This is a genomic window from Streptomyces sp. NPDC051822 (genome assembly GCF_044452745.1).
GTDB lineage: Bacteria > Actinomycetota > Actinomycetes > Streptomycetales > Streptomycetaceae > Streptomyces.
In genome coordinates this window covers 1-54,811 of sequence record NZ_JBITBZ010000012.1, presented here as the reverse complement: position 1 = coordinate 54,811, position 54,811 = coordinate 1, and the positions used below count along the sequence as shown (strand labels likewise).

The 54,811-nt window shown below is 72.2% G+C and carries 55 protein-coding genes and 1 riboswitch (1 of these 56 cut by a window edge); of the genes, 18 read left to right on the top strand and 37 right to left on the bottom strand.

Features of this window, described 5'->3' with window-relative positions:
* The 4 genes from ACIA8N_RS29900 to ACIA8N_RS29885 all read right to left on the bottom strand — a co-directional run.
* Positions 1 to 2,054 carry the 5' portion of a glycoside hydrolase family 3 N-terminal domain-containing protein gene (locus ACIA8N_RS29900; RefSeq protein ID WP_365780924.1) on the bottom strand. The gene continues 238 nt to the left of window position 1, outside the view, so 2,054 of the gene's 2,292 nt are visible here — the first part of the coding sequence; its start codon is at positions 2,052 to 2,054; its stop codon lies beyond the left edge, outside the window.
* A gap of 95 nt (positions 2,055 to 2,149) precedes the next feature.
* On the bottom strand, positions 2,150 to 2,968 hold the full coding sequence (locus ACIA8N_RS29895) for a carbohydrate ABC transporter permease (RefSeq protein WP_365780862.1): 819 nt from the start codon (positions 2,966 to 2,968) through the stop codon (positions 2,150 to 2,152).
* The gene (locus tag ACIA8N_RS29890) at positions 2,968 to 3,918 is read right to left on the bottom strand and encodes a sugar ABC transporter permease (protein WP_365780863.1); all 951 of its coding nucleotides are present in this window, start codon (positions 3,916 to 3,918) and stop codon (positions 2,968 to 2,970) included. The genes ACIA8N_RS29895 and ACIA8N_RS29890 overlap by 1 nt, the downstream gene beginning before the upstream one ends.
* Positions 3,919 to 3,935: 17 nt before the next feature.
* Positions 3,936 to 5,243 carry an extracellular solute-binding protein gene (locus ACIA8N_RS29885; RefSeq protein WP_365780864.1) on the bottom strand — a complete coding sequence of 436 codons (1,308 nt, stop codon included), beginning with the start codon at positions 5,241 to 5,243 and terminating at the stop codon, positions 3,936 to 3,938.
* 149 nt (positions 5,244 to 5,392) lie between these two features.
* On the opposite strand from ACIA8N_RS29885, the gene ACIA8N_RS29880 reads away from it, so the two are divergent.
* Positions 5,393 to 6,445: a LacI family DNA-binding transcriptional regulator gene (locus tag ACIA8N_RS29880; protein ID WP_365780865.1), complete on the top strand. Its 1,053-nt coding sequence runs from the start codon at positions 5,393 to 5,395 to the stop codon at positions 6,443 to 6,445.
* Positions 6,446 to 6,471: 26 nt separating this feature from the next.
* Here ACIA8N_RS29880 and ACIA8N_RS29875 read toward each other — a convergent pair whose 3' ends face one another.
* A complete protein-coding gene (locus ACIA8N_RS29875; RefSeq protein ID WP_365780866.1) occupies positions 6,472 to 7,122 on the bottom strand; it encodes a fasciclin domain-containing protein in 651 nt (216 codons plus the stop codon).
* A gap of 234 nt (positions 7,123 to 7,356) precedes the next feature.
* Here ACIA8N_RS29875 and ACIA8N_RS29870 point away from each other — a divergent pair, with 234 nt between their 5' ends.
* Both ACIA8N_RS29870 and ACIA8N_RS29865 read left to right on the top strand, forming a co-directional pair.
* Positions 7,357 to 8,061, top strand: a complete 705-nt coding sequence (locus ACIA8N_RS29870) for an adenosylcobinamide amidohydrolase (RefSeq protein ID WP_399416829.1) — start codon at positions 7,357 to 7,359, stop codon at positions 8,059 to 8,061.
* A gap of 51 nt (positions 8,062 to 8,112) precedes the next feature.
* Positions 8,113 to 9,162, top strand: a complete 1,050-nt coding sequence (locus tag ACIA8N_RS29865; protein ID WP_365780867.1) for a MerR family transcriptional regulator — start codon at positions 8,113 to 8,115, stop codon at positions 9,160 to 9,162.
* A 78-nt stretch (positions 9,163 to 9,240) separates the two neighbouring features.
* Here ACIA8N_RS29865 and ACIA8N_RS29860 read toward each other — a convergent pair whose 3' ends face one another.
* The 4 genes from ACIA8N_RS29860 to ACIA8N_RS29845 form a co-directional block, all read right to left on the bottom strand.
* Positions 9,241 to 9,897, bottom strand: coding sequence for an alpha/beta fold hydrolase (locus ACIA8N_RS29860; RefSeq protein WP_365780868.1), 657 nt, complete (start codon positions 9,895 to 9,897; stop codon positions 9,241 to 9,243).
* Positions 9,898 to 10,157: 260 nt separating this feature from the next.
* Positions 10,158 to 10,832, bottom strand: a complete 675-nt coding sequence (locus tag ACIA8N_RS29855; protein ID WP_365780869.1) for a sigma-70 family RNA polymerase sigma factor — start codon at positions 10,830 to 10,832, stop codon at positions 10,158 to 10,160.
* Positions 10,833 to 10,949: 117 nt separating this feature from the next.
* Positions 10,950 to 12,323, bottom strand: a complete 1,374-nt coding sequence (locus ACIA8N_RS29850) for a deoxyribodipyrimidine photo-lyase (RefSeq protein WP_365780870.1) — start codon at positions 12,321 to 12,323, stop codon at positions 10,950 to 10,952.
* Between the two features lie 347 nt (positions 12,324 to 12,670).
* The gene (locus tag ACIA8N_RS29845; RefSeq protein WP_365780871.1) at positions 12,671 to 14,299 is read right to left on the bottom strand and encodes an SDR family oxidoreductase; all 1,629 of its coding nucleotides are present in this window, start codon (positions 14,297 to 14,299) and stop codon (positions 12,671 to 12,673) included.
* A 158-nt stretch (positions 14,300 to 14,457) separates the two neighbouring features.
* Between ACIA8N_RS29845 and ACIA8N_RS29840 the strand changes: the two genes are divergently transcribed.
* The 4 genes from ACIA8N_RS29840 (at position 14,458) to ACIA8N_RS29825 (ending at position 18,665) form a co-directional block, all read left to right on the top strand.
* Positions 14,458 to 14,949: a MarR family winged helix-turn-helix transcriptional regulator gene (locus ACIA8N_RS29840; protein WP_365780872.1), complete on the top strand. Its 492-nt coding sequence runs from the start codon at positions 14,458 to 14,460 to the stop codon at positions 14,947 to 14,949.
* Positions 14,950 to 15,042: 93 nt separating this feature from the next.
* Complete coding sequence (locus ACIA8N_RS29835; RefSeq protein ID WP_365780873.1) at positions 15,043 to 17,247, top strand: MMPL family transporter; 2,205 nt, start codon at positions 15,043 to 15,045, stop codon at positions 17,245 to 17,247.
* A 45-nt stretch (positions 17,248 to 17,292) separates the two neighbouring features.
* The gene (locus tag ACIA8N_RS29830) at positions 17,293 to 17,910 is read left to right on the top strand and encodes a sigma-70 family RNA polymerase sigma factor (RefSeq protein WP_399416828.1); all 618 of its coding nucleotides are present in this window, start codon (positions 17,293 to 17,295) and stop codon (positions 17,908 to 17,910) included.
* On the top strand, positions 17,907 to 18,665 hold the full coding sequence (locus ACIA8N_RS29825; protein WP_365780875.1) for an anti-sigma factor: 759 nt from the start codon (positions 17,907 to 17,909) through the stop codon (positions 18,663 to 18,665). The genes ACIA8N_RS29830 and ACIA8N_RS29825 overlap by 4 nt, the downstream gene beginning before the upstream one ends.
* Before the next feature lie 37 nt (positions 18,666 to 18,702).
* Here ACIA8N_RS29825 and ACIA8N_RS29820 read toward each other — a convergent pair whose 3' ends face one another.
* The 6 genes from ACIA8N_RS29820 to ACIA8N_RS29795 form a co-directional block, all read right to left on the bottom strand.
* Positions 18,703 to 19,404: a DUF6230 family protein gene (locus ACIA8N_RS29820; RefSeq protein ID WP_365780876.1), complete on the bottom strand. Its 702-nt coding sequence runs from the start codon at positions 19,402 to 19,404 to the stop codon at positions 18,703 to 18,705.
* Entirely contained in the window at positions 19,401 to 20,027 is a 627-nt protein-coding gene (locus ACIA8N_RS29815; RefSeq protein WP_365780877.1) for a hypothetical protein, read from the bottom strand. The genes ACIA8N_RS29820 and ACIA8N_RS29815 overlap by 4 nt, the downstream gene beginning before the upstream one ends.
* Positions 20,024 to 20,419 carry a DUF6114 domain-containing protein gene (locus ACIA8N_RS29810; protein WP_365780878.1) on the bottom strand — a complete coding sequence of 132 codons (396 nt, stop codon included), beginning with the start codon at positions 20,417 to 20,419 and terminating at the stop codon, positions 20,024 to 20,026. Before ACIA8N_RS29810 ends, ACIA8N_RS29815 begins: the two co-directional genes overlap by 4 nt.
* On the bottom strand, positions 20,413 to 21,153 hold the full coding sequence (locus tag ACIA8N_RS29805) for a DUF6230 family protein (protein WP_365780879.1): 741 nt from the start codon (positions 21,151 to 21,153) through the stop codon (positions 20,413 to 20,415). Before ACIA8N_RS29805 ends, ACIA8N_RS29810 begins: the two co-directional genes overlap by 7 nt.
* Entirely contained in the window at positions 21,150 to 21,665 is a 516-nt protein-coding gene (locus ACIA8N_RS29800) for a DUF6114 domain-containing protein (RefSeq protein ID WP_365780880.1), read from the bottom strand. Before ACIA8N_RS29800 ends, ACIA8N_RS29805 begins: the two co-directional genes overlap by 4 nt.
* A 135-nt stretch (positions 21,666 to 21,800) precedes the next feature.
* Positions 21,801 to 22,481: a DUF6230 family protein gene (locus ACIA8N_RS29795; protein WP_365780881.1), complete on the bottom strand. Its 681-nt coding sequence runs from the start codon at positions 22,479 to 22,481 to the stop codon at positions 21,801 to 21,803.
* Between the two features lie 135 nt (positions 22,482 to 22,616).
* Here ACIA8N_RS29795 and ACIA8N_RS29790 point away from each other — a divergent pair, with 135 nt between their 5' ends.
* Positions 22,617 to 23,249 carry a TetR family transcriptional regulator gene (locus tag ACIA8N_RS29790; RefSeq protein WP_365780883.1) on the top strand — a complete coding sequence of 211 codons (633 nt, stop codon included), beginning with the start codon at positions 22,617 to 22,619 and terminating at the stop codon, positions 23,247 to 23,249.
* 13 nt (positions 23,250 to 23,262) lie between these two features.
* Here ACIA8N_RS29790 and lepB read toward each other — a convergent pair whose 3' ends face one another.
* On the bottom strand, positions 23,263 to 23,871 hold the full coding sequence (lepB, locus tag ACIA8N_RS29785; RefSeq protein WP_365780884.1) for a signal peptidase I: 609 nt from the start codon (positions 23,869 to 23,871) through the stop codon (positions 23,263 to 23,265).
* Between the two features lie 52 nt (positions 23,872 to 23,923).
* A complete protein-coding gene (locus ACIA8N_RS29780; protein WP_365780885.1) occupies positions 23,924 to 25,015 on the bottom strand; it encodes an AraC family transcriptional regulator in 1,092 nt (363 codons plus the stop codon).
* Between the two features lie 207 nt (positions 25,016 to 25,222).
* Here ACIA8N_RS29780 and ACIA8N_RS29775 point away from each other — a divergent pair, with 207 nt between their 5' ends.
* Positions 25,223 to 25,636, top strand: a complete 414-nt coding sequence (locus ACIA8N_RS29775; protein ID WP_365780886.1) for a Rieske (2Fe-2S) protein — start codon at positions 25,223 to 25,225, stop codon at positions 25,634 to 25,636.
* On the opposite strand, the gene ACIA8N_RS29770 is transcribed toward ACIA8N_RS29775, so the two are convergent.
* Positions 25,623 to 26,354: a cysteine hydrolase gene (locus ACIA8N_RS29770; protein WP_365780887.1), complete on the bottom strand. Its 732-nt coding sequence runs from the start codon at positions 26,352 to 26,354 to the stop codon at positions 25,623 to 25,625. The two genes, ACIA8N_RS29775 and ACIA8N_RS29770, sit on opposite strands and share 14 nt — an antisense overlap.
* An 81-nt stretch (positions 26,355 to 26,435) precedes the next feature.
* Between ACIA8N_RS29770 and ACIA8N_RS29765 the strand changes: the two genes are divergently transcribed.
* Positions 26,436 to 26,903: a pyridoxamine 5'-phosphate oxidase family protein gene (locus ACIA8N_RS29765; RefSeq protein WP_365780888.1), complete on the top strand. Its 468-nt coding sequence runs from the start codon at positions 26,436 to 26,438 to the stop codon at positions 26,901 to 26,903.
* Between the two features lie 27 nt (positions 26,904 to 26,930).
* Here ACIA8N_RS29765 and ACIA8N_RS29760 read toward each other — a convergent pair whose 3' ends face one another.
* A complete protein-coding gene (locus tag ACIA8N_RS29760; protein WP_365780889.1) occupies positions 26,931 to 27,833 on the bottom strand; it encodes a LysR family transcriptional regulator in 903 nt (300 codons plus the stop codon).
* 73 nt (positions 27,834 to 27,906) lie between these two features.
* Here ACIA8N_RS29760 and ACIA8N_RS29755 point away from each other — a divergent pair, with 73 nt between their 5' ends.
* Positions 27,907 to 28,944 carry a DMT family transporter gene (locus ACIA8N_RS29755; protein WP_365780890.1) on the top strand — a complete coding sequence of 346 codons (1,038 nt, stop codon included), beginning with the start codon at positions 27,907 to 27,909 and terminating at the stop codon, positions 28,942 to 28,944.
* 42 nt (positions 28,945 to 28,986) lie between these two features.
* On the opposite strand, the gene ACIA8N_RS29750 is transcribed toward ACIA8N_RS29755, so the two are convergent.
* The gene (locus ACIA8N_RS29750; protein ID WP_365780891.1) at positions 28,987 to 30,321 is read right to left on the bottom strand and encodes an aminotransferase class I/II-fold pyridoxal phosphate-dependent enzyme; all 1,335 of its coding nucleotides are present in this window, start codon (positions 30,319 to 30,321) and stop codon (positions 28,987 to 28,989) included.
* Between the two features lie 35 nt (positions 30,322 to 30,356).
* On the opposite strand from ACIA8N_RS29750, the gene ACIA8N_RS29745 reads away from it, so the two are divergent.
* The gene (locus ACIA8N_RS29745) at positions 30,357 to 31,028 is read left to right on the top strand and encodes a pyridoxamine 5'-phosphate oxidase family protein (RefSeq protein ID WP_365780892.1); all 672 of its coding nucleotides are present in this window, start codon (positions 30,357 to 30,359) and stop codon (positions 31,026 to 31,028) included.
* Between the two features lie 96 nt (positions 31,029 to 31,124).
* Here the strand turns inward: ACIA8N_RS29745 and ACIA8N_RS29740 are convergent, their stop codons facing one another.
* From ACIA8N_RS29740 to ACIA8N_RS29730, 3 genes are all read right to left on the bottom strand, one after another.
* Complete coding sequence (locus ACIA8N_RS29740) at positions 31,125 to 32,093, bottom strand: EamA family transporter (protein WP_365780893.1); 969 nt, start codon at positions 32,091 to 32,093, stop codon at positions 31,125 to 31,127.
* A 176-nt stretch (positions 32,094 to 32,269) separates the two neighbouring features.
* Positions 32,270 to 33,268, bottom strand: a complete 999-nt coding sequence (locus tag ACIA8N_RS29735) for an EamA family transporter (RefSeq protein ID WP_365780894.1) — start codon at positions 33,266 to 33,268, stop codon at positions 32,270 to 32,272.
* A 41-nt stretch (positions 33,269 to 33,309) separates the two neighbouring features.
* Positions 33,310 to 33,909, bottom strand: a complete 600-nt coding sequence (locus ACIA8N_RS29730; RefSeq protein WP_399416836.1) for a Clp protease N-terminal domain-containing protein — start codon at positions 33,907 to 33,909, stop codon at positions 33,310 to 33,312.
* Between the two features lie 193 nt (positions 33,910 to 34,102).
* Here ACIA8N_RS29730 and ACIA8N_RS29725 point away from each other — a divergent pair, with 193 nt between their 5' ends.
* Together ACIA8N_RS29725 and ACIA8N_RS29720 are read left to right on the top strand one after the other, a co-directional pair.
* Positions 34,103 to 34,327 (top strand): hypothetical protein, encoded by a 225-nt coding sequence (locus tag ACIA8N_RS29725; RefSeq protein ID WP_037629434.1) that lies wholly within the window; start codon positions 34,103 to 34,105, stop codon positions 34,325 to 34,327.
* Positions 34,328 to 34,395: 68 nt separating this feature from the next.
* Positions 34,396 to 34,824, top strand: coding sequence for an SRPBCC family protein (locus tag ACIA8N_RS29720; protein ID WP_365780896.1), 429 nt, complete (start codon positions 34,396 to 34,398; stop codon positions 34,822 to 34,824).
* A gap of 111 nt (positions 34,825 to 34,935) precedes the next feature.
* Here ACIA8N_RS29720 and ACIA8N_RS29715 read toward each other — a convergent pair whose 3' ends face one another.
* On the bottom strand, positions 34,936 to 35,358 hold the full coding sequence (locus ACIA8N_RS29715; protein ID WP_365780897.1) for a PadR family transcriptional regulator: 423 nt from the start codon (positions 35,356 to 35,358) through the stop codon (positions 34,936 to 34,938).
* A gap of 386 nt (positions 35,359 to 35,744) precedes the next feature.
* Between ACIA8N_RS29715 and ACIA8N_RS29710 the strand changes: the two genes are divergently transcribed.
* Positions 35,745 to 36,554, top strand: coding sequence for a PhzF family phenazine biosynthesis protein (locus ACIA8N_RS29710; RefSeq protein ID WP_365780898.1), 810 nt, complete (start codon positions 35,745 to 35,747; stop codon positions 36,552 to 36,554).
* 71 nt (positions 36,555 to 36,625) lie between these two features.
* Here ACIA8N_RS29710 and ACIA8N_RS29705 read toward each other — a convergent pair whose 3' ends face one another.
* Positions 36,626 to 37,408 carry a CPBP family intramembrane glutamic endopeptidase gene (locus ACIA8N_RS29705; RefSeq protein ID WP_365780899.1) on the bottom strand — a complete coding sequence of 261 codons (783 nt, stop codon included), beginning with the start codon at positions 37,406 to 37,408 and terminating at the stop codon, positions 36,626 to 36,628.
* 119 nt (positions 37,409 to 37,527) lie between these two features.
* Positions 37,528 to 39,027, bottom strand: coding sequence for a glutamate--cysteine ligase (locus tag ACIA8N_RS29700; RefSeq protein ID WP_365780900.1), 1,500 nt, complete (start codon positions 39,025 to 39,027; stop codon positions 37,528 to 37,530).
* 483 nt (positions 39,028 to 39,510) lie between these two features.
* On the opposite strand from ACIA8N_RS29700, the gene ACIA8N_RS29695 reads away from it, so the two are divergent.
* A complete protein-coding gene (locus ACIA8N_RS29695; protein WP_365780901.1) occupies positions 39,511 to 40,101 on the top strand; it encodes a hypothetical protein in 591 nt (196 codons plus the stop codon).
* Between the two features lie 332 nt (positions 40,102 to 40,433).
* Complete coding sequence (locus ACIA8N_RS29690) at positions 40,434 to 40,640, top strand: DUF5999 family protein (protein WP_030209668.1); 207 nt, start codon at positions 40,434 to 40,436, stop codon at positions 40,638 to 40,640.
* Between the two features lie 136 nt (positions 40,641 to 40,776).
* Here ACIA8N_RS29690 and gcvP read toward each other — a convergent pair whose 3' ends face one another.
* Positions 40,777 to 43,662, bottom strand: coding sequence for an aminomethyl-transferring glycine dehydrogenase (gene gcvP / locus ACIA8N_RS29685; protein ID WP_365780902.1), 2,886 nt, complete (start codon positions 43,660 to 43,662; stop codon positions 40,777 to 40,779).
* Positions 43,663 to 43,839: 177 nt separating this feature from the next.
* A riboswitch (glycine riboswitch) is annotated at positions 43,840 to 43,938 on the bottom strand.
* Between the two features lie 113 nt (positions 43,939 to 44,051).
* On the opposite strand from gcvP, the gene ACIA8N_RS29680 reads away from it, so the two are divergent.
* Positions 44,052 to 44,417 carry a PRC-barrel domain-containing protein gene (locus ACIA8N_RS29680; protein WP_365780903.1) on the top strand — a complete coding sequence of 122 codons (366 nt, stop codon included), beginning with the start codon at positions 44,052 to 44,054 and terminating at the stop codon, positions 44,415 to 44,417.
* Positions 44,418 to 44,456: 39 nt separating this feature from the next.
* Here ACIA8N_RS29680 and ACIA8N_RS29675 read toward each other — a convergent pair whose 3' ends face one another.
* From ACIA8N_RS29675 to ACIA8N_RS29630, 10 genes are all read right to left on the bottom strand, one after another.
* The gene (locus ACIA8N_RS29675) at positions 44,457 to 45,860 is read right to left on the bottom strand and encodes a DNA polymerase IV (protein ID WP_365780904.1); all 1,404 of its coding nucleotides are present in this window, start codon (positions 45,858 to 45,860) and stop codon (positions 44,457 to 44,459) included.
* Between the two features lie 79 nt (positions 45,861 to 45,939).
* On the bottom strand, positions 45,940 to 46,596 hold the full coding sequence (locus tag ACIA8N_RS29670; protein ID WP_365780905.1) for a MerR family transcriptional regulator: 657 nt from the start codon (positions 46,594 to 46,596) through the stop codon (positions 45,940 to 45,942).
* Positions 46,597 to 46,788: 192 nt separating this feature from the next.
* Positions 46,789 to 47,262, bottom strand: a complete 474-nt coding sequence (locus ACIA8N_RS29665; protein WP_017238433.1) for a bifunctional nuclease family protein — start codon at positions 47,260 to 47,262, stop codon at positions 46,789 to 46,791.
* Positions 47,263 to 47,327: 65 nt separating this feature from the next.
* Positions 47,328 to 48,068, bottom strand: a complete 741-nt coding sequence (locus ACIA8N_RS29660) for a MerR family transcriptional regulator (protein ID WP_365780906.1) — start codon at positions 48,066 to 48,068, stop codon at positions 47,328 to 47,330.
* A 29-nt stretch (positions 48,069 to 48,097) separates the two neighbouring features.
* Complete coding sequence (locus ACIA8N_RS29655; protein ID WP_365780926.1) at positions 48,098 to 49,039, bottom strand: FHA domain-containing protein; 942 nt, start codon at positions 49,037 to 49,039, stop codon at positions 48,098 to 48,100.
* An 81-nt stretch (positions 49,040 to 49,120) separates the two neighbouring features.
* The gene (locus tag ACIA8N_RS29650; RefSeq protein WP_399416827.1) at positions 49,121 to 50,041 is read right to left on the bottom strand and encodes a DUF881 domain-containing protein; all 921 of its coding nucleotides are present in this window, start codon (positions 50,039 to 50,041) and stop codon (positions 49,121 to 49,123) included.
* A gap of 5 nt (positions 50,042 to 50,046) precedes the next feature.
* Positions 50,047 to 50,379 carry a small basic family protein gene (locus ACIA8N_RS29645; RefSeq protein WP_015032176.1) on the bottom strand — a complete coding sequence of 111 codons (333 nt, stop codon included), beginning with the start codon at positions 50,377 to 50,379 and terminating at the stop codon, positions 50,047 to 50,049.
* Positions 50,376 to 51,305: a DUF881 domain-containing protein gene (locus ACIA8N_RS29640; protein ID WP_365780909.1), complete on the bottom strand. Its 930-nt coding sequence runs from the start codon at positions 51,303 to 51,305 to the stop codon at positions 50,376 to 50,378. The genes ACIA8N_RS29645 and ACIA8N_RS29640 overlap by 4 nt, the downstream gene beginning before the upstream one ends.
* A 98-nt stretch (positions 51,306 to 51,403) precedes the next feature.
* Complete coding sequence (locus tag ACIA8N_RS29635) at positions 51,404 to 53,899, bottom strand: mannose-1-phosphate guanyltransferase (protein ID WP_365780910.1); 2,496 nt, start codon at positions 53,897 to 53,899, stop codon at positions 51,404 to 51,406.
* Positions 53,900 to 54,015: 116 nt separating this feature from the next.
* Positions 54,016 to 54,624, bottom strand: coding sequence for a CDP-alcohol phosphatidyltransferase family protein (locus ACIA8N_RS29630; RefSeq protein WP_030209701.1), 609 nt, complete (start codon positions 54,622 to 54,624; stop codon positions 54,016 to 54,018).
* Positions 54,625 to 54,811 lie beyond the last annotated feature (187 nt).

Sequence of the window (54,811 nt, the reverse complement as noted above, 5' to 3'; positions counted from 1 at the left end):
TCGAGGCGTACGTAGCCGATCAGCCTCTGGAGGGGCTGGACCACGGAGGCCACGGGGTCGTGCAGATAGAGCTGGACGAGTTCGCTGCCGGCGCGGTCGCCGGTGTTCCGCACGGTGAGGGCGAGGCGGAACGCGCCGTCCGTGGGGGTGGTGGCGGTCTCGACGACGAGATCGCTCCACTCGAACGTCGTGTACGTCAGGCCGTGTCCGAATCCGAACGCGGGGGTGGGGTCGATGCTGGAGACCTCGCTGGCGTGGCCGAGCCGGGCCGCCAGGTAGGTGGACGGCTGGGCGCCGGGGTGCCGGGGCACGCTGACGGGCAGGCGGCCGCTGGGGCTGACGCGTCCGCTGAGGACGGCGGCGATGGCGGGCGTTCCAGCCTCGCCGGGGAAGAAGGACTGGACGACGGCTGCGGACTCGTCCGCCGCGCGGCCGAGCGCGTAGGGCCGCCCGGCGAGCAGGGCCGTGACGACCGGTGTGCCGGTGTCGAGGAGGGCGTCGAGGAGCTGCTGCTGTACGCCTGGCAGGGCGAGGGACTCCGCGTCGCAGCCCTCGCCGCTGGTGCCACGGCCGAAGAGCCCGGCGCGGTCGCCGAGGGCGGCGATCACGACGTCCGCGCTCCGGGCGAGTGCGACGGCTTCGGCGAGGCCCTCGGTGCCGGCCCCGTCGACGCCCGCACCGGGCGCCACGACGACCTCGGCCGTCGGGAACTCCGCCTGGAGCGCCTCACGGAGGGTCGGCAGGTCGATGCCGAGCGGGATGTCGGGGTGCTGCCCTCCGACGTGGACGGGGAAGGCGTAGCAGCCGAGGACCGCGGTCGGGGCTTCGGCGTTGGGGCCGATCAGGGCGATCCGGCGGGGGGTGGCCGGGTCGAGCGGCAGGATGCCGTCGTTCCGGAGCAGGACAACGGCCTGCCGGGCGATGCGGCCCGCCAGCTCGCGGTTGCCGTCCGGGTCGAGGTCGATGGTGCCGCGCAGGGTGGCGGGGTCGGCTGTGGTGTCGGCTCCTTCGAGGGCGGCGGGGACGGGGGTCCAGTCGTGATCGAGGAGGCCCAGCTGGGCCTTCTGGACGAGGACCCTCCGTACGGCGCGGTCCACGAGCTCCTCGGGCACGATGCCCGCCTCGATCGCGTCGAGGAGGGGTTCGCCGAAGGTCTTGACGGTGGGCAGTTCCACGTCCACCCCGGCGGCGAGGGCCGCCCCGGCCGCCTCGCCGAAGGTGCCGGCGACGCCGTGCAGGGTCTTCAGGAACGCGATGCCGAAGTAGTCGGCGACGACGGTGCCGGTGAAGCCCCAGGTGTCCCTGAGCAGTCCGGTGAGCAGTTCGTCGTCGGCGGCGGAGGGCACGCCGTCGGTGTCGGTGTAGGCGTGCATCACCGACCGGACGCCGCTCTCCCTGACCGCCATCTCGAACGGGGGCAGGATCACGTCGGCCAGCTCCCGTGCGCCCATGCCGACGGGGGCGAGGTTGCGGCCGGCGCGGGAGGCGGAGTAGCCGGCGAAGTGCTTGAGGGTGGCGACGACGCCGGCGGATTCCAGGCCCTGGACGTAGGCGGTGGCGATGGTGCCCACGAGGTACGGGTCCTCGCCGATGGTCTCCTCCACGCGTCCCCAGCGGGCGTCGCGTACGACGTCGAGGACGGGCGCGAGTCCCTGGTGGACGCCGACCGCGCGCATGTCCCGGCCGATGGCGGCCGCCATCTCCCGTACGAGCGCGGGGTCGAAGGTCGCGCCCCACGACAGGGGTACGGGGTAGGCGGTGGCACCCCAGGCGGCGAAGCCCGCGAGGCATTCCTCGTGCGCCACGGCCGGGATGCCGAAGCGGTTGGCGGCGGCGATGCGCCCTTGGGTCCGCATCAGCGAGAGGGCGGCGAGCGCCGGGTCGACGGGGGCGGTGCCGAAGGGGCGGGTGAGCTGGCCGAGCCCGTCGGGCAGCAGGTCGTCGAGGAGGACCGGCTCTTCCATGTCGTGCTGGTGCGGAGCGACTTCGGCGCCTTCGGCGGAGGCTCCGACCCACACGCCGAAGAGCTGGGCGATCTTCTCCTTGCGCGTCATCTCGCGGATCAGGGCGTCGGCACGGGCCTGCGCGCTGAGCGCGGGGTCGCGCCAGGCGGGGTGCTGGGTCTGGGGCTGGGTGGCCACGTTGTCGGTCACTTTCCTCCGACTCCCATCAGGCCCTGGACCAGGGCGCGACGGGCGAACAGGTAGACGAGCAGGATGGGGAGCATGGACAGGACGACGGCCGCGAGGAGGCCCGGCATGTCGACGCCGTGTTCGGTCTGGAAGTCGTACAGGCCCATGGTGATGACCTTGTTCTCGGAGGACTGGGTGAGCACGAGCGGGAAGAGGAAGCCGTTCCAGGCCTGGAGGGCGGAGAACACGATGACGGTCGACAGGCCGCTCTTGGACAGCGGCATCACCAGTTGGCGGAAGATGCGCCAGGAGGAGGCTCCGTCGACGGTCATGGCCTCGTACAGCTCGGACGTGATGTCCCGCATGACGCCGGAGAGGATCAGGGTGCACACAGGCATGGCGAAGGCGGCCGTCGGCAGGATGACGCCGATGAGGTTGTCGTAGAGGCCGGCCTCGTTGATCAGGTAGAACATCGGGACGATGACGGCCTGAGAGGGGATGGCCAGGCCGAGCAGGAACAGCCGGAAGATCCTGCCCGTGGCCTTGCCGTCGCTTCTGACGATGGCGTACGCCAGCGGTGGTACGAGCAGCAGGACGATGCCCACCACACAGACCGTGACGATCACCGTGTTGAGGAAGTACTGCCCGAAGCCGTCGCTCAGGTCGTTGACGTAGTTGTCGAGGGTGAACCGCTCGGGGAGGCCGAGGGGGCCGTTCGCCGCGTAGTCCGCCCGGCTCTGGAAGGTGGCGACCAGCATGACGTACAGCGGCAGGCCGACCACGAACAGCCAGATCAGCGAGCCGAATCCGGCCAGGTAGTTGGGACGGGTCCTCATCACACGCCCTCCATGGTGCTGCGCATCTTGTCGTAGCCCGTCAGCCGGACCATGACGAGGGACACGAAGCTGGCGACGAGGACGAGGAGCAGCGCGATGGCGGAGGCCGTTCCGAACTCGAAGCTCTTGAAGGCCTTCTGGTACATGTAGTAGGCACTGTTCGTGGTGTCGGTGCCCGGACCGCCCTGGGTGAGGATCAGCACCGTGTCGAAGGTCGTGAGTCCGCCGACCACCATGAGGACCATCGAGGTCACGATGCTGTTCCGCAGCTGCGGCAGCGTGATGTGGAAGAACTGGCGGATCCTTCCGGCACCGTCGATCTGGGCGGCCTGGTAGAGCACCTGCGGGATGGCCCGCGCGGCGCCCTGGTATATGAGGGTGTGCAGCGGGGTGAACTGCCAGGTGCTGACGAAGACGAGGACGCCGATGGCGCCGGCCTGCACCCCGAAGAGGTTGCCGTCGCCGAACAGCCACCTGGCCTGCGAGGGCACGCCGAAGTTGGGGTCGAGCACGGCGCGCCAGAGCACGGAGACGGCGGTGATGGACAGCAGGAGCGGGACGAAGTAGATGGCGGAGAGGACCGCCCGGTTGCGCTGGCGGCCGGCGGCCCAGACGCCGAGCAGGATGCTGATCGGGGTCTGGACGACGACGCCGAGCACGGTGAGGAGCAGGCTCAGCCAGAGGCTCTTGAGCATGACGGGGTCGTCGAGGAGCTTGCTCCAGTTGTCCAGGCCGGCGAACTCGGGTGAGCCGAGGCCGTTCCAGCTCGTGAAGGAGAGCACGACGACGAGGAGGAGCGGCACGATGGCGAACAGGCCGAAGAAGACGGCGGCGGGAGCCGCCCAGACGAAGCTGGGGCGGCTCACACCGGTTCCGGCGGCGCGGCCGGGCGGTGTCGCCCGGCGTCGCGTCTTCTCGCTGTCCACGGCGGGGGCTGTGGCGGTGGTCATGTCGGACGTCCCGGAGGTCAGGCCGCGGGCAGGGTCTGCATGGCGGCGATGAAGGCGTCGGCCCCCATCTGTCCGTTGAAGAACTGCTGGACGGCCTGGTGGATGGTGGTGGTGGCGGCCGGCGGGAACGCCTGGTCCCACGAGAGCTGGAACGCCGGGGCCTTCTTGACGAGCTCGTACTGGTACGTGGAGTAGGCCGGGTTCGCCGAACCGTCGAGGAACTTGGGGGTGTTGGTGGTGGTGGGCAGGTTGCCGATGCCGAGCTGCGCCTTCACGAACTCGTCCGAGTACATGAGCTTCAGGAAGTCGGCCACCGCCTCGGGGTGCTCGGTGTTCTTCAGGACCGAGTAGTAGTTGTTCGTGTTGCCCGCGAGGTTGTTCGGGTCTCCCTTGCCTCCCTCGACGGTCGGGAAACTGCCGTAGCCGAGGTCCTTCTTCACGAAGTCCGGGTAGGCGTCCTGCAGGGTGGAGTACTCCCAGGAGCCCATGAGCTCGAAGGCGGCCTTGCCGGTGGCGAGCAGGGCGGGCGAGCCCCCGTCGGTGAACTTGACCGAGTCGTAGTTGCTGCCGAAGGCGCCGGTGTCGATCAGCTCCTTGAGCATGCCGAGCGCCTTCTTGCTGTCGGGGCTCGCCCAGGCGCTCTTGTCGCCGCCGACGGCCTTCTGGAAGAGGTCGGGGCCCGCGACCCGGTCGTACATGTACTGGAACCACATCTGGGTGGGCCACTTGTCGCCGCCGCCCAGGGCTATGGGGGTGACGCCCTTGGCCTTGAGGGTCTTGACGGCGGTCAGCAGTTCGCTCCAGGTGCGGGGAGCGGTGACGCCGGCGTCCGCGAGGACCTTCTTGTTGCTGAACAGCAGGACGGGCTGGGTGCCGCGCATGGGCACGCCGTAGGGCTTGCCGTCCACGACGGCGGTGTTGAAGACCGACGGCAGGAAGTTGGACTGCAGGCCGGGGTCCTTGGCGATGAAGTCGTCGAGCGGCATGAGGAGCCCGGCGTCGACGTAGGGCTTGATGCTGCCGCCGCCCCAGTTGAAGAAGACGTCGGGGGCCTGCTTGCCGCTGATGATCGTCTGCAGCTTGGCCTGGTAGTCGGCGCCCGGGATGGTGTCGAGGACGGCCTTCACCTTCGAGGTCTTGTTGAAGGTCTCGACGAGCTGCTTCTCCACCTTGTTGGCCGCGTCGCCGTACACCAGGATGTGGATCTTGTCCGCGCCCCCGTCGGCGGAGTCCCCGGAGTTGCCGCAGGCCGCCAGGGACAGGGACAGGGTCAGCGTCACTCCGCCGACGACAGCGGTCCTCAGGAGCTGTGCGGGTCGCTTCATCGCCTCACCTTTCGAAAGAGTTGCGATCCAGTTACCGAAACTTCACGGGTCGGGACGCTAGGGTTGCGGAAGCAGGCGGGTCAACCCACTGGCGGCGAGTTACCAAAGCGTGACCCTGCTGCGGTCCGCCGCCGCTTTATGCTGCTCAGATGCGAGATGACGAGGAGAGCAGGCGGATCACCCTGGCCGAGGTGGCCGAGAAAGCCGGGGTCTCGCTTTCGACAGTTTCGAAGGTGCTCAACGGGCGGCAGGACGTCTCGTCCGTCACCCGTGGCAAGGTGGAACGCCTGCTGGAGACGCACTCCTACCGGCGGACCACCCGGGCGGCCCGGGAGGCCCCGCTCATCGAGCTCGTCTTCCACGAGCTGGACAGCGTGTGGTCGATGGAGCTGATCCGGGGCGTGGAGAACCTCGCCAAGGCCGACCAGGCGAGCGTGGTGCTGACCGAGAGCGGAACCCGCCACGCACCGGCGAGCGACTGGATCGAAGGGGTGCTGCAGCGCCGGCCGATCGGCGTGGTCCTCGTGTTCTCGGCCCTGCCGGACGCCGTCAAGCAGCAACTCGGCGCGCGCTCCATCCCGTTCGTCATCGTCGACCCGGCGGGCGACCCGGAGCCGGACGTACCGTCCGTGGGCTCGGCGAACTGGAGCGGCGGGGTCGCCGCGACCCGGCACCTCATCGAACTGGGGCACCGGCGCATCGGGATCATCACCGGCCCCGAGGACATGCTCTGCTCCCTCGCCCGGCTGGACGGCTACCGGTCGGCGATGAACATCGCGGGTCTGGCGGGCGACGCCTCCCTCGTCCGGTTCGGCGACTTCCACGTCGAAGGCGGCTACGCGCACGCGATGGAGCTGCTACGGCTGCCGGACCGGCCCACCGCCATTTTCGCGGGCAGCGACCTGCAGGCGCTCGGGGTGATGGAGGCGGCCCGGGTGTGCGGGCTGCGCGTGCCCGAGGACCTGTCCGTCGTGGGGTACGACGACGTGATGATCGCGCGATGGTCCAGCCCGGCCCTCACGACGGTGCACCAGCCGCTGCGTCAGATGGGCGAGGAGGCCGTGCAGATGCTGCTCCGGCTGCGGGCGGGGGAGCCGTCCGTGACCCGCTTGGAACTCGCGACCAGTCTGGTCGTCAGAAACAGCACGGCCCCCCCGCCCGAGGAGACGGTCCCGGCTTCGCCGGCGTCCTCGGGCGGGTAGGGCCGCGCGCTACCCTCCGCCGTCCGCTACTTGGGCATCAGGACGGTGTCGACGATGTACACGGTGGCGTTGGCCGTGGGGACGTTGCCGCAGACGACCTTCGAGGAGTCGTTGACGGTGTACGCCTCGCCCGAGCCCTCGGTGGTGAGCGTGCCCGTCTGAAGGGTCTCGAAGGAGCCGTTCTCCAGCTGCTTCGGCGTCAGCTTCTGGCCCACGACGTGGTAGGTGAGGATCTTCGTCAGCATGTCCTTGTCGGCCAGCACCTTGTCCAGGTCGGCCTTCGGGATCTTCGCGAAGGCGTCGTTGGTCGGCGCGAACACCGTGATGTTCTCGGCGTTGTTGAGGGTGTCGACGAGGCCCGCCTGCTTGACGGCGGCGACCAGCGTGGACAGCGCCGGGTTGTTGGAGGCGGCGGTGGCGACGGGGTCCTTGGCCATGCCGTCGAAGGAACCGGCACCGTCCTTCGGCACCGAGGCGCAGCCCGGACCGAACGGGCCGTCGGCGGCCGCGTCCGTCCCGGTCGTGGGCGTGTTCTCCTGCGCCGCCGGCGCCGAGGCCTCTGCACCGGCCTCGGACTTGGTGTCCGAGCCGGAGTCCGAGCAGGCGGCCAGGGAGAAGGGCAGCGCTGCCGCAGCTGCCACGGCGACGGCGGCGCGGCGGAGGCGAAGAGCGTTCATGAGGAGGAACCCCTTGTATCGGGTGCGCGGCAAGGCGCACGGAGAGCGAACGGCACGACCACCCCGGCCGGGAGTGCGGTGACGCGTCCGGACCACCGGCGGGGTCTCCCCCGCCGCGGCCCTGTTGTCTGTCACAGGTGTTTCGGAGCCGCGTGCCGTCCGGATGGGTCCGGATCCGATCCGGACGGGTCTTTCACCCGTCCGAGTGAGGAGAGCCGCGCGTTAGGGTGTGGGGTGCTTCCCCGAACCCCCCTCCTCACCAGCGCTTCTCTCTCGGACGCCGGCCTTCTCACGCATGTGGAGCAGGGCCGGGAGTGGCCGCTCCTCGTATGGGCCCCGGGACCGGGCGTGCGCATGGTGTCGAGCGCCGTGCTCGGCGGAGGCATCGGTACGCGCGCGTGGGTGCTCAACGCCCAGGTCCCGCCCGGTTACGACCGGAGCGACCCCGAGGCCCACCTGCGCGAACTGGCCTCCGGAGCGGGGCTCTCGGGGCCCGGTGTGGGCCTGATGACGGCGGCCTCGGTCGCGGACCGTCGGCACGCGGCCGACGGCGGCGTACGGGCGGTGGTCACCGCGGGGATCGGGGTACGGGGCTGGGCCGCCGCACCGGGGCCCGGTACCGTCGCGGCCCCGCGCCCCGGGACGATCAACATCATCGTGTCGGTGCCCGTGGCCCTCACCGACGCCGCGCTCGTGAACGCGGTGGCCACCGCCACCGAGGCGAAGACACAGGCCCTGGTCGAACTCGGGGCGGACGCCTCGGGGACACCCACGGACGCCGTGTGCGTGGCCGCTCCCTCCCCGACCGGCCACGCCGCCGGGCCGTTCGCCGGCGTGCCCGCCGAGCCGTTCGCCGGTCCGCGCTCGCTCTGGGGTGCGCGGCTCGCCCGCGCGGTGCACAGGGCGACGAGAGCGGCCTGCGAGGGCCTTCTCGCCTGAGGCGTGGAGGCCGGCCGGCTTCGCATCGATTGTGCGTCGTAGGCTGGAAACATGTCCGATTCCGACAGGGGCGCCGACGCAGGTTCCGACACAGGTTTCGATACGGGTTCCGATACGGAGCACGGCCTCACGACCGGCGCCGTCGCCCGGCGTTTCGGGGTGTCGCCGACCACGCTGCGCTCATGGGACCAGCGGTACGGCATCGGGCCCGCCGCGCGGACGGAGGGGCGGCACCGGCGGTGGGCCCCGGGTGACGTCGCCATGCTGGAGGAGATGTGCCGGCTCACCGCCTCCGGTGTGCCTCCCGCGGAAGCGGCCCGGTCGGCCCTGTCCGCGCGGGCGACCCTGCCGGCCCGGCCTGCCCTGCCGGCTCCCCCGGCACTCCTCCCCCGCGCCCCGGCCGCCCGGCGACCGGGATCGGGCAGCGGTCTCCCGCTCGGCGACGTACGCCTGGAGTGTCGTGGGCTGGCGCGCGCCGCCGTGCGGCTCGACGGCCCCACGCTCGACGTCCTGCTCCGCGAGGTCGTGGCGGACCACGGGCTCGTCACCGCCTGGGAGGAGGTGATGGTGCCCACCCTGCACGCGGTGGGGCGCAAGTGGGAGTCCTCCGGGGACCGTTACGTCGAGGTGGAGCACCTGCTGTCCTGGCACGTGTCGACCGCGCTCCGGCAGGTCGCGCCCGCCGGGCCCGTCGCCGTGCCCTCCATGCCGCCGGTCCTCCTGGCGTGCGTGCCAGCCGAGCAGCACACCCTGCCGCTGGAGGCGTTGGCCGCGGGTCTCGCCGAACGCGGCCTGCCCGCCCGCATGTTCGGCGGGGCCGTTCCCGCCGAGGCGCTCGACGCCGCCGTGCGGCGCACGGGTCCGGTCGCGGTCGTGCTCTGGTCGCAGGCGCGCTCGACCGCGCACCACGCCCTTGCCCAGCACGTCGCAGCACGGTCGTTCGGCGTCAGAGGGGCGCGGACGCATCCCATGGTGATGCTCGCGGGACCGGGCTGGGCCGGCCGGTCCGTACAGCCGGGGATGCTGCGTCCCGGCGGTCTGCGCGAAGCGCTCGACGGTCTTACCAGGCTCTACGGGGAACCGCGGCCGACCGTCGGATGACACCGGGGCGGTCCGTACCGTTCCCCCACTCCCGCCGGACACCCGGCCGGTCGCGCCGCCCGACGGCCTCCCTCCGCCTCAGCCGTGCGAGAGCAGTGCCGCCGTGAGTTCGGCCGCGCGGCGGTGCCACAGGTCCGCGCCGCGGAGCATGGCGTGGCCTCCGGTCGGCATCGGGATGCCCGCCGCGTCGGCGCCCGCCGCCCGTGCCCTGCGGACGAAGTCCCAGGAGTCACGGGCGGCCGTGACGCGGTCGGTCTCGTCGTGGAGCAGGTAGAGCCGCCGGCCGCCGAGGTGGTCCACGGGCTCGTCGGCGGGACACCAGGGCGCGAGCGCCACGACACCGCGGACGTGCGGGTCGCCGGCGGCGCGAAGGGCCGCGCGACCTCCCATGGAGTGGCCCAGGAGCACGACGGGCACGGGCCCGGCCTGCTTCCGGAGGCTCGCGAGGGCGGCTTCGGCGTCCCTGGCGGCGTCGGCGCGCGCGCCGTTCCAGCCGCGGTGGCGGTACCGCACCTCGGCGACCAGCACGCTCCTGCCCCGTACGGCGCGGGTCACGGCCGTGGCGAAGGGACGCATGCGCAGCGCCGGGAGGTTGAGGGCCGGCGGCGGCTCCGGCCCGTCGGCGCGACCGCCGTGGAGCAGCAGCACGGCGGCGGTCGGAACGGGCGGGGCGCTGCGGACGACGAGGGTGCCGGGCGTGTCCGGGCGCGCGGCGCGCCGGGTGCGGCAGGTCATCGCGCGGCCGTCCGGTGCGCGTGCCGGCGCACCCGTCGGCGGGACCCGCTCGGGCGGGCCGGGTGGGCCGCGTAACCGGGCCGCTGCGGCATGTGTGGCCTCCAGGAGTCGCAGGCCCGCTTCCCCTGGCGAGCGGGACGCTCATGACGAGGGGGAGGTGACCGTGAGGGCCGCAGTCTGCCAGGTCGACCGGTCGGCCGGGTACGGAGCCCCGTCATCCATGGGGCGCCGGTAAGAGGGGTGGGATCGCGGCCCCGTGCTCAGGCCGGGATCTCTCCGCCGGCGGGCGCCCGGCCGGGGGCCGTCGCCGTGGTGGTCAGGCTGCGCCGCATCCGCTGGAGGCCCCGGCGGGCGTGGCTCTTGACGGTGCCGAGGGGGAGGCCGGTCCGGTCGGCGATCTGCGCCTGGGTCAGGTCCGCGAAGTACGCGAGGGTGAGCACGTCACGCTGGTCCCGTGGCAGGCGGGCCAGTTCACGGGTGACCACGATCCGGTCGAGCACGTGCTCGGGGCCCTCGTCCGTGGCGGTGGCCGGCATGAGGGCGGCAGCGGCGGCGAGGTCGAGCCGGCGCGTCCTGGCGGTGAGCGCGTCCGCGATCTTCCGTCGGGTGATGCCGATGAGCCAGGCGGGCACGGGGCCGCGCTCGGGGCGGTAGCCGGCCCGGCCGCGCCAGGCGGCGAGGAAGACCTGCTGGGTGACGTCCTCCGCCTCGCGCGGGTCGCCCAGCGAGCGGACCGCGAGGGTGTGCACGAGGCGGGCCCAGCGGCGGTGGGCGAGGGCGAGACAGTGGTCGTCGCCCCGGGCGAGACCGCGGCCGATCTCCTCGTCCGTCAGTGCGTCCGACAGCGGGTCCGACAACGGGTCGGGCAGCGCGTCGGACCATGTGTCGGGCAGCGCGCCGGGGTCGGGCCGGACGGCGGTGCTGGTCAGGGTCATGACGGGTCCTCCTGCTCCGGGGCCGTTGCTCCCAGGTCCCCAGCGTCAGGCGTCCGGCGGAGTCGACTCAACACGCGTCGATCGTGCGTCGTATCGGACGGCGGACCCGTCCCGGCCTCAGTCGCGCCCCCGGGCGTGCCGGAAGCGGCTGAGGCCGTCGGCGAGGTCGACGATCGGGTCCGGGTAGTCGTACTCGGCCCGGTCCAGCCCCTTCAGACGCCAGGGTTCGTGGACCGAGGGCCCGGGCAGAGCCGCGAGTTCGGGGACCCAGTGGCGGACGTAGGCGCCGTCGGGGTCGTACCGCTTCCCCTGGAGCACGGGGTTGAGGACGCGGTTCGGCCGGGAGTCGGTGCCCGTCCCCGCCACCCACTGCCAGTTCAACTGGTTGTTCGCGATGTCGCCGTCCACGAGCAGGGCGAGGAAGTGCCGGGCCCCCTCGCGCCAGTCGACGTAGAGCGTCTTGGCGAGGAAGGACGCGGCGAGCAGCCGGCCCCGGTTGTGCATCCAGCCCTCGTGCGCGAGTTGGCGCAGGGCCGCGTCCACCACGGGATAGCCGGTCCTGCCCTCCCGCCAGGCCCTGAGGTCCTCCTCGGCCTCCTCGCCCCGCCGCCAGCGGTCGTGCCGGGGCCGGTAGTCCTCGACCGCCGTCTCCGGCCGCGCGGCGAGCACCTGGTGGTGGAAGTCCCGCCAGCACAGTTGCCGTACGAAGGCCTCGGCCCCCGCGCCGCCACGGGACCGCGCCCGGTGCACGGCCTCGGTCGCCGAGACCGCGCCGAAGTGCAGGTACGGCGAGAGGCGGGAGGTCACGTCGCCCGCGAGGTCGTCGTGGCCCGCCTCGTAGGCGTCGGCGTGGCGCGACAGCCAGGCCCCGAGCCTCCGGCGTCCCTCGCTCTCGCCTCCCGTGGCGAGGCCCGGCGACACGTCCGCGACGGATGCGCGGGCCGGCGGACGCTCGGAGCGGAGGTTCTGCGGGACCGGCACCGACCGGGGGGCCGCGAGGGGCGTGCGCAGCGGTTCGGAGGTCCAGCGCCTGAAGTACGGGGTGAACACCGCGAAGTGGTCGGAGCCCTGCGGGGTGACGTCGCCTGGCGGTACGACGGTGGTCACGGCGTCGTGGACGTACAGGCGGCGCCCGTCGGACTCCAGGGCGCCGCGCAGCCGTGCCTCCCGGGCGCGGGCGAAGGCGGAGTGCCCCGCGGCCATGTGGACCTCGTCGGCGTCGGCCTGCCGCACCACCCGGCACACCTCGGCGACCGTGTCGCCGTCGCGCACGACGAGGCGGCCGCCGCGCTCCCGCAGCCCGGCGTCGAGGTCGGCCAGGCAGTCGGCGAGGAAGGCGAGCCGGTTGGGCGCCGCGAACCCGGCCCGGTCCACGGCGGGGTCGCGGACGAACAGCGGCACCACCTCGTGCGCCGCCTCCGCGGCCGCGCGCAGCGGGGGATGGTCGTGCAGACGGAGGTCGGAGGTGAAGAGGACGACGGAGACGGTCATGGCGCGCTTCCTCGGGAGGGGTGGGTCGGCGGGGCGGGCCGCAGGGGGACGGGCGTCCGGCGGGCTGCGTGAAGACGTGTACGGCTGCGTGCCCCCTTCGCCCTGCCACGGGCCCGTGGATGCGGCGGCGCCCGCGGACCCGTGGACGGGCTGCCGGCCTGTGGCCACCGACCGCCCGCCCGAGGAGGCCGACCGCCGACCCGTGGGCACCGACCGCCCGCCCGTGATGGCCGACCGCCCGCCCGAGGAGGCCGACCGCCGCCCCGTGGACGCCAGCCCGGCGCGTGGGTGGCCGCCGCCCACGGCGCGTGGCCCGGCGGCCCTGCTCATGGCTGCGGCGCCCCCGTTCATGGCCGGCGCGGTCCCGGGTCCCCGGTGGGACCGGTCCCTGACGGGCGGGCGGCGCCGACGGGCGCGGGCCGTCGGCCAGGATCCGCCGCGCCCGTCGGCGGGCGGTGCGCCGCACGCTCCGCCGCCCGGGCGATGTTCCGCGCCATCCCGCCGAAGACGACGGCGTGGAACGGCGACACGCTCCACCAGTACGCCTGCCCCGCGAGCCCGCGCGGGTGGAACAGGGCGCGCTGGCGGTACCGGGTCCGCCCCCGGTCGTCCCGCTCGACCCGCATCTCCAGCCAGGCGAGTCCCGGCAGCCGCATCTCGGCGCGCAGCCGCAGCAGGGTGCCGGGCTCGATCTCCTCGACCCGCCAGAAGTCGAGCGCGTCGCCCGCCCTGAGCCGCTGGGCGTCGCGCCGGCCCCGGCGCAGACCCACCCCGCCGATGAGCCGGTCGAGCCAGCCCCGTACCGCCCAGGCCAGCGGGAAGGAGTACCAGCCGTTCGCGCCGCCGATCCCCTCGACGACCTGCCACAGCTCCCGCTGCCCGGCGTCGACGATCCGTTCGCGTTCGTCGGTGTAGAGGCTGCCGCCCGCCCAGTCGGGGTCGGTGGGCAGGGGATCGCTGGGGGCCCCGGGGAGCGAGGCGGAACTCCACCGGGTGGCGACCCGGGCCTCCTGGACCCGCTGCAGGGCGAGCCCGAGGGCCTCGTCGAAGGGGACGGGTGTACCGGGCGGGTCGGGGACGTGGTCGGCGATGTCGTGGTCGGCGCACACCACCTCGTACCGCAGCGACTCGGCGAGCGGGCGGGCCAGGGACGCGGGGACGGGCGTGACGAGTCCGACCCAGAGACCGGACAGGCGCGGGGTGAGCATGGGGACGGGAAGGATGAGCCGTCGGCGCAGCCCGGCGACCTTCGCGTAGCGGACCATCATGTCGTGGTAGGTGAGGACGTCGGGGCCGCCGATGTCGAACGCGCGGTTGACGTCCTCCGGCATCCGCGCGCTGCCGACGAGATAGCGGAGCACGTCGCGTACGGCGATGGGCTGGACGCGGGTGCCGACCCAGCGCGGCGTCACCATCACGGGGAGCCGTTCGGTCAGATGGCGGAGCATCTCGAAGGAGGCGGAGCCGGAGCCGATGACGACGGCGGCCCGCAGCACGGTGGTGGGGACGCCGGAGTCCAGCAGGATCCGGCCGACCTCGGCCCGTGACCGCAGGTGCGGGGAGAGTTCGTGCTCGGGGACGTCCGCGGGTTCGAGGCCTCCGAGGTAGACGATGCGGCGCACCCCGGCGGCGCGGGCCTCCTCGGCGAAGGTCCGGGCCGCCTTCCGGTCGGTCTCCTCGAAGCCGTGCCCGGAGCTCAGGGAGTGCACCAGGTAGTAGGCCACCTGCACGCCGCGGAAGGCGGGGCGCAGGGTGGCCGCGTCGGTGACGTCCCCCCGCACCACCTCCGCCCGGTCCGCCCAGGGGTGGTCGCGCAGGTTGGCCGGGGTGCGGGCGAGGCAGCGCACGCGGTATCCGGCGTCGAGCAGGTCGGGGACGAGCCGGCCGCCGATGTATCCGCCGGCTCCGGTCACGAGGCAGAGCGGACGGTCGGAGGCGGGCCGGGGGTGCGTCTCCACGGGGTCGTGCGTCGCCATGGGGTGCTCCGTTCCGTGCGGGTTCTGTCGCGAGCGCACCGGGGTGTGTCCCGAGCGCGCGAAGATCTGTCGCGAGCGAGCGAGCGGGGCTCTCCCGTCATGCTTCCCCCCGCGCGGTCCGGGCGGATGCGCGGGAGCGATGTCTATAGGCTGAACGCGTGCCCCGCCATGAAGACCCAGACGCCACCGCCGCCACCGAGCACACGGTGGGCGACCTGCAGAGTTTCGCCGTCGCGCTGCGCCGGACCCAGGGCGAGCTCAATCGACTGGTACACGGCTTCGCGCAGGCGCAGGGCCTGCATCCCACGGACGTGCAGGCACTGGCCGTCGTCCTGGACAGCCCGGAACCGCTGACGCCGGGGCGGCTGCGGGAGCATCTCGGACTCACGTCCGGCGCGGTGACGGCCTGCCTCGACCGGCTGGAGAAGGCGGGACACATCCGCAGGACCAGGGAGAGCGCGGACCGGCGTGTCGTGCACATCCGGTACGAGGACGGGGCGAGGGCCGCGGCCCGGCGGTACTTCATGCCGCTCGCGGAGGCGGCGGACCGGGCCAGGGGGCAGTTCGGCCCGGCCGAACTCTCGGTCGCGCTGCGCTTCCTGAACACGCTGAACGACGAGCTCGGAGCGCTGCGCGTGCCGCGCCGCTGAAGCGGCGCATCCGTCCGGCAGGCTGAAACCGAAGGGGTGTCGAGAGCCGAGGTACCCGCATGATAGAAACTCTCTCATTCATTGAGATAGTCAATGCCTGAGATACAGTACGGAGCCCCGATGCCGCCCAGCGCCGTCCGCAGGACCCGCCTTCTGCTGCCCCTGGTCCTCCTCGTCGCCTGGCTCGCCGTCGGCGGCGGTCTCGGCCCCTTCGCCGGACGCCTCGGCGAGGTCGCGGCCAACGACCAGGCGGCCTTCCTCCCGCGCAGCGCCGAGTCCACCCGCGTCATCGAGGAGCAGAAGGCGTTCCGCAGCTCCGAGACCGTGCCCGCGATCGTGGTGTGGACCGCACGCGACGGCGGACCGGTGGCCGCCGGTTCGACGGCCGACGCGACCCGCGCCCTCGCCTCGCTCACCGGACGCGAGGGGATCGTGGGCCCGCCCTCCCCCGCACTGCCCTCCGAGGACGGCGAGGCGCTGCGCGCCGTCGTCGCCCTGGAGCCGGACCTCGGCGAGGAGCTGCCGACGACGCTCGACACGATCCGGAAGGCGGCTGCCACGGTTCCGGGGACGACCGTCCACCTCGCGGGGCCCGCCGCCACCCAGGCCGATCTCTCCGGCGCCTTCTCGGGAATCGACGGGCTGCTGCTCGGCGTCGCCCTGATCGCCGTGCTGCTCATCCTGCTGGTCGTCTACCGGAGCGTCCTGCTGCCCCTCATGATCATCCTGGGGGCGGTCTTCGCCCTCGGCCTCGCCTGCGCCGTCGTCTACGTGCTCGCCGACGCCGGGGTGCTCAGGGTCGACGGCCAGGTGCAGGGCATCCTGTCCATCCTGGTGATCGGTGCCGCGACGGACTACGCCCTGCTGCTCGCCGCCCGCTACCGCGAGGAGCTCGCCGCGCCCGGCGCGGACCGTTTCGCCGCGATGAACCGCGCCCTGCGCCGCTCCTTCGAGCCGATCGTGGCCAGTGCCGCGACCGTCGCCCTCGGCCTGCTCGCCCTGTTCGTCAGCGACCTGGCCAACAACCGGGCGCTCGGGCCCGTCGGCGCCATCGGCATCGTGTGCGCGGTCCTCAGCGCCCTGACCTTCCTCCCGGCCGCCCTCGTCCTCACCGGGCGCGCCGCGTACTGGCCGGCCCGCCCGAAGGCCCTTCCCGCAGACACGGGAACAGCCGCCACCGACACCGACACGAACACGGCCACCGTCGGCGGCCCGGCCGTCTGGCACCGGATCGCCGCCCTGGTCGACCGCGCCCCCCGCAAGGTGTGGGCGGTCACCCTGGCCGCCCTCCTGGCCTGCGCCGCGTTCGCACCCGCCCTGAACTCCCGGGGCGTGCCCTTCGACGAGATCTTCGTGAACGACGCGCCCTCCGTCGCCGCCCAGGAGACCCTCGGCCGCCACTTCCCCGGCGGCGCGGGCAACCCCGCCGTGATCATCGCGGACGCCGGAGCGGTCACGCGGGTGGTCACGGCCGCCGAGGGCGTCCCCGGCGTCGACTCGGCCTTCCCGGTCGGCGCCACGGGCCGCCCCTCCCCCGGGGCGCCGCTCGTGGTCGACGGCAGGGTCCGCGTCGACGCCACCCTGTCCGCCGCCGCCGACAGCGACGCGGCGCGCGACACGATCGCCAGGCTCCGTACCGCCGTGCACGCGGTGCCCGGGGCGGACGCCCTGGTGGGCGGCTCCACCGCCCAGCAGTACGACACCCAGCGCACGGCGGCCCGGGACCGGACGCTCATCGTCCCGGTCGTCCTGGCGATCATCCTGCTGATCCTGGTGGCGCTGCTGCGCTCCCTCGTGCTGCCGCTGATCCTCGTCGCGACGGTGGCCCTCAACTTCGCCGCCACGCTGGGCGTATCGAGTCTGGTGTTCGAGCACGTCCTCGGCTTCACCGGTACGGACGCGTCCGTACCGCTGTACGGCTTCGTCTTCCTCGTCGCTCTCGGGGTCGACTACAACATCTTCCTGATGTCCCGGGTCCGCGAGGAGACGGCGCGGCACGGCGTGCGGGAGGGCGTCCGCATCGGGCTGACCGCCACCGGTGGTGTGATCACCTCGGCCGGCGTGGTGCTCGCCGCGACCTTCGCCGCGCTGGGCGTCATTCCGCTGGCGTTCCTCGTGCAGATCGCCTTCATCGTCGCGTTCGGCGTGCTGCTCGACACCCTGGTCGTCCGCTCGCTCCTCGTGCCGGCGCTCGTCCGGGACCTCGGCCCGGTGGCGTGGTGGCCGGGAGCCCTGAGCCGTCTTCCCGCGGACCGGGACCGCACGGACCAATCCGTGGGAGCCGGTGCTCCGAAGTAGGGGCGAAAGAGAGGCCCGCAAGCACAGGCAGCGGCGCGGGCGCAGATGACCAGGAGGACACATCCGGTGAGAGAGCACGCACGCGTCGACGCGGGTCCGCCCCCGGACGACCTGGGCGGCGACGGTCTGACCGCGCTGATGCTCCAGGTCGCCCGCGGGGACCGCGACGCCTTCTCGGCCGTCTTCGACCAGGTCTCGGGACCCGTCCTCGGCGTCGTCCGCTCGGTGGTGCGTGATCCCGCGCAGTCCGAGGAGGTCACCCAGGAGGTGATGGTCGACCTCTGGCGCTCCGCGGCGCGTTACCGCCCGGACCGCGGCTCCGTCCTGAACTGGGCACTCACCCTCGCCCACCGCCGCGCGGTGGACCGGGTGCGCTCGGAGCAGGCGTCCTCGGACCGGGCCCGGCGCGTCGCCCTCCTCGATCACACCCCCGCGTACGACGAGGTGACGGAAGAGGTCGAGAACCGTCTCGACCGCGAGCGGGTACGGCGCTGTCTGCGGGGCCTCACCGAACGCCAGCGCCAGTCCGTCACCCTCGCCTACTACCGGGGCCTGACCTACCGTGAGGTCGCCGAGCTGCTCTCCCTGCCGCTGGGCACGGTGAAGACCCGGATGCGCGACGGGCTCATCCGGCTCCGCGACTGCCTGGGGGTGACGGCATGACCAGCGGTGAGCTGCACACGCTGACCGGCGCGTACGTGCTGGACGCACTGGACACGGACGAGGAGCGCGAGGCGGTCGAGCGGCACCTCGCCCACTGCGCCGCGTGCGCCCATGAGGTCAGGGAACTCTCGGAGACGGCCGCGCGCCTCGGCCTCGCCGTCGCCGAGCCGGTCGGCCAGGAACTGCGCGCCGAGGTGCTGCGCCGGATCGCGGACGTCCGCCAGCTGCCGCCGGTGACCGTGGGGGCCGGCCGGCCGTTCGGCACGGGCCGCGGTCCGCGCCGGCTGCCCCGCTGGGCGCTGGCGGCCTCGCTCGCCGGGGCGGTGACGCTCGCGGGTCTCGCGGGCCTGCAGTACCAGCGCGCCGAGGAGGCCCGCGACCGGGCGGTCCGGGCCGAGGCGAGCGCCGAGGCCGTCGCGGTGGTGCTCGCGGCGCCCGACGCCCGGGTCTCCACCGCGCGCCTGGCGGACGGAGCGGTGGGCACGCTCGTCCACGCCCCGTCCCTGGACCGGGCGGTGTTCGCCGCGGCGGGGATGCCCGCGCCGCCGGCCGGCAAGGTCTACCAGCTCTGGTACGACGATTCCGGGACGATGCGCTCGGCCGGCCTGATGGCCTCGGGCACGACGACCTCGACCACCCTTCTGGAGGGGCCGGCGAACCCGTCCACCGGAATCGGCATCACCGTGGAGCCGGAGGGCGGTTCCCCCCGTCCGACGTCGGCGCCGATCGCCACCATGGCCATGCCGAAGGCCTGAGCGCGCCGGCCCCTCGCGGCCCCTGCCCCGCCACGGCTCACGGCGTCCCCGGCGTCCCCACGGGCGCGGCCGGGGCCGGGCAGGCGACCGTCCCCGGCCGTACGGAGAGTGTGAGCCTGGGGGTGGTCAGGAGGCCCGGGATCTGGAAGTCCTGGGCGGTGCCGACGATCCGGTCGAACTTGGCGTACCGCGCCTGGATGCCGAACCGGTGCTGCGGGCTGCCGAGCGGGTTGAGGACGTACGCGCCGCTCGCGTCCTTGACGGTCTTCACGTCGGCTCCGTTGGTGTTGAGGTCGACGATGCCGTCCATGTCGAGGACACCGGTGGCGTTGCGCAGGTCGAGGACGGTGTTCCGGGTCCGGATCTCCCAGGAGCCCGGGTTGTCGTCGCCGAGGGTGAGCAGCAGCGTGTAGGTGGCTCCCGCGATCTGCTGCCGCTGGCTCAGGCAGAGGCCGTTGAGCACGCCGTCCGCGAATCCCATGCGCAGCACGCGGACGGTTCCGGCGGAGCCGTCGGGCCGTACGACGGCCTGGTCGACGACGGCGGCGCCGTACTGCGTCCCGTACAGGCTGCTGGTGGTGAAGTCGACGGGCCGGTCCTGGATGCGGAGCCCGACGGCCAGTGCGCCGCTCGCCATGGCGGAGCCGAGTCCGCCGGCCGCCAGGAGCGCGGGAAGGGCGACGGCGAGGGAGCGTCGCCAGTGGGTGCGCCCCTCCGGGGGGCGGCGTTCGTGGCTCATGGGGTGGTCACCGTGATGGTTCCCGGCAGGTGGACGGGGTTGTCGGTGGAGTCGAGGGCCGCGTGGTCGTCGACCGTCCGGATCGCGTAGATGTCGCCGGCGAAGTCCTCGGCGCCCGCGGTGAGCGGGATGAGGGAGCCGAAGAAGTCGAGGAGTCCCTGCACCCCGCAGATCTTGACGAGGACGCGGACGCAGACGTGGGAGATGGTGCCCCACATCGTGGTCGTCTCGGGCTTCCCCGCGCTGTCGTATCCGCCGAGGGAGCCTTCGCCGGGCACGTCGATGGTGACGGTGTGCCCGGCGGCCCGCTGGCTCACGTTCATGTGCGAGCGGATCTTGAGCTTGGTGAAGGTGTACTGGTTGGTGACGCGGGTCGTGCCGTCGGAGAGCCGGATGGTGACGTTCTTCTCGACGGTCATGGAGACGGCGACCATGCTGTCGATGGTGACGTGCAGCGGGTCCGGGGAGGGCAGGAAGGGCACGCCCAGCGGTTCGACCGCCGCGGTCGTCCCCGCTGCGCGGCTCGGCTGCCCGGACCAGACGGCGGTGACGACGGCGAGGACGAGGGCCACGGTCACGGCGAGCGCCCTGGCCGGCCGCGTACCGGCGACGCCCGCCGTCACCCCTCCACCTCCACCGCCGCCCGGCGGCGTGGCCGCTTGGCGCCCCAGCCCACCATCATGGATCCGCCGAGGACTCCGAGCGTCATGCCGAGCAGGAATCCGCCGAGGTTGGAGACGACGAGCGAGACGACCGCGAGGACCACGCCGATGAGTCCGAAGGTGTACCGCTGGGCGGGCAGCGCCAGCGGGACGAGCCCGCAGAGGATCATCCCGCCGCCGACGAGGTAGCCGGCCACTCCCCCGAAGCCGGTGCTCACGATCAGCTGCAGGGAGCTGAGGGAGAACTTGAGGACGGTCCAGCCGCCGGCGACCAGCCACACCCCGCCCCAGAACGGGCGTGTGCGGCGGAAGGCCCGGAACCATCCGTACGCGGATCTCAGCCGGCTCAGCATGCGGTGGCCGTTCCCGCGACGACCCTGATCTTCAGGTCGGGCAGGACGAGCGCCCCGGCCATCTCGGCGTCGTAGGCGGTGGCGTTCAGTCCGTGCAGTCTGATGGAACTGCCTCCCTCGCCGCCCGCCGAACCGAGCCCGAACCCGCCGGGCAGCGCGCCCGTGAGCGGTTTGCCCGCCACGGTGACCTGGTCGGCGGACTGGCCGAGTACCGCGTTCTGCAGGGTGGTGGGCCCGTACGCCTGGAGCTCGGTCGCCTGGATGTACAGGTTCGAGGCGTCGATGTCGGTGGTGAAGGCGGCGGGCGGGGTGGCCGTCACCTTCTGGCCGCCCGTCAGGAGCAGGGAGTACGGGACTCCCGCGATCGTCTGGTGGACGATTCCGCAGAGCCCGGCGAGCCCGGCGCTGGCGAAACCGACGCGTGCCATGGCCGTGTTCGTGGTCGTGGTGCCGTCCGGGCGGCCGACGGCGGGGGTGTTGACGATGGCGCCGAAGCCGCTGCCGGCGACCCCGTTGGAGGTCAGCGTGAAGGGCTGTCCGGTGACGCTGAAGTTGGCGGCGAGCGCGCCCTGCGCCATGGCGGTGGCGAGGGCGCCGACGGCGAGGGCGGCGGGCACGAGGGCGAACGCGCCGCGCCCCCAGCGGGTGCCGCGGCGGGTGCCGTCGGCCGCCTCGGCGAGCATCCGGGCGTTCCAGTCGGCGGCAGCACGCACGCCGGTCGTACGCATCGTCATAGGGATCCGCTCCCCAGGGACGCGGCGGGCGCGGCGGGCGCCTCGGCGGCCGTCCCGGTACGGCGGAGGAGGCGGCCGCGCCGCTTGGCGGGCTTCTCGGGAAGCCAGGCGAAGGCCATGGACCCGCCGAGGACCGAGAGGATCATGCCGACGAAGAGGCCGCCAAGGTTGGACAACGGGAAGGACGCGACGCCCGCGATCACCGCGATGACGCCGGCGGAGTGGCGCTGACCGGGCAGCAGCAGCATGAGCAGCGCCATCGCCATCAGGACGACACCGCCGGCCATGCCCGCGATGCCGCCGACGCCGACCTGGAGGATCTTTCCGAGCGGCGCCATCGGCAGGAAGAAGATGACGAAGCCGCCGAGCCCGGTCCAGACGGTCGCCCAGAACGGCCGGGTACGGCGCCAGCGGCGGAAGGCCGCGCGCGCGCCGCCGGGGCGGCCGGGCGGGTCGGCCGGACGGGCCGGACCGGACACGGCGTTCGGCTCGGGTGGCGGATCGGTGGTCATGAGGGGCCTCACAGCGGGAGTCGGAGAGGAAGGGTTCCTGCGGGTGGGGCCGGGGCCCGCGCGGAGGGGCGCTCCCTCACGGCACGGACCCCCGGCCCCGGTGGCGCCGTCGGGGCGGTGCTGCTGCCGCCCGGCTCAGCAGGCCTTGTCGCCGTGGGCGATGGCGATGGCGAGGTCCGGCAGGGTGATCGCACCGGAGATCGTGGCGCCGTTGGCGTCGGCGTTGAGGTTCTTGATGTCGGTCCGGCCGCCGGTGGCGTCCAGGCCGAACTGGCCGGGCGTGCCGTCGGTGATGCCGGTGCCCTTGATGCCGGCGCCGTCGGCGGCGGCGCCGATGACGTTCGGGGTGGCGTCGCTCGCGTTGAGCGTGGCCGTGGCGGCCTTGAGCGACTGGGCGTCCAGGACCAGCTTGTTGGCCTGGAGTCCCGCGCCCGCGACGAGCTGGTCGCTGGTGAGCGGGGTCGCCGCGGCGGGCGAGGAGATGTTCAGGGACCAGGTGCCGAGACTGCCGATCACCGGGAGGTTGACGGACTGGACGGCGTGGACGCAGATGCCGTCGAGGCCGGCCTTGGCGATGCCGACCTCGGCGGCTCCCTTGGCCCCGCCGGCGTCGATGGTGTGCATGACCGCGCCGATGCCCTGCGGCGCCGCCACGGTCTTCGAGCTGAGGGTGAAGGGGACGCTGGTCAGCGAGAGGTTCGCGGCCAGCGCGCCCTGCACCATGGCCGTGGCCATGGCGGCGACGGCCGCGGTGGCGGGCACGGCGAGGAACGTCGATCTGCGCCAGCGGGTGACCCCTCTGGTCTCTTCCTGCATGTGATCTCCAACCGTCGTGCCGCAGCGGCCGAATGACACTTTGCGGCTTCATGTTCGAGAATTGGACACTCTCATCAGAAGTGTCAACAGTTCTGACAATCATGGGAGGAATTCCGGCTGGACTAGGCTTGGCCGATGCCACGCTTCAGGGAGACCGTCCGGACGCTGCTGCGCGAGCGCCTCCTGGACGCCGCGTACGAGGCGGTCGCCGACCGCGGCTTCGACAAGCTGCGCATGGCGCACCTGGCCGGCGCGGTCGGAGTCAGCCGCCAGACCGTGTACACGGAGTTCCCCTCCAAGGAGGCGATCGGCGAGGCCCTCTTCCAGCGCGAGCTGGAGCGCTGCCTCGTCGGCATCCAGCAGGGTCTCGACGCCCACCGGGACGACCTGGGCGCCGCCGTCGAGGCGGCCGTCGGCTTCACCCTCACCTTGGCCGCCCGCAACCCGCTGATCAGGGCGATGCTGACCAGCACAGGCGAGGACGGACTCCTCTCGTACCTCACGACCCGGTCCGCGGCGGCGTTCGACATGGCGACGGCGATGGCCGACGCGTACGTCACGGAGGCGTGGCCCACCGTCGACCCCGTGGCGCGCGAACTGGCCGTGGACGCGGCGGTCCGGCTGACCGCGAGTCACATCGTCCAGTCCGCCTCGTCCCCCGGGGAGTCGGCCCGCCGCGTCGCGGACACCGTGGTCCGGGTCGCACTGAGCACCGGCCGCGAACAGCTCCCGCCGAGTCCACCGGGATCAGGGAACCGGACGCCCTGAGGGCCGGACCCCCCTAAGGGCCGGGGCCCCTGTACTCCTCCAGTACGGGCCGGTTGCCGATGTCCGGTGACGCGGAGACCGGGAAGGCGCGGACGCCGACCCGGCCCTCCACCCGCGCGATGTCGCCCCAGCCGTACGCCCGCGAGTCGTCCGAGAGGTCGGGGTTGTCGCCCAGGTAGAAGAAGGAGCCCTCGGGAACGGCCCGCAGTCCGGCCCGTGCCGACCGGGCGCCGTCGGGACCGCAGCACGCGCCCGTACGGCGGGCCTGGGCCTCCCACTGGCCCGCGACCACCCGGTGGACGGGGCCCTCACCGCCCTTCTGGAGCAGGACCAGAAAGGGTTCCTCCGGGGTGGAGACGATGGCGACCCGGTCGCCCGGCAGGCCGATCACCCGCTTGACCAGGAGGGTCTCCCTCCCGGTGGCTCGCAGCAGCACCACGTCGAACCGGCCCACCTGCCCGGCGGAGCCCGGCGCGACGAGGATCCGGTCACCCTGGTGGAGGGTGGGCGCCATGCTGGTTCCGTCGATCCGAACCCCGAGGGCCGTCACGGCCACGGCGGCGACGAGACAGAGCAGGAACCCGGTTCCGAGGGCGGCACCGGCCGCCCTGCGCATGTTCATCGGTGTCGGGTGGGGTCCGGCGGCCGCGCGGCTCCGGACCGGTCGCTATCGGTCATGGCGGGACGGTAGGACGGGCGGCGGACGGCCGCTGTGACCGTACCGCTCGGGGTTGTTGACCGCGGGACCGGTACGCCCGGGGCGTCTCGCCGGTCCAGCGCCGGAAGGCCCGGTGGAAGGCGCTCGGTTCGGAGAAGCCGAGCCGCCGGGAGAGCAGTTCGATGGAGACCCGGCCGCCGGTCAGCTCGGCGATGGCGTGGTCGCGCCGCACCTGGTCGCGCAGTCGCTGGTACGTCGTCCCCTCGGCGGCCAGTTGCCTGCGCAGGGTCTGCGGGCTGACGGAGAGCCGTTCGGCGAGTTCCCCGGGCGTCGGCACCGGCCCGGGAGGCAGGGCGCGCGCCATCAGGTGCCGTACGCGGCCGGTCACCGTACTGCCGTGGTCGGCGCGGACGAGCACGTCGACGGGGGCGCGGCGGAGGAAGTCCTTGAGCGCCACCGCGTCCCGCAGGACGGGTTCGTCGAGGTCGGTACGGTCGAAGACGGCCGCCGTCCGCGCGGCTCCGAAGACGCAGGGCGCACCGAACAGGAGGGTGTACTCGCGGGCGTGCCGGGGCTCGGGGTGGACGAACTCGACCCGGCGCAGGCCGATGCGGCGCCGGACGAGCCAACCCGCGAAGCGGTGGGCGACGAGGACGGTGGACTCGGCTCCGAAGTGGAGGGGGTCGTCGTATCCGGAGACGTCGAACTCCATCCGGGCCTCGTCGGCGCCGTCACGCCCGGTCGCGCCGGGGACGGGTTCAAGGAGACGGAAGCGCGGGCCTGCCGGGAAGAGGGAGTAGAACGTCTGGGCGCGCAGGAGGGCCTCGCGCAGGTCCCGGCTGCCGTGGACCACGACATGGGCCATCATCGCGAACGTCCCGACCTTGCTGGGCGCGCCTCCGAAGCCGATGAGCTCGTCGTCGAGGGTGGCCCACAGCATCCTGACGAGTTCGCCGAACTGCTCGGCGGGAACGCGGGCGTGGGCCGCCTGGACGAGCTCGGGGGTGAGTCCGGCGCGGGCGAGGAGGGGCCCGGTGGCGAGCCCGTGGCGCTCGGCGCCCAGCAGAACGGCCCGTACGTGATGGGCACTGACCGATCGTGCCGGCATGCGCGTCCCCTCCGTTCCGGCAGCATCGCGCCCCGGGTCCACCGGAGCTGGACACTTTCATCGAAGGATGTCCAAGTTCCGACACTCTACTGGGAACTGTAAGGCGACCGAAGATCCGATCCTGTGAACGGGACACAGGTCACAGCCGTACCGTCGGGTGCGAGCGCAGCGAGTACATCGAGCGGACCGACTGAAGAGGGGCAGCACATGAGTGGAGTGGCACGCCGGACGGTGGTCGCGGCGGCGGGCGGGGCGGGCCTCGCGGCGGCGCTCACCGCGTGCGGGGGCGGTGGCGGTGGCGGCACGGACGACGAGGGCCCGGCGCCGGAGGGCGGCGGCACGCTCGCGCGGACCGGCGACATCCCGGTGGGCGGCGGAAAGGTCCTCGCCGACAAGGGCCTGGTGATCACCCAGCCGAAGGCGGGCGAGTTCCTGGCGTTCTCCTCGAAGTGCACCCACGCGGGCTGCGCCGTGAGCAGCGTCAAGGACGGCGTCATCGTCTGCCCGTGCCACCAGAGCCACTTCGACATGTCGGACGGCAGCGTGAAGTCGGGCCCGGCGACCGCGCCGCTGCCGCCGGAGCCGATCCAGGTGGTGGGCGAGGAGATCAGCCGCGGCTGACGGCGCCCCCTGCCGCACCGGTGGTGCCGGAACGCCTGGGGAACTTCCAGCAGCCCAGGATCTCGTCGGTGGTGGTGATCGTGGCGACGAGGGCGAGGGTGTGGCGGATCATCGCGGGCGTGTAGTCGGCCGGCACCCCCGCGATGGCGTCCCCGGGCACGACCACCCGGTAGCCGAGGTTCACCGCGTCGAAGACCGCGTTGGGCACGGCCACGTTGGCGGAGACGCCGGTGACGATCAGCGTCCGGCAGCCGAGGTTGCGGAGCAGCGGGTCGACGTCGGTACCGGCGAGGGGCGAGAGGCCGTGCAGCCGCCGTACGACGAGGTCCTCGTCGGCGACCTGGATCGGCTCGGCGATCCGTACCGCCGTACTCCCGCTGTGCTGCTGTACGGGCAGCCGGGCGGCGGCCCGGAAGAGCCGGGCGTTGCTGTTGGCGCCCCGCCCGTCGGGGCGCCGCTCCGCCACGGCGTGGATCACCTGGACGTCCGCCCCGTGCGCGGCGGCCACGAGCCGGGCGACGTTCCGCAGGGCTCCCGACGCGCGGGCGACGGCGGCCAGTTCGGGCAGTGCGCTGTCGGGACCGACGACGCCCTGCTGACACTCGACGGTGAGGAGCACGACACCGCCGTCCGGCCGGATCAGCTCGCCGATCCGCTCCTTGGACCTCCACTCCGATCCAGCACCCGGACCCGCCGCCGACTCTCGTCCCTGCCCCATGGCCGCCCCTCCCCTTGCACGCACGCGAATGACCCTCCATGCTTTCTGACGTCTCATCAGAAATCCAGAAGGGTGCGGACGATGACCGTCGCACAGCGCCGTGGACGCCGGATCATGATGACCCCGGCCGAGCTCGATTCCTTCCTCGCCGAACAGCGCACCTGCCGGGTCGCGACCGTGTCGGCCGACGGCCGCCCGCACGTGAGCGCCCTCTGGTTCGCCTGGGACGGCTCCTCGCTGTGGCTGTACTCGCTGACGCGCAGCCGTCGCTGGGCGGAACTGCGCGCCGACCCGAGGGTCGCGGTCGTGGTCGACGACGGCGTGGAGTACGGCGAGCTGCGCGGCGTCGAGCTGTCGGGCACGGTCACCTTCGTCGGCGAGGCCCCGCGCACCGGAGAGCCGTGCCCCGAACTCGACGCGCCCGAACGGCTCTTCGCGGCCAAGAACTTCGGCCTGGACACGATGCCGCACGACGGCCGGCACGCCTGGATGCGGCTCACACCGGACGCCGTCGCCTCCTGGGACTTCCGCAAGCTCGCCGGGCTCTGACGGGCGACGTCCCGACCCGCCCCCTGCTCAGCCCGCCGGCGACCCGGCCGCCGCCCGGAGCGCCGCGACGACCGCGCGCACCGAAGGGCGGCGCCCCGCGTCGGCGCGCCAGGTGGCGTGGATGTGGCGCCGCATCTGCTGCCGTACGGGTACGAAGACGACCCCGTCGGGCACGGGACGGCCGAGCCGGGGCGTCACGCACACCCCGAGTCCGGCGGCGACGAGCGCCAGCTGGGTGTGGTGCTCTCCCGCCAGGTGCCCGATGCGCGGTTCGATGCCCTGCGAGCGCAGCGTGAACATCAGCCAGTCGTGGCAGAACTCGCCCTCGGGCCAGGACACCCACTCCTCGTCGGCGAAGTCCACCAGGTCCACCGCCTCCCGCCCGGCCAGCGGATGCCCGGCGGGCAGGGCGACGTCGGCGAAGTCGTCGAGGAGATGGGCCCGTTCGAGCCCGCCGGGGACCGGCGCGCGCTTGTTGCTCCAGTCCAGGACGATCGCGAGGTCCGCGTCGCCGCGCAGCACCGCGCGTACACCCTGCTCGGGCTCCAGTTCCGCCGTACGGACCCGGAGGTCGGGATGCCCTTCGCGCAGGGTGGTGAGCGCGGCGGGGAAGAGGCCGCGGGCCGCCGTCGGGAAGGCCGCGGCCCGCACCTCGCCCACCACCTGGCCGCGCTGGGCCTCGATGTCGGCCTGGGCCAGCTGGACCTGGGAGAGGATCCGGGCGGCGTGCTCGGCGAGCAGCATGCCCGCGTCGGTGAGCCGCACGCCCCGGCCGTGCTTGGCGAGCAGCCGCTGTCCCACCTCGCGCTCCAGCTTGGAGAGCTGCTGGGAGACGGCCGAGGTGGTCACGTGGAGTCCGTCGGCCGCGCCGCTGACCGAGCCGTGCCGGGCGACGGCATCGAGGGTGCGCAGGCGCTCAAGGTTCAACATGTAAGCGATACTAAGGGGAGGGGTCGAGGAATTCTCGCTTGTTCTACGAGATCGCGACCGTCACCCTGAGTGCATGAGCCCCGCATCGCCGCCATCGCCGTCCTCCCTGCACTCCCCGCCCTCCCCGTCCTCCCCGTCCGCCGCCCTCGCCTCGCGCCTGCTCGACTGGCGCGTCCGCTTCGGCGTACTGGCCCTCATCTGGGGCTTCAGCTTTCTCCTGATCAAGGTGAGTACGGAGGGCTTCGCGCCGCTCCAGGTCGCCTTCGGCCGGCTCTTCTTCGGTACGGCGGTGCTCGTGGTCGCCCTCGTGGTGAAGCGCGACCGGCTGCCGCGCGGCGCTCGCGTCTGGGGTCATCTGGCGGTCGCCGCCTTCCTCCTGAACGCGCTGCCGTTCTCCCTCTTCGCGTACGCGGAGCTGACGATCTCGTCGACCCTGGCGGGAATCTGCAACGCGACGACCCCGCTCTGGGGCATGCTGCTCTCCCTCGTCGCCCTGTCCGAGGACCGCCCGACCCGGATCCGCGCCGCCGGCCTGGGCATCGGCTTCATGGGGGTGCTGACCGTCCTCGGCGCGTGGCAGGGGTTCTCCGGACTCGACGTGACAGGCACCGCGCTGGCCCTGCTCGCCTCCTTCAGCTACGCGGTCGGCTGGATCTACGTCCGCAGGACGCTGACCGGCACCGGCGCCTCGAACCTCTCGCTCGCCGGTTCCCAGGTGGGGCTGGCGGCCCTCCAACTGGCCATGGTCACGCCCCTGTTCACCTCGATGCCGGAGTCGGTGGAGCTGATGCCGATCCTGGCGGTGATCGCGCTCGGAGCGCTCGGCACGGGGTACGCGATGCTGCTCCAGTACGGCGTGGTCGCGGAGGTCGGCCCGACGACGGCCTCCATGGTCACGTACTTCGTTCCGGTCATCGCCACGGCGGCGGGCGTCGCGCTCCTCGACGAGCAGATCACCTGGAACACCCCGCTCGGCGCCGTCGTGGTCCTCGCGGGCGCGGCCCTCACCCAGACCCGCACCTCCCGCCGCACCACCACGAACCCGCCACTGAGGGAACCGGCCGCCGCCCCCACCACGGCACCACGGGAACGGACCGGGGCCAAGGCCTGACCGCCGAGGACGCCGGCCCGACCACCGGACCGGCACCGGCCCCTACCCGTAGCTCCGCGCCACCACCGGCCCCACCGCCCGCGCGACGGCGTCGGCCAGCGGCTCCACGTCCGCGACGGCGAGACCGGAGACGGTGAGCCGTACGGCCGGCCCCGCGTTCATCCGGAAGCGGGCGCCCGGCGCCACCGCCCAGCCCGAGGCGAGAAGCCGGGCCACCGCACCCGTCTCGTCGGGAACCGGGACCCAGACGTTCATGCCGCCCCGCCCGTGGGCCTCGACGCCCCGCCGGGCCAGGGCCCGCACGAGTCCGTCGCGCCGCCTCCCGTACGAGCGCGCGACGACAGCGGGGTCCACCGCCTCCGTCGCCCAGAGGTGCGCGACCGTCTGCTGGAGCAGCCGGCTGACCCAGCCGGGGCCGAGCCGCTGCCGCCCGAGGACCCGGTCCACGGTCTCGGCGTCACCGGTGAAGGCCGCGATGCGCAGGTCGGGCCCGTAGGCCTTGGCGACCGAACGGACCAGCACCCAGTGGTCGGTTCCCCCGGCCAGCGGGTGCAGCGGCTGCGCGACGATGCCGTGCCCGTGGTCGTCCTCGATGAGCAGGACGCCGGGATGCCGGTCGAGGACCTGCCGCAGTTCCCGTGCCCTCGCCTCGGTCACACAGGCACCGGTCGGGTTCTGCGCCCGGTCGGTGACGATGACCGCCCGCGCCCCGTCCTGCCGGATCGCGCGCTCCACCTCCGCCGGCAGCGGTCCCTCGTCGTCGACGGCGAGGGGTACGGGGCGCAGCCCGAGCGCGGGCACCAGATCGAGGAGGCTGCCCCAGCCGGGGTCCTCGACGGCCACGGCGTCGCCCGGCCGGAGGTGGACGGCGAGCACGCGTTCGACGGCGTCGAGGGAGCCCGACGCGACGCCGATGGGCCCGTCGGGGACGCCGTCCGCGTCGAAGGCGGCGCGCGCGCGGCGCCCGAACTCCTCGTTGAGCGGGGCCTCCCCGTACATGCCGGGCTTCTCGGCGTACCGCCGCGCCGCCTCGGCGAAGGCCTCGCCGAGGGGCGGCAGCAGGGCGGGGTCGGGGCTGCCGTTGCTCACGTCGCGCACCCCCTCCGGGGCCTCCACCCGGATCGAGCCGCGCGCGGTCGTGGCGGGGCGCGGCCTCACCCGGCTGCCACGCCGCCCGTCGGTCTCGATGACCCCGCGCTCGCGCAGGATGCGGTAGGCGGCGGCGACGGTGTTGGGGTTGACGCCGAGTGCGACCGCCAACTCCCGCATGGGCGGCAGCAGCTGGCCGGGCGACAAGGCGCCGGTGCCGACTCCTCGCTCCACGCTCGCGGCGATGTCCGATGCGCGACGACCTTCGATCCGATACTCTCCTAGCACAAACACAAGTATGCACTAGTGCAATGGAGTACGCAATGACCACCGCCGCCGACACGTACACGCCGACCGACCGGACCGTGCCCACGCGCTCCCGCGAGCGCGCCTCGTACGACAGGGCACTGGTCCACTCGATACTCGACGAGGCCTACGTCTGCCACCTCGGCTTCGTCCGCGACGGCGCGCCCGTCGTCCTCCCGACGCTCTTCGCCCGTGTCGGCGACCGCCTCTACGTGCACGGCTCCACCGGCTCCCGGCCGCTGCGCGCCACCGGCGACGGCGTCACGTCCCCCGGTCTGCCCGTCTGCCTGACCGTGACCCACGTCGACGGCCTGGTGCTCGCCCGCTCCGCCTTCCACCACTCCCTCAACTACCGCTCGGTCGTGGTCCACGGCACGGCGCACCAGGTCACCGACCCCGAGGAGCTGCGCACGGCTCTCGACGCGCTCGTCGACCACGTCGTCCCCGGCCGCTCCGCCGACTCGCGCCCCGCGAACGCCAAGGAGCTGGCCGCCACGGCCGTCATCCGGCTTGACCTGGACGAGGTGTCGGCGAAGGTCCGCACCGGCGGCCCCAACGACGACCCCGAGGACCGGTCGCTCCCCCACTGGTCCGGCGTGGTCCCGGTGCGCGGCGGCTACGGCACGCCGGTCCCGGCGGACGACCTCGACCCGGCCGTCGCCGTGCCGGACTATCTGACCGCGCTCTGAGACGCACGGAGGAGGGGCCGGACGGGCCGGACGAAGACATCGCCCGGCCCACCCGGCCCCCCACATCGCGCTGCACTGTCACACCGTCACATCGCCCTACACCGCCGCGACCGCCTCCCGCCGGCGCTCCGCCGCCGCCGTACGCGCCTCCGTGCAGGCCAGGCCCGTGACGGCGGTGAGCAGCAGCAGCGTGCCGAGCACGACGGCGGCGGTGAGCTGCTCGCCGAGCAGCGAGACGGCGATCACGGCCGCGCTCACCGGTTCCAGGAGCATGATCACGGAGACCGTGGCGGCACGGACGACCGCGGCACCCGCGAAGTACAGCGCGTACGCGAGGGCGGTCGGCACGGCCGCCACGTACACGAGCAGCAGAAGCACGGTCACCGGCGCGTCCGTGTGCGGTACGAGGCCCTCCGCGAGCGCGGCGGGAAGCAGTCCGACCGCCCCGATGGCGAAGGCCCAGGTGGTGGTGGAGAGGGCGTCGGTACAGCCGCCGTCCCTGCCGAGCCAACGGGTGAGCAGGGTGATGGCCGCGTAGCCGGCCGCCGAGACGACCGCGAGGACGACGCCCAGCGGCCGTACCTCCGTGGCGCCGCCGCCCAGGACGAGGACGAGGAGCCCTGCGAGTGCCCCCGTGACGGCGGCGATGCCGCCCCGGCCGAGGCGCTCGCCCATGGTCAGCCGGGCGCCGACCGCGATGAGCACGGGGCCGGCGCCGAGGGTGACGACGGTGCCGACGGCGAGGCCGGTGGCCTCGACGGCGGCGAAGTAGGCGCTCTGGAAGACCGTCAGCCCGATCCCCGTACCGAGGATGCGGAGCGTCCTGCGGCGTCGCGGCTCCCGGGCCGCGGGGGCGGCACCGCGCCGGGGCCGCAGGGCGAGCGCTCCGAGCAGCAGGACGAGGCCGCCGACGCAGCGCCAGAAGGAGAGGGCCAGCGGGCCCATGTCGCTGACTCGGAAGATCAGTGAGGCGGCGGCGCCGGCCGTGCCCCAGGCGATCCCGGCGACGATCAGATAGAGCAGGCTCCGCCCGACGGACAGGGCGGATTCCGAAGAGTTCGACACGTGACTTCTCCGTGGAAGACAGGAGGGAAAGGTGGTCGCTCGGCTCCGCGCGCGGGCAGCGACGAACCGCTCGGGGGCGAGGAGTCGCCCGGCCGAGCCCGGTCTTCGTCGAGGAGAGTCGCCGCGCGCGCTAGGCGGCGGGCGGCGGAAGAACGGTCAGATGCATGTTCGGCACCTTAGGGGGCGGTCCGCCGGGAGGACAACTCGGCCTCCCGGCCCTCCGGGTCTGCGTCCGCCGCGGAACGCGCCACGGGCCCGGCGGCGGGCGCCTTCGGCGTCGAGGACTGGGCGATGAAGGCGCCGATCAGCACCACCGCGCCGCCGATGATCTGCGGCGCGGCCAGGTGCTCGCCGAGCAGGATCCAGGCGAGGACGGTCGCGATGACGGCCTCGAGACAGGCCACGACACCGGCCACCTGCGGGGAGAGCCGGCGCACCGAGACGACGCCGGTGACATACGCGAGCACAGTGGCGATCAGCACGATCCAGCCGAGCAGCAGCCACGCGGGCACGTCGGTGCCGTCCATGTCGGCGCTGCCACCGAGAAGCGCCCAGTCCATGCCCCACGGGCGGGCGACGACGGTGAGGACGAGCGCGCCGACGAGCAGCCCGTACGCGATGACCCCGAGCGGGTCGGCCTGCCCGTCCTCGCCCGCACCCTGGTCGGAGAGGACGAAGTAGCCGACCTGGCAGCAGGCGGCGGCCAGCGCCAGGAGCAGACCGACGAGGTCGAAGGTGAGCCCGGACCAGACCTGGACGACACAGGCGAGACCGCCCGCGGCCAGGACGACGCCGAGGGCCGCCGCGCGGGTGACGGGCCGGCGCTGGACGAAGCGGACCCAGCCGAGGACGAGGGCGGGGGCGAGGTACTCGATGAGCAGGGCGACACCGACGGGGATGCGGGAGATCGAGGCGAAGTAGAAGGCCTGGACTCCGGCGACGGCGAGCAGTCCGAAGCCCGCGAGGAGTGCGGGCTTGCGGCGCACGAGGTCCCGGTGGCGCCAGGCCACCGGGAGCATGACGAGCGCGGCGCCGGCGACCCGGAGCCACACCACGTGCAGCGGGTCGAGTCCCGCTTCGATGAGTGGCTTGGCCGCCACTCCTGAACCACCGAATGCGCAGGCCGAGACCAGGGCGATCCCCAGGCCGGCGCTTCTCCCCTGAGTCGCGTGCATCGGGCCATGATGGCAGGGAGCGGTCAGGCGCGTAACCCCTGTTACACCTGTTGAGACGGCTCGCCGCGGACTTCCGGAATCACCCCTTCCCGCATCGTGGCGATGCGGTCGGCGAGGGCGGCCGGATCGACTCCCGCACGGCGCAGCACCTCGACGGCCCGGCTCTCGGGGTCGGCGGCCATGATGGCCAGCAGGTCGACGCCGCGGACCTGGGCGTCGCCGCGCTCCGCGGCCCGCCGGAAGGCCTCCTCCAGGGCGGCGGAGGCGGCCGGTGACAAGCCGGAGCCCCTGGCGTCCGGCGGCGGCGCCCCGTGCACGGCCGGCAGCAGGCGCCCGGCGCCCGAGTCCTCCACCGAACGCTGCCAGCGCAGGCCGTACCCGATGGACCGCTGGGCGAGGTAGCCGAGGACGCGGGCGAGCTGACGGCCGCCTTCGAAGGCGGCGGCGGTCTCGGGATCGGACTCGATGAGCGAGTGGAGGAGGTGGGCGGTGTCGATCTGACGGTCCCCGTCCCGGAGGGCTCTGCGGCGCGCGCCCGTCAGCACCGTCATAAGGGACGGCGTGAGGAGGTGCGCGAGTTCCGCGCGCGGGGCGACGGGCTGTCGGTACGGCTGGGGAATCGGGACGGGACGGTGCACTATCCCACCTCATCAGGCCCCGGCGGCCGGAACATCGCCAGGGAGAAGCATGTCCGCATCCCACCGGAGTTGGGCACGCGCGCACGGTTCCTCCTCCTTACGGATGAGATCACGCGCGTTGCGCCCGCGGGGCGCGCGCCGCCTTGCTGTGCGCCCCTCACGCAACCGAAGCCCCTTCCCCGTACGTCCTCCGGTCGTGTTCTGGATGGTGGCTCTGCTCGCGCTCGACGGGCGGCAGTACGTCTACCGGGTGTACGCGCCCCGGGAGGCGCTGCCGGCCGATCTGTTCTGGGCCGCGTTCCACTGCCACGAGGAGGACGGGGCGCCGCGGGCCTCCGACAGCTTCGACGCGGCCGAGATCTGGTGGATCGGGGACGGCGCGGGACCGACCGCCGCAGAACTGACGGTTCATCAGTATTGAATGTTCACGGCCGCCCGGCTACGTTCCGCGACACCGGAACCAGTGGGCACGCGTGAAGGGGTGGTCTCATGGCCGAAGTCAGCGCGGAGGCACGGATCGAGGCGCCGACCGGGAAGGTCTGGGCGCGGCTCACGGACTTCCCCTCGTACGGCGAGTGGAACGCCACCCACACCAGCTTCCCGAACGGCGGCCCGGAGGCCCTGGAGGCGGGCGCCACCTTCACCGAGAACATGAAGCTGATGGGCTTCCCCGCCGAGGTGCTCTGGACCGTCGAGGAACTGGAGTCCGAGCGGGCCCTCGCCATCAAGGGCAAGGGCCCGATGGGCGTCGTCGTCACGACGCGCTACTCGCTGGCGCCGGACGGGGAGGCGACGACCGTACGGATCGACGGCGGGTTCACCGGAGCGGCCGTCTCCCTGATGGCGGGCAAACTGAAGGACTCGGCGACGGCGGCGCTGACCGAGTCCCTGCGCAAGCTCTCGGACCTGGTCACCTGACGCATGCGCGGACGAGGGCCCCGCGGCAGCCGCGGGGCCCTCTCTGCGCATCAGGTACCGGCCGACACGGCCCGGTCGCCGCCGACCAGGCTCAGTCCTCGTCGGCCAGGCTCAGCCCTCGTCGGCCAGGATCAGGTACAGCTTCTTGCGGGCCTCGCCGATCACGGCGACCGCCTTCTGCCGCTGCTCGGGGGTGCCGCTCTTCCAGACCTGCCCGAAGGCCTCCATCAGACCGAAACCGGCCTGACGCACCTCGTTCAGCGCCTCCCAGTCGACCCCGCGCCCGGCCTCCTCCCAGGGGGCGTCGGGTCCGTTCTCGGCCTCGGCGCGTCCGGTGTCGGTGAGCGTGAAGAGCTTCTTGCCGCCCTCGCTCGCGCTGGTGATCAGCCCCTCGTCCTCCAGCATCTGGAGCGTCGGGTAGACCGAGCCGGGGCTGGGCTTCCAGGCCCCGTCGCTCCGCTCGCCGATCTCGCGGATCATCTCGTAGCCGTGCATCGGGCGGTCCTTCAGGAGCGCCAGGATCGAGGCGCGCACGTCACCCCGCCGCGCCCTTCCCCGGCCCCCACCGTGGCCGCGACCACCGAAGGGTCCGCCACCGAAGGGCCCGCCGCCGAAACCCGGCCCGAAAGGACCGAACGCGGCACGCCGCCCCTCGAAGTCACCACGAGGGCCGGGGCCACAGCCTCCACGGCCGGCTCCGTGTCCGTTTCCGTACTCGTGTCCATGTGAACGCATCGCAACGCTCCTTCCATCGGGATTACATCTTTGAACGGTCGCGATGGCTCAACGATATATCGGAACTGTTCACCGAGCAAGCATGCCGACCTATCGGGGCAGGCGGTCACGGCTCGTCGGCCCGGTCCAGTGCCTCCCGATTGGCCTTGGTCCGCCTAAGTCCGCGGCCGGTAACGTACGGCGCCATGCGCATCCGAATCGTCGACGCCTTCACCGACCAGCCCTTCTCCGGCAACCCGGCCGGGGTCGTGCTCCTCGACTCCTTCCCGGACGACGCGTGGCTCCAGAAGCTCGCGGCGGAGGTCAACCTCTCCGAGACGGCCTTCGCCCACCCGCTGCCGGCCGGCGGCGAGGCGGACTGGGCGCTGCGCTGGCTCACCCCGACCACCGAGGTCGACATGTGCGGCCACGCCACGCTCGCCACGGCGCACGTCCTGCACTCCACGGGCACGGCGAGCGGCACCGTCCGCTTCGCCGCCCGCTGCGGCGTCCTCACCGCCACCGCGGAGACCGACGGCACGATCACGATGGACTTCCCGACCTCGTCCCTCACCCCGGTCGCCGTTCCCGAAGGCCTGGAGAAGGCGCTCGGCGCCGACGTCCTCGCCGTCCACGACACGGCCGCCCACATCGGCGACCTCGTCGTCGAGCTGGACGACGAGTACACCGTGCGTGCGCTCGCCCCGGACTTCGCCGCCCTGAAGAGTCTCTCCTCGCGCGGCGTCATCGTGACCGCCGCCGCCGAACACCCCGAGCGGGGCTACGACTTCGTCTCCCGCGGCTTCTTCCCCGCCGTCGGCATCGACGAGGACCCGGTGACGGGCAGCGCCCACACGGCACTCGCCCCCTACTGGTCGGCCCGGTTCGGCCGCGACGACCTCGTCGGATTCCAGGGCGGCGCCCGTACGGGTCTCGTCCGCACGCGCCTGCGCGGCGAGCGGACTCTGCTGAACGGCCACGCGGTGACGGTCATCGAGGGCGAGCTGCACGCCTGACGGCCTCGACCACCGGCACACGAACGAGGGGCCGTACGGAAATTCCCGTACAGCCCCTCGCCCATACCGCGTCACACCGTCGGCAGCCACCCCACCTTGCCCGCGAGCAGCCCGTATCCGACGAAGGCCACGATGTCGAGGAGGGAGTGCGCCACGACGAGCGGCCCGACCCGGCCCCAGCGCCGGTACAGCAGGACGAAGACCACGCCCATCACCACGTTGCCGACGAAGCCGCCGATCCCCTGGTAGAGGTGGTACGAGCCGCGCAGCACCGCACTCGCCACCAGGGCGGCCATCGGCGTCCACCCCAACTGGCCCAGCCTGCGGAGCAGATAGCCGACGACGATGACCTCCTCCAGGACGGAGTTCTGGATCGCCGAGAGGATCAGTACCGGGTACTTCCACCACACGTCGGGCAGCGACTCGGGGACCACGGTCAGGTTGAACCCGGTCGCCTGCGCCACCAGGTAGAAGGCGAGTCCCGCACTCCCGATGCCCGCCGCGACCAGCGTCCCGCGCCCGAGGTCCGGCCACGGCCGGCTCCGGTCGAAACCGATGGCCCGCATCCCCGAACCCTCCCGCAGCAGCAGATGGGCGACCAGGACGACCGGCACGAGGGCCGAGGCGATGCCGAAGAGCTGCCAGGACAGGTCGAGCCACGGCCGGCCCAGCGCGTACGAGCCGTTGAGCGACGCCGCCTGCTCCTTCAGCGGCCCGGACCTGGTGACCGAGCCGATGAAGCTGATGAGCGACGACACCGCGCTCGCACCGAGCGAGAGCGCCAGGACGATGAGCGTCTCGGAGCGCAGCACCCCGCGCGGCAGGCCCTCGGGGGGCAGGGCGGCATCACTCACTCGTTGCTCCGACACCACACCTGTCTCCACTTCCCGGTCGCGGACGCACGCCGCTGCCGCGGCCCGACCACTGTGTCATGATCGGCCGCCGCCCCTGCCCGCGCCGCCGGGAAGCGAGGTCAGTCGATCCCCACCGGCCAGGTGTGGACCGGCTCGCCCGCGTGCATGAGGGTCCGGTAGCGGCGGGTGGTCGCGGCGAGCGCCGCCGCGCGGTCGAGGCCCGAATCCAGCGCCAGGTGGAAGGTGTCGGCCTGCCAGGAGGCACCGTTCACCCGCCGCAGACAGCGCTGTTCGATCACCCCGAGGTAGAAGTCCCGGTCGGCGGGCTCGATGTGCCAGGCGTCGAGCCCGGCCGCGGCGAGCGGCAGCAGCTCGTCGAGGACCAGCCGGACCGCGGGGACCGTCGCGATGCCGCCGGTGCGGCCCGAGCGGGGCCAGCGCAGCTCCGCCTCGATGCCGTGCCGGCAGGCGGTGTCGAAGTTGGCCTCGGCGTCCTCGAAGGTCATCCGTTTCCAGATCGGCCTGGGGTCGTCGGCGAGCGAGCGCACGAGCCCGTAGTAGAAGGCCGCGTTGGCGATGACGTCGGTGACGGTCGGCCCGGCCGGCAGCACCCGGTTCTCGACGCGCAGGTGCGGGACGCCGTCGACCCAGCCGTACACGGGCCGGTTCCAGCGGTAGACCGTGCCGTTGTGCAGGACGAGTTCCTGGAGGCGCGGCACCCCGCCCTCGTCGAGGACGAGCAGCGGGTCCTCCTCGTCGCAGATGGGCAGCAGCGCGGGGAAGTAGCGGAGGTTCTCCTCGAAGAGGTCGTACACCGAGTCGACCCACCGCTCCCCGAACCAGGTGCGCGGCCGGACGCCCTGGGACTGCAGCTCGGGCGGGCGGGTGTCGGTGGCCTGCTGGAAGAGCGGCGGCCTCGACTCCCGCCACAGTTCGTGGCCGAAGACGAAGGGCGCGTTGGCGCCGAGCGCGATCTGGACGCCCGCCACCGCCTGCGAGGCGTTCCACACGGCGGCGAAGCGCGCGGGCGTGACCTGGAGATGAAGCTGGACCGACGTGCAGGCCGCCTCGGGCACGATCGAGTCCGAGGTGCACAGGAGGCGTTCGACGCCGTGGATGTCGAGGGTGATGTCCTCGCCCCGCGCGGCGATGATCTGGTCGTTGAGCAGCGTGTAGCGGTCGACGGCCGACAGGTTCTCGAAGACCAGATCGTCCTGGGTGAGCGTCGGCAGTATGCCGATCATGACGACGCCCGCGTCGAGTTCCGCGGCCTTGCGGTCGGCATATCCGATCCCGGTGCCGATCTCCTCCGCGAGCCGGTCGAATACCCGCCCGCCAAGCTGGTGCGGCTCGATGTTCACTTCGAGATTGAACATTCCGAGTTCCGTCTGGAAATCGGGGCTGGCGATCTTTTCGAGCACCGGCCCGTTGAGCATGCGAGGCAGTCCGTCGGGGCCTGCGAGATTGAGTTCGATCTCCACGCCCATGAGATTGCGCGGACGGTCGAACCGCTTCTCCGCCAGGAGTCTCGCGAGCCCCGCCAGACACTGCTGGAGCTTTCTCCGGTACTGCTGCCGGTCGGACGGGCCGAACCCGTCGGCCGCGACCTTCTCCCCCATCGAAGCGTCCCTCCGCGAGTGGGCAGCCGTCATGACGGCCGCGCGTCACGGACGATGATGCCCACCCCGCTGATCCACAACGCCTGCGGAAGAGGGCTGTCGGAGGATAGGCTTGATGCGGTACCCCACCGGCACACCCCGAAGGCAAGGACAATCGACATATACCAATGTCCTATTGCCCGGGAAACCTGGGTCGGAATTCAGCCGTCCGACTGCACGAGGAATACGCAGGTGGGAACGGTGCGACCCGTACGATTCCGCTTCTACGCCCCGTGCTTTACGGCTCGATGACGCCTTGCCAGGAATATCGGCGACGTCTAGCGGAAACACTGTGTGAACACGTGTCGTATAAACTCCGCGGACGAGGCAGAGTGTTGGCGCCCGGCCACGGCCCCTTACGGCCCCACCTCCGGCCCCGCCGCCGACAGCGCCGTCGTACCTGCCCACGCGTCACCGTGTCTCCTGAGCGAGAGGCGACCCACCATGCTCCGAACCTCCCCGGCCCCCGCGCCGGCCCTCCGCAGTGTCCTCGCGGCCCTCGGCTCGCCGACCGCCGTCCGCGAGGCGCGAACGCCCGCCCTGCGGGCAGCGCAGGGACCACTGAGCCCCGAACTCCCCCTGCCCGTCCACGTCCTGGGCGTCGCCGCGACACCGGGGCACGTGCCCGGCACCCGGCTCACCGGCTGGCGTTTCCTGATCAGGAGCGGAGGCCGCGCCATCGCCGCCGCGGACACCATGCTCACCCCCGACGGCTGGTCCTTCTCGCACTTCTTCGAGGGGCCGTACGTCGTCGCCACCGAGCGGGCGCTGCTCCAGGCGGAGGCGCTGCCCGCCGCGTACCAGCCGAGGCTGCTCTCGGTGCCCGAGCTGTACATGCAGACCCTCTGGCTGCACGCCGACCCCGGGGACGACGGCGCGTCGACCACCCCGGGCGCGGCCGACCTGATGGTGCCGCTCGCCCCCGCGCCGCCGGGGATCGCGGCCCACCACACGTACCAGGCCGCCGATCTCCTGCCCGTCCTCCGGATGCGTCTCGCGCCGCCGCCCCTCCTGGGCTCGGCGGCGCCCGCCTGATCCACCCCCCGCGCACCACCGCCCCGTGACCCGTCCGGGTCACGGGGCGCACCGCTGTCCGAGGCCACCGCGTCGAACGCCTCGTCCGAACACCCCTCCCGGACGGACTAGCCCGCTGGGACCACCCCGAACCACCCGAAGGGACGGTGCAGTTGACCTGAACCGCCCCTGCGGGTGATGCGTCTTCCCAGGAAAGGACGAGCTGCCGCGAAATACCTGCGGAAGACCGTCCATGGGGCAAGACTGGGACCGGACCGAACCGACCTACGGGGGCGGCGATGAGCGCGAAGAGCCGCAGGACATCCACTACGACGCAGCGAGAGAACCCACCCATGTGCCAGCACCAGCCCGCCTGTCCTACCGCCGACTCCGCCGACCGTGAGGCGGCCCGACTGACGGCACACCACCCGGAGCAGGGCTGGAGCCTGCTGTGCAACGGCGTCCTGCTCTTCGAGGACACCGGTGAGCTGCTGCCGGACGGGCAGATCATCGCCCCGCACCGGCCGCTGACGGCGGGGCAGGTGGCGACCGCCGCCTGAAGGCGCGGGGCCGCCGCCGTACGAGGGACCCCCAGACGCCCGAGGGACACCCTGAGACGCCGAGGGCCGGCCCGGAGAAGATCTCCGGACCGGCCCTCGCCTCATGCCTGAAGGCGACCCGCGGTCACCGTCGTGCTCAGTGGTCGTACTCGTCCATCGGCGGGCAGGAGCAGACGAGGTTCCGGTCACCGAAGGCACCGTCGATCCGGCGCACCGGCGGCCAGTACTTGTCGGCGGCCGAGACCCCGGCCGGGAAGACCGCCTCGTCGCGGGTGTACGCGTGGTTCCACTCGCCGCCCAGCGCGGCCGCGGTGTGCGGGGCGTTGTGCAGCGGGTTGTCGTCGGCGGGCCACTGGCCGGAGGCGACCTTCTCGATCTCGGCCCGGATCGCGATCATCGTGTCGCAGAAACGGTCCAGCTCGGTCAGGTCCTCGGACTCGGTCGGCTCGATCATCAGCGTGCCGGCCACCGGGAACGACATCGTCGGCGCGTGGAAGCCGTAGTCGATGAGGCGCTTCGCGATGTCGTCGACCGTGACGCCCGTCGCCTTGGACAGCGGACGCAGGTCCACGATGCACTCGTGCGCGACCAGACCGGCCGGGCCGGTGTAGAGCACCGGGAAGTGCGGCTCAAGGCGCTTGGCGATGTAGTTCGCCGCGAGCACGGCGACCTGGGTGGCGCGCTTGAGGCCCTCTCCGCCCATCAGACGCACGTACGACCACGAGATCGGCAGGATGCCGGCGCTGCCCCACGGGGCGGCCGAGATCGGGCCGACACCGGTCTCCGGGCCCGCGGCGGGCTGGAGCGGGTGGTTCGGGAGGTACGGGGCGAGGTGGGCGCGGACGCCGACCGGACCGACGCCGGGGCCGCCGCCGCCGTGCGGGATGCAGAAGGTCTTGTGCAGGTTCAGGTGCGAGACGTCGCCGCCGAAGTGGCCCGGCTTGGCCAGACCGACCAGCGCGTTGAGGTTGGCGCCGTCGACGTACACCTGGCCGCCGGCGTCGTGCACCTCGGCGCAGATGTCGGCGACGTGCTCCTCGAAGACGCCGTGCGTCGACGGGTAGGTGATCATCAGCACGGACAGCTCGTCGCGGTACTGCTCGATCTTGGCGCGCAGGTCCGCCACGTCGACCTCGCCGTCCTCGGCGGTCTTGACGACGACGACCTTCATGCCGGCCATCACCGCGGAGGCGGCGTTGGTGCCGTGCGCGGAGGACGGGATGAGGCAGACCGTGCGCTGGAGGTCACCGTTGGCGCGGTGGTAGGCGCGGACGGCGAGCAGACCGGCCAGCTCGCCCTGCGAACCGGCGTTGGGCTGGATCGACACCTTGTCGTAGCCGGTGACCTCGGAGAGGCGCTCCTCCAGCTCGGTGATGAGCGTGAGGTAGCCCTGGGCCTGGTCGACCGGGGCGAAGGGGTGCATCTGACCGAACTCGGGCCAGGTCACCGCCTCCATCTCGGTCGTCGCGTTCAGCTTCATCGTGCAGGAGCCGAGCGGGATCATGCCGCGGTCGAGCGCGTAGTCGCGGTCGGCGAGCTTGCGCAGGTAGCGCAGCATCGAGGTCTCGGAGCGGTGCGCGTGGAAGACCGGGTGGGTCATGTACGCGTCCGAGCGCAGCAGTCCGGCGGGCAGCACGTCCTCGGTGGCGGCGTCGAGCGCCTCCACGTCGGCGGTGACGCCGAAGGCGCCCCACACGGCGGCGAGCTGGGCGCGCCCGGTGGTCTCGTCGCACGACATGGACACGTGGTCGGCGTCGACGCGGTAGAGGTTGACACCGGCCTCACGGGCCGCGGCCACGACGGCGTCGGCCTTGCCGGGCACACGGGCGGTGAGGGTGTCGAAGAAGGCGCCCTGGGTGAGCTCCACGCCCCCGGCCGTCAGGCCCGCGGCGAGGATCGCGGCGTACCGGTGGGTGCGGCGCGCGATGCCCTTGAGGCCCTCGGGGCCGTGGTAGACCGCGTACATGCCGGCCATGACGGCGAGCAGCACCTGCGCCGTACAGATGTTGCTGGTGGCCTTCTCGCGGCGGATGTGCTGCTCGCGGGTCTGGAGGGCGAGGCGGTACGCGCGGTTGCCGTCGGCGTCGACGGAGACGCCGACCAGTCGGCCGGGCAGGGAGCGGGCGTGCTTGTCCTGGACGGCCATGTAGCCGGCGTGGGGACCGCCGAAGCCCATCGGGACGCCGAAGCGCTGGGTGGTGCCGACGGCGATGTCCGCGCCCAGCTCGCCGGGCGAGGTGAGCAGGGTGAGCGCGAGCAGGTCGGCGGCGACGGTGACGATGGCGCCGAGCTCGTGGGCGGCGTCGACCAGCGGCTTGATGTCGCGGACGGCGCCGGAGGCACCCGGGTACTGGACGAGCACGCCGAAGACACCCCGCTCGGCGACCTCGGCGGGGATGCCGTCGCTCAGGTCGGCGACGACGACCTCGACACCGGTCGGCTCGGCACGGGTCTCGATGACGGCGATCGTCTGCGGCAGGGCGTCGGCGTCGACGAGGAAGACACCGTTCTTGACCTTGCCGACCCGGCGGGACAGCGCCATGGCCTCGGCGGCGGCGGTGCCCTCGTCGAGCAGGGAGGCGCCGGAGGTCGGCAGCCCGGTGAGGTCGGCGACGACGGTCTGGAAGTTCAGCAGGGCCTCGAGGCGCCCCTGCGAGATCTCCGGCTGGTACGGCGTGTACGCGGTGTACCAGGCCGGGTTCTCCATGACGTTGCGGAGAATGACGGGCGGGGTGAACGTCCCGTAGTAGCCGAGGCCGATCATGGGCGCGAGGACCTGGTTGCGGTCGGCGAGCGTACGCAGCTCGGCGAGGACCTCGGCCTCCGTGCGCGCGGCCGGGAGGTCCAGCGCCTCGGTGTTCTTGATGACGTCCGGCACCGCGGCGGCCGTGAGCTCGTCGAGCGAGCCGTAGCCGACCTGGGCGAGCATCTTGGCGCGCGCCTCGGCGTCGGGCCCGATGTGCCGCTGCTCGAACGGGATGCCCTGTTCGAGCTCGGAGAGCGGAATACGGTTGGCGGTCATGTACGGAGGCCTCCTGGTCATCACGACCTGCGAGGGGCACCACGGCGCGGGTACCCGGACGGCCTCCCCCTCTGTCATCTCAACCTGAGAGTTTCACCGGCACGCCTCGCGGCACGCCGGCTTTCACCGTCGGTGAGAGCGCATGCCGTCGGACACCGCTCTGCTTTCCAGAGTGACCTCGTCCGTGCGGTACAGGGGCCTGAGAGATTCCGGGGAGGATTTGCTCCTTCGGCGTCCACCGGAAGGTTTCTCCGGGGACTCTCCCGCACAGGGTCGACAGCCACAGCCAGCCTACCAGCGAGGTTGCGGCTCCCATCGCTCAAGTGGCCGACATCCCAGATGTGCACTTTCGTAGGGGTGTAGAGCAGTTGCGACCAGTTGGAGGGACCGTGCAGACCGATATCGATCCGCGCAGCCTGATCGGCCGCAAGGCGTTCGACCGTAACGGACACAAGATCGGAACCGTGGACGAGGTGTACCTGGACGACGCGACCGGCATCCCGGAGTGGGCGGCGGTCCGCACCGGCCTCTTCAGCCGGGACGCCTTCGTCCCCCTGGACCCGAGCGAGCTGCTCGCCGACGGACTCCACATCCCGTACGAACGGGCGCTCATCAAGGACGCCCCCGACTTCGGCGTGGGCCGCCACCTCTCCCCCGAACAGGAACTCCAGCTCTACCGGCACTACGACCTGACCCTGCCCCCACCCCCCTCGGACACCCCGGACACGGACTTCGGCCGCCTGGCGGGCCAGTAGGACCCGTGCCACCACGAGCCCGGCCCCCTGGGGCCGGGCTCACCCCGTTCCGGCCACCCCGACGCCTCCGGCGCCGACCCCCCTGTCCACCAGCGGCAGGGCCTCCCCCGGCACCAGGTCCGGATCGTCCACCGCGAACGTCCGCACCCGCCCCGGCTCCGACCGCGGCTCCTCAAACCGCACCGTGACCCGCCCGACCCCGCTGCCCTGCACCCACCCCGCCCCGTACACGGCGTGCCGTACGTCGTTCCCCGGCGCCCAGTGCCGTTCCTGGGCCTCCTCGACCTCTGCCTCGGCCTCGGGCGCGACGGAGGCCTCGGCCACGGCCACGTCCCCCGCACCGCCGGCCTGGCCCTCCGCCTCCGCCCTGGCCTCCGCCTGCGCGAACAGGTCCTCCTGCGTGTAGTCCGCGAGCCCGCTCACCCCGACCCCGAGCAACCGCACGCCGCCCGTCGTGTCCACCGCCTCCAGGAGCCGCCCCGCCGCCTCCCGCACCACGACCACGTCGTCCGTCGGGCCCCGCAGCGTCTCGGACCGGGTCAGGGTCGAGAAGTCGTACCGCCGCACCTTCAGGACGATGGTCCGCCCCGAGTGCCCCGAGGCCCGCAGCCGTCCCACGCACCGCTCCGCGAGCCGCTCCACCTCGGTCCTGATCCGCACGCGGTCGTGCAGGTCCACGTCGAAGGTGTCCTCGACGGACACCGACTTGGCGTCCCGCTCGGCCACCACGGGCCGATCGTCGTACCCCTGGGCCATCCGGTACAGCGAGGCCCCGTGCGACCGTCCGAGGAGCCGTACGAGCTCGTCCTCGCCCGCTTCGGCGAGGTCGGCGACGGTGGTCATGCCGGCCCGCCGCAGATGCTCGCCGGTCGCCGGGCCGACACCCGGCAGGATCCGCACCGACCGCGGCCCGAGGAGCTCCCGCTCGGTTCCCGGTTCGATGAGGACGAGCCCGTCGGGTTTGGCCTCCTCGGAGGCGATCTTCGCGATCATCTTGGACCCGGCGAGCCCGACGGACCCGGTCAGTCCGGTCGCCGCCAGGATGTCGACGCGCAGCCGCTCCCCGGCGGCCCGGGCGGTGGCGCTGTCGTCGGCCACCTCCCCCGCCTCCAGGTCCACGAACGCCTCGTCGAGGCTGAGCGGCTCCACGAGCGGGGAGAGCCGTCCCAGCAGCTCCATGACCTGCTCGCTGATCGACCGGTAGAAGGAGAAGCGCGGGACGAGGTAGGCCGCGTTGGGCGCGAGCCGCCGCGCCTGCCCCATCGGCATGGCCGAGTGCACCCCGAACCTGCGCGCCTCGTACGAGGCGGTCGCCACCACGCCCCTCGGGCCGAGACCGCCGACGATCACGGGTTTTCCGCGCAGGCTGGGCTTCGCCGCCTGCTCGGCGGCGGCGAAGAACGCATCCATGTCGAGATGCAGGATCGTCGGCGCGGCTCTCACGTCTCCGATGCTGCCCTACGCCACTGACAACGGCGCCGACCACCGCGCGAAAGGACGGGCCCGAGGAGCGAGAGGCTCCTCAGACCGCCTTGTCCCGCCGCCGCCTGGCCAGCTCGTCCCCGGGGTTGTGCCCCACGAGCGTCTCGCCCGTGTCGACCCGCTCCCCGTGCAGCTGCGAGAGCGCCGCCTCGACATCCCGCCAGACCACGCCGACGGCGATGCCGAAGACGCCCTGGCCGCCCTGGAGCAGATCGACGACCTCGTCCGGCGAGGAGCACTCGTACACCGTGGCCCCGTCGCTCATGAGCGTCATCCGCTCCAGATCCCGGAAGCCCCGCGCGCGCAGATGCTGCACAGCGGCCCGGATGTTCTGCAGGGCCACGCCGGTGTCGAGGAAGCGCTTGACGATCTTCAGCACGACGACGTCGCGGAAGCTGTACAGGCGCTGCGTCCCCGACCCGTAGGCGGGCCGCACGCTCGGCTCCACGAGCCCCGTACGTGCCCAGTAGTCCAACTGGCGATAGGTGATCCCCGCCGCCGCACAGGCCGTCGGGCCCCGGTAGCCGACCACCTCGCCCGCCGCGCCCGGGCCCTCACCCGGATCTGCGCCGCTCACTCCGGTGCCCGCACCGGAGTCCGTACCGAAGTCGCCCACACTGCCGTGAAGCGGATACGGACCGCTCTCTCCGGACGCGCGTCCGAGCGAGCTCCCTGCCGTACCGTCCGCGCTGCTCATCACGCCGACCCTCCGTCCTTGACCTGCCCACACGAAGGTAGGCAGTCACTCGGGGTGCGTCAACGATCGCCACACTCGGCACGCCGAGTGATAATCACCCTGAGAGTGGTTTCCCGTATCTCTCTCCGGGGAAAGGCTACTCGAATGCTCTGACGGCACCCCGCGAACGGCGCGCGGCCGCGTCGCTCCGCGTCACTGACTGTTGGTCCCGAAATCCTCCGGTGAGATCTGGTCGAGGAACTCGCGGAACTTCTCCACCTCGTCCTCCTGCTCGTCCGGAATCGCGATACCGGCGTCGTCCAGCACACCGTCACTGCCGAAGATCGGCGTTCCGGTCCGAAGGGCGAGCGCTATCGCGTCCGACGGCCGCGCACTCACCTCGACGCCGCTGGCGAAGACCAGTTCGGCGTAGAAGACCCCGTCACGCAGATCCGTGATGCGGACTTCGGTGAGTTCCTGTCCCACGGCCTCCAGCACGTCCTTGAACAGGTCGTGCGTCAGCGGCCGCGGCGGGGCCATCCCCTGCTGGGCGAAGGCGATCGCGGTCGCCTCCCCCGGTCCGATCCAGATGGGGAGGTACCGATCGCCTCCCACTTCACGCAGGAGCACGATCGGCTGGTTGGAGGGCATTTCCACCCGGACACCCACAACGTCGAGCTCGTTCACACAGCAACCCTAGGACGTGCCCGACCGGTTTGGATAGTCGGGCCCCTCCAAGGCCGCCCTGGACGTCACTGGAGCCGGATGCCCAGAGCGGTCTGCACGAGGGCCGCGTGCAGCCTCACCGACTGCGCGGCCAGCTCCTGGGCGGTGGCCTCCGCATGTGCTCTGGTCTGCGGATTACGGTGCCGGCGCAGCGGGGCGACGACCTGTTCGATCAACCCGGCCTCGCGGTCCGCGGCCGCCTTGACGGCCCGCAGGTGCCGGGGCTCGAGACCGAATCTCCCCAGGTCCGCGACAAGCCGCGCGACGGTCACGCTCTCGGGGTCGTAGCCGCCGCTGTCCGCCTCGGAGATCAGACCGTACGACTCCCACTCGACCAGCTCGGTCTCGGTCACCTCGGCCGCGGCCAGCAGCTCGGCCCGCCCGATCCGGGCGGCGGTGGGCGGCTCGGCGTCCTGCTCCCAGGCGCCCTCAAGCAGGTTGGACCGGCGCCCGGGGGCCGGGAGTTTGATCTGCTCCCCCCTGGCGAGGGCGTCGAGGTGTTCGCGGATGACCTTCAGCGGAAGGTAGTGGTCCCGCTGCATCCGCAGGATCTGAGCGAGCCGCTCCACGTCCTGCGGGCTGAACTTCCGGTATCCGGAGGCCGTACGCCGGGGCTCCACGAGCCCCTCGGCCTCCAGGAAACGGATCTTGGAGATGGTCACTTCGGGAAATTCGTCGCGCAACTGGTTCAGCACCGTGCCGATGCTGACCAGCCTGTCGCCCGCGGCGGCGCCGGTTCCGGCGCCGCCCGTCGGTGTTCGCAGCATGGACCTTCCCTGAAGGCTTCTCCGAGGCGTCAGACGCCCCGCCGGCTCGAGTGGAAGACCAGCCGGTACTTGCCGATCTGCACCTCGTCGCCGTTGGACAGAACGACCGAGTCGATCGGCTCACGGTTGACGTACGTGCCGTTGAGGCTGCCGACATCGGAGACGGTGAAGCTGCCGTCCTGGCCCCGCCGGAACTCGACATGCCGCCGGGAGACCGTGAAGTCGTCCAGGAAGATGTCGCTCTGGGGGTGACGGCCGGCCGTCGTCAGCTCGCTGTCGAGCAGGAACCGGCTGCCCGAGTTCGGCCCCCGGCGCACCACGAGGAGCGCGGAACCCAACGGCAGGGCCTCGACGGCCGCCAGCGCCTCGGGAGAGAGCGCGGGCAGCTGGGTCTGGCCGGTGACCTCCGCGTCGTAGGCCTCGAGGCCCGAGATGGAGATCGTGGACGTCGTCTCCGACGGACGCTCGGCGGCGACCCCGCCCCGCAGCGGCGTACCGCAGTGGGAGCAGAAGCGGCTGTCCGCCGTGTTGCGGTGACCGCACCTCGTACACACCGGCATGGACGCATCCTCCTGCCGCGGCTGCCCCGCCGAGGTCTGTGTCGCGTACGGATCGGAGGTAAACCCTCCACCCGTACCTGAGGTTGATGGTTCTCCGAAACCTATGCGGGCGGCCCCGGCGGGGTCAACAGACGACGCGCCCGGAGTGCCCGGAATGTCACCGCCCTGACCCTCGACCTCGTCGCGGAAGAGCGGGCGCTCGCCGCCCTGCTCCTCACTCTGGGCATGACGCGGCGCGCGGTGCCTGGCGTTGCCGCCGTCCTCGCGTGCGCTCTTGCCGAACAACTTCGCAAACAACTTCACGGGCGATTCCCCTTGACCGAAACAGACCCGCCCGTGGGGCAGGACGAACCGAGATCCATCACACCTGCCGACCCGGACACCTTCACAACGTCCGTATCCTCCGGACAGTTTCCACCACGCACCACCGTTGTGGTGCGCCGACCCCCCGCAACGTCATGCCCTTGTCGCGGGACCCCCCTCGTCCCCCTCTCACTGGGAGGACGACTGAGCGTAGTCAGGCCGCTTCGCGGGTCGCAAGGCGTCGACGACGATCTTCGCCGACCGCTCCACCGTGGCCGTGGCCTGCTCCTTCTCGAGGGTCTGCACGACACCGCCGGGGATGTTGAGCGCGGGCTCGAGGTCCTCCGGCTTGCCGATGACCTTGAAGACGTACGGAGCGGCCACCTTCGTTCCATCGATTCGCATGTCATCGCCGCCACCGGTGAAATAACTGTCCGCGACCACCCGCACACCGTTGACCTGGATCGCCTCGGCGCCCGCGGCGCGCAGCTCCTGGATGGCATCGAGCAGCATGTCCGACTGGACGGCCCCGCTGGGATCACCGACGGTCAGCGTGATGCCCGGCCCCTCGGCGGCCACGGTGCCGGCCAGGATGCCGAGCTGCTGCTCCTTCTCCTGGGTCTGCTTCCGGGCCTCCTCGGCCTGGTCGGAGCTGGACTCCAGCTCGGTGCGCTGCTTCTCCAGCCGCGCCTTCTCGTCCTCCAGGCGCTGCGTACGGTCGTCGAGCTCGTCGAGGATCCGTACCAGGTCCTCCTGGCGCGCCCCGCGCAGCGCGCTGTTGTCGCTCGTCGAGGAGACCTGGATGGCCAGGCCCAGACCGAGCACGAACAGCAGCAGGGCCACGATGAGTTGCGCCCGGGTCACCCGAGGCGGCCACAGCGCGGAGACCAGCCTCCGGCGCCCACTCGGCTCGGCCGGGGACGCCGGCCCGGCCGCGACGGGCACCGCGGGCGCAGGCGCGTCCTGGCGCTGCGTCCCGGACTGCACGGGCGCGGCCTTCGCGCCTTCGGAGCTCGGGGAGGCCTCGGAGCTTCCGGAGCTCTCAGGCTTCCGGGAGTCGGGGTTCCCGGTGTTCTCAGGGTTCTCGCTGTTGTCGGGGTTCTCGCTCATCGGCCTCACGCCCGGAAGACATGGCGCCGGATGGCGGCCGCGTTGGAGAAGATCCGGATGCCGAGCACGACGACCACACCGGTCGACAGCTGCGCGCCCACGCCCAGCTTGTCACCGAGGAAGACGATCAACGCGGCCACGACCACGTTGGAGAGGAACGACACCACGAAGACCTTGTCGACGAAGATGCCGTCGAGCATGGCCCGCAGGCCGCCGAAGACCGCGTCGAGGGCGGCGACCACGGCGATCGGAAGATAGGGCTCGACCACCGCCGGAACTTCGGGGCGGACCAGCAGTCCGACCACGACTCCGACGATCAGGCCCAGTACGGCGATCACGATGTGCCCTTCCCTGTGTCGGCCGTGGCCCGGCCGGAGGGCGTCGCCGCCCCGGCCCCCCTCGGCTCTGCGGTACGTACGGTCAGGCTCGGCGCGGCCGGCAGGCGTACGTCGCCCTCGGCCGAGATACCGCTCCTGATCCCGAAGTTCTCCACCAGCGCGTGCAGATACTGCCCGTCGGCGCTGTCCTGGAACGCGGTGCTCAGCCGCTGCCCGTCCCCGATCGCGAGGACGGTGTACGGCGGCACCAGCGGCTTGTTGTCGACCAGTATGGCGTCACCCGCGGCCCGGATCGCGGACAGCGATGTCAGGCGCTGGCCGTTGATGGCGACCGCCTCGGCGCCGGACTCCCAGAGCCCGTTGACCACTCGCTGCATGTCCCGGTCGCGCACCCGGCCCGTGTCGGAGAAACCACTGCTCTCGCGCGGTCCGCCGCCACCGGTGTCGGTGTCCTTGGCGTCGTCGACGACGAGCTTCACCCCGGGCCCGTGCACCGGCGTCGCACCCGAGAGCAGCCCGACGAGCTCGCCCTGGTCACCACCGTGCTGCTGGAGGGCCTGCCGCTGACGCTCCCCGACCTCGGTCCGGATCCGCTCGACGTCGCGCTCCAGCTGATCGGCGGTCGACGTCTCCGCCTCGATCCGGTCGATCAGCTCCTGCCGCTCCTTGGCGACGACCGGCGCGGAGATACGCGCCTCGGCCGCACCCACGGTCACCACGGCGGCGGCCAGCAGCAGGCCCCCGGCCACGCCGAGCTTGGTCCGCAGGTTCCGGGGCAGCCCGGCACCCTCGGCGGCGCGCCGCGCGGTCGCTTCCGCGTAGCCGTCGTCGAGCGCGTGGTCGATCACGTTGTTCAGCAGCGACATGGACGCGTCCGGGCGTGGCGGCGGTGATCCGGTGCTCCGAACGGGGGGCTGCTGCGACATGCCGCACATCGTCGCACGTCGCACGACCTACCGCCGAATGGCCCCTCCGCCTGGCGGGGAGGCACCCTGGGGCGCCTCCCCGCCAGGCGGTTGTCGCGTCAGTTGCCCGCGCTGTCGACCACCGCGGCCCATTCGTCGAGCAGGGCCTGCGCGGAGGCGTCGTCGGGCCCCTCCGCCCACAGATGGGTGACGGCCTCGGCGGGGTCGGGCAGCACCATCACCCACCGCCCGTCGGCCTCGACCACACGCACGCCGTCGGTGGTGTCCACGGAGCGGCTGCCCGCCGCCTCGACCACCCGGCGCATCACCAGACCCTTGACGGCCCACGGGGTCGCGATGTCCCTCTTGAGGACGTGCGCCCGCGGAATCCGTGCGTCGATCTGGCTCAGCGTGAGCTGGGTCCGTGCGACGAGCCCGATGAGCCGCACGAAGGCGGCGGCACCGTCGAAGACGCTGCTGAACTCCGGCACGATGAACCCGCCGCGCCCGTCGCCACCGAAGATCGTCGACTCCTCGCGCCCGACCCGTGTGAGGTCGTCCGGCGAGGTGGTCGTCCACTCCACCTGGGTGCCGTGGTAGGCGGCGACCTGCTCGGCGATCCGGGTCGTGGTCACCGGCAGCGCGACCCGTCCGGAGCGCCGCTCGGCCGCCACCAGGTCGAGGAGGACCAGGAGCGCCCGGTCGTCCTCGATGATCCGCCCCCGCTCGTCCACGAGCGAGAGCCGTTCGCCGACGGGGTCGAACCGCACCCCGAACGCCGCCCGTGCCGAGGCCACGATCTCCCCCAGCCGCACCAGACCGGCCCGTCGGCTCTCGGCCGACTCGGTGGGCCGCGACTCGTCGAGACCGGGGTTGATCGTCAGCGAGTCGACCTGGAGCCGTCCCAGCAGGCTGGGCAGCACGAGCCCGGCACTTCCGTTGGAGGCGTCGACGACGACCTTGAGCCCTGCCTCGGCGATCCCCGTGGTGTCGACGTTCCGCAGCAAGGAACCGGTGTACGAGTCGAAGACGCTCGCCGGGAAGGAGAGGTCACCGATCTCCCCGGGGAAGGCCCGCCGGTACTCCTGCCGTGCGAACACCCGGTCGAGCTTCCGCTGCCCGCCCTGGGAGAGGTCTGCCCCGCGTTCGTCGAAGAACATGATGTCCACGGAGTCGGGCACCCCGGGCGAGGTCCGCACCATGATGCCGCCGGCGCTTCCCCGCGCGGTCTGCTGCCGCGCCACCGGCAGCGGTACGTTCTCCAGGTCCCGTACGTCGATGGCACTGGCCTGCAGCGCCGAGATCACCGCCCGCTTCAGCGCCCGAGCGCCCCGGGAGTGGTCGCGCGCCGTGGTGACGGTCGAGCCCTTCTTCAGGGTCGTGGCGTACGCCCCCGCGAGGCGTACGGCCAGCTCAGGGGTGATCTCCACGTTGAGGATGCCGGAGACTCCCCTGGCCCCGAAGAGATGGGCCTGCCCACGGGACTCCCAGATGACCGAGGTGTTGACGAAGGCGCCGGCCTCGATCGTCTTGAACGGGTAGACCCGGACGTTGCCCTGCACGATCGATTCCTCACCGACCAGGCACTCGTCCCCGATGACGGCTCCGTCCTCGATCCGGGCGGCCCTCATGATGTCGGTGTTCTTGCCGATCACACAGCCGCGCAGATTGCTCTGCGGACCGATGTAGACGTTGTCGTGGACGACGGCCTTGTGCAGGAAGGCGCCGCTCTTGACGACCACGTTGGAGCCGATGACGGTGTGCTCACGGATCTCGGCACCGGCTTCGACCTTGGCGTAGTCGCCGATGTAGAGCGGCCCACGGAGCACGGCGTCGTGGTGCACCTCGGCCCCTTCGGCGACCCACACCCCGGGCGAGATCTCGAAGCCGTCGATGTCGACCTGGACCTTGCCCTCCAGGACGTCCGCCTGGGCCTTCACATAGCTCTCATGGGTGCCTACGTCCTCCCAGTAGCCCTCGGCGACATAGCCGTAGATCGGCTTGCCTTCCTTCATGAGCTGCGGGAAGACATCACCCGACCAGTCGACCGGAACATCTGCCTCGACGTAGTCGAAGACCTCGGGCTCCATCACGTAGATGCCCGTGTTCACGGTGTCCGAGAAGACCTGCCCCCAGGTGGGCTTCTCCAGGAAGCGCTCCACCTTCCCCTCTTCGTCGACGATCGTGATGCCGAATTCCAGCGGATTCGGCACCCGGGTGAGGCAGACCGTGACGAGGGCGCCCTTCTCCTTGTGGAAGGCGATGAGATCGGTGAGATCGAAATCGGTGAGCGCGTCCCCCGAAATGACGAGAAAGGCGTCGTCCTTCAACGCTTCCTCGGCGTTCTTCACACTGCCCGCTGTACCGAGCGGCTTCTCCTCGTTGGCATACGTGAGCTCCATCCCGAGCTCCTCGCCGTCGCCGAAGTAGTTCCTGACGAGAGAGGCGAGAAACTGCACGGTGACGACGGTCTCGTTGAGACCGTGCCTCTTGAGCAGTCGTAGGACGTGCTCCATGATCGGCCGGTTCACCACCGGCAGTAGAGGCTTGGGCATGCTCGAGGTCATGGGGCGAAGTCGGGTTCCTTCGCCACCGGCCATCACGACGGCCTTCATGTCGGAAGCGTCCTCCTTGAAGAGACGACGGTCCTGCCGACTTCACCTGTCCGCTCAGCGGCCCTGGGAGGTCCTCATTGTTGCCGGCGACGCTGCTCGGCACAGGACGGACGGGCTCAATCGGCCGCGGTATCCGCCTTCACGAGTCGACGGACCTGGACCACGTAGAGGATCCCTGCCCACCAATACAGAGTTGTACCCCATCCGGCGAAGGCCCATCCGAAAACTTCAGCGAGTGACGAAAGCCAACCCGTTCCGTCACTGAGAAGCAGCAACGGGAACGCGTACATCAAGTTGAATGTCGCAGCTTTGCCGAGGAAGTTCACTTGCGGCGGCGGGTAGCCGTGCCGACGAAGGATTCCGACCATCACCAGGAGCATGGCCTCGCGCGCCAGAAGAGCGGCAGCCACCCACCAGGGCAGGATCTCCCGCCAGGTGAGCCCGACCAGGGTGGACAGGATGTACAACCGGTCAGCGGCCGGATCGAGCAGCCGACCGAGGTTGCTGATCTGGTTCCAGCGCCGGGCCAGCTTGCCGTCGAGATAGTCGCTGACGCCGCTGAGCATCAGGACGAGAAGCGCCCAGCCATCACTCTTGGGCCCGCCGAACTCCGGCCGGAGAATCAGCCACAGAAACAGCGGCACGCCGAGGAGGCGCGCCATGCTGAGAATGTTGGGGATGGTGAGGACCCGGTCGGTCTGAACGCGGGTCTCCTGGACCTCCACCCGGGGGCCTCCTGCTGGGAACGTACGGACGATGCCCCCTGACCTTACCCGCAGCCAGTCCAGCCGGCGCACAGGGGGCCGTCACCTGCATCAGAACGCAAAAATGCCTCAACCCCCGGACAGAGTCCGGGGGTTGAGGCTAAAAATTGTTCGGCGGCGTCCTACTCTCCCACAGGGTCCCCCCTGC

Coding starts and splice junctions, on each gene's coding strand:
- ACIA8N_RS29890 (WP_365780863.1), bottom strand. CDS start 3,918: ATGACCACCGCCACAGCCCCCGCCGTGGACAGCGAGAAGACGCGACGC.
- ACIA8N_RS29835 (WP_365780873.1), top strand. CDS start 15,043: ATGCCTGAGATACAGTACGGAGCCCCGATGCCGCCCAGCGCCGTCCGC.
- ACIA8N_RS29650 (WP_399416827.1), bottom strand. CDS start 50,041: ATGAGCGAGAACCCCGACAACAGCGAGAACCCTGAGAACACCGGGAAC.
- ACIA8N_RS29695 (WP_365780901.1), top strand. CDS start 39,511: ATGCTCCGAACCTCCCCGGCCCCCGCGCCGGCCCTCCGCAGTGTCCTC.
- ACIA8N_RS29830 (WP_399416828.1), top strand. CDS start 17,293: ATGACCAGGAGGACACATCCGGTGAGAGAGCACGCACGCGTCGACGCG.
- ACIA8N_RS29885 (WP_365780864.1), bottom strand. CDS start 5,243: ATGAAGCGACCCGCACAGCTCCTGAGGACCGCTGTCGTCGGCGGAGTG.
- ACIA8N_RS29845 (WP_365780871.1), bottom strand. CDS start 14,299: ATGGCGACGCACGACCCCGTGGAGACGCACCCCCGGCCCGCCTCCGAC.
- ACIA8N_RS29765 (WP_365780888.1), top strand. CDS start 26,436: ATGACCGTCGCACAGCGCCGTGGACGCCGGATCATGATGACCCCGGCC.
- ACIA8N_RS29670 (WP_365780905.1), bottom strand. CDS start 46,596: ATGAGCAGCGCGGACGGTACGGCAGGGAGCTCGCTCGGACGCGCGTCC.
- ACIA8N_RS29755 (WP_365780890.1), top strand. CDS start 27,907: ATGAGCCCCGCATCGCCGCCATCGCCGTCCTCCCTGCACTCCCCGCCC.
- ACIA8N_RS29735 (WP_365780894.1), bottom strand. CDS start 33,268: ATGCACGCGACTCAGGGGAGAAGCGCCGGCCTGGGGATCGCCCTGGTC.
- ACIA8N_RS29760 (WP_365780889.1), bottom strand. CDS start 27,833: ATGTTGAACCTTGAGCGCCTGCGCACCCTCGATGCCGTCGCCCGGCAC.
- ACIA8N_RS29790 (WP_365780883.1), top strand. CDS start 22,617: ATGCCACGCTTCAGGGAGACCGTCCGGACGCTGCTGCGCGAGCGCCTC.
- ACIA8N_RS29720 (WP_365780896.1), top strand. CDS start 34,396: ATGGCCGAAGTCAGCGCGGAGGCACGGATCGAGGCGCCGACCGGGAAG.
- ACIA8N_RS29745 (WP_365780892.1), top strand. CDS start 30,357: ATGACCACCGCCGCCGACACGTACACGCCGACCGACCGGACCGTGCCC.
- ACIA8N_RS29875 (WP_365780866.1), bottom strand. CDS start 7,122: ATGAACGCTCTTCGCCTCCGCCGCGCCGCCGTCGCCGTGGCAGCTGCG.
- ACIA8N_RS29690 (WP_030209668.1), top strand. CDS start 40,434: ATGTGCCAGCACCAGCCCGCCTGTCCTACCGCCGACTCCGCCGACCGT.
- ACIA8N_RS29800 (WP_365780880.1), bottom strand. CDS start 21,665: ATGACCACCGATCCGCCACCCGAGCCGAACGCCGTGTCCGGTCCGGCC.
- ACIA8N_RS29640 (WP_365780909.1), bottom strand. CDS start 51,305: ATGTCGCAGCAGCCCCCCGTTCGGAGCACCGGATCACCGCCGCCACGC.
- ACIA8N_RS29660 (WP_365780906.1), bottom strand. CDS start 48,068: ATGCTGCGAACACCGACGGGCGGCGCCGGAACCGGCGCCGCCGCGGGC.
- ACIA8N_RS29780 (WP_365780885.1), bottom strand. CDS start 25,015: ATGCCGGCACGATCGGTCAGTGCCCATCACGTACGGGCCGTTCTGCTG.
- ACIA8N_RS29810 (WP_365780878.1), bottom strand. CDS start 20,419: ATGCTGAGCCGGCTGAGATCCGCGTACGGATGGTTCCGGGCCTTCCGC.
- ACIA8N_RS29860 (WP_365780868.1), bottom strand. CDS start 9,897: ATGACCTGCCGCACCCGGCGCGCCGCGCGCCCGGACACGCCCGGCACC.
- ACIA8N_RS29795 (WP_365780881.1), bottom strand. CDS start 22,481: ATGCAGGAAGAGACCAGAGGGGTCACCCGCTGGCGCAGATCGACGTTC.
- lepB (WP_365780884.1), bottom strand. CDS start 23,871: ATGAACATGCGCAGGGCGGCCGGTGCCGCCCTCGGAACCGGGTTCCTG.
- ACIA8N_RS29820 (WP_365780876.1), bottom strand. CDS start 19,404: ATGAGCCACGAACGCCGCCCCCCGGAGGGGCGCACCCACTGGCGACGC.
- ACIA8N_RS29865 (WP_365780867.1), top strand. CDS start 8,113: ATGTCCGATTCCGACAGGGGCGCCGACGCAGGTTCCGACACAGGTTTC.
- ACIA8N_RS29770 (WP_365780887.1), bottom strand. CDS start 26,354: ATGGGGCAGGGACGAGAGTCGGCGGCGGGTCCGGGTGCTGGATCGGAG.
- ACIA8N_RS29880 (WP_365780865.1), top strand. CDS start 5,393: ATGCGAGATGACGAGGAGAGCAGGCGGATCACCCTGGCCGAGGTGGCC.
- ACIA8N_RS29700 (WP_365780900.1), bottom strand. CDS start 39,027: ATGGGGGAGAAGGTCGCGGCCGACGGGTTCGGCCCGTCCGACCGGCAG.
- ACIA8N_RS29850 (WP_365780870.1), bottom strand. CDS start 12,323: ATGACCGTCTCCGTCGTCCTCTTCACCTCCGACCTCCGTCTGCACGAC.
- gcvP (WP_365780902.1), bottom strand. CDS start 43,662: ATGACCGCCAACCGTATTCCGCTCTCCGAGCTCGAACAGGGCATCCCG.
- ACIA8N_RS29635 (WP_365780910.1), bottom strand. CDS start 53,899: ATGAAGGCCGTCGTGATGGCCGGTGGCGAAGGAACCCGACTTCGCCCC.
- ACIA8N_RS29895 (WP_365780862.1), bottom strand. CDS start 2,968: ATGAGGACCCGTCCCAACTACCTGGCCGGATTCGGCTCGCTGATCTGG.
- ACIA8N_RS29775 (WP_365780886.1), top strand. CDS start 25,223: ATGAGTGGAGTGGCACGCCGGACGGTGGTCGCGGCGGCGGGCGGGGCG.
- ACIA8N_RS29710 (WP_365780898.1), top strand. CDS start 35,745: ATGCGCATCCGAATCGTCGACGCCTTCACCGACCAGCCCTTCTCCGGC.
- ACIA8N_RS29805 (WP_365780879.1), bottom strand. CDS start 21,153: ATGACGATGCGTACGACCGGCGTGCGTGCTGCCGCCGACTGGAACGCC.
- ACIA8N_RS29825 (WP_365780875.1), top strand. CDS start 17,907: ATGACCAGCGGTGAGCTGCACACGCTGACCGGCGCGTACGTGCTGGAC.
- ACIA8N_RS29855 (WP_365780869.1), bottom strand. CDS start 10,832: ATGACCCTGACCAGCACCGCCGTCCGGCCCGACCCCGGCGCGCTGCCC.